Annotated in this window: 37 protein-coding genes; 21 read left to right on the top strand and 16 right to left on the bottom strand. The window is 75.6% G+C overall.

All coding sequences use genetic code 11. The annotated features are described in order from the left end of the window. Positions 1–84 precede the first annotated feature (84 nt). Together MN205_RS14210 and MN205_RS14205 are read right to left on the bottom strand one after the other, a co-directional pair. The gene (locus MN205_RS14210; RefSeq protein WP_242128367.1) at positions 85–294 is read right to left on the bottom strand and encodes a hypothetical protein; all 210 of its coding nucleotides are present in this window, start codon (positions 292–294) and stop codon (positions 85–87) included. A gap of 143 nt (positions 295–437) precedes the next feature. Then, complete coding sequence (locus MN205_RS14205) at positions 438–2,708, bottom strand: bifunctional diguanylate cyclase/phosphodiesterase (protein WP_242128364.1); 2,271 nt, start codon at positions 2,706–2,708, stop codon at positions 438–440. A gap of 408 nt (positions 2,709–3,116) precedes the next feature. On the opposite strand from MN205_RS14205, the gene MN205_RS14200 reads away from it, so the two are divergent. Continuing rightward, positions 3,117–5,579, top strand: coding sequence for a cell wall-binding repeat-containing protein (locus MN205_RS14200; RefSeq protein ID WP_242128362.1), 2,463 nt, complete (start codon positions 3,117–3,119; stop codon positions 5,577–5,579). A 254-nt stretch (positions 5,580–5,833) separates the two neighbouring features. Further along, entirely contained in the window at positions 5,834–7,483 is a 1,650-nt protein-coding gene (locus tag MN205_RS14195; protein ID WP_242128361.1) for a cell wall-binding repeat-containing protein, read from the top strand. A 40-nt stretch (positions 7,484–7,523) separates the two neighbouring features. Here the strand turns inward: MN205_RS14195 and MN205_RS21280 are convergent, their stop codons facing one another. Then, a complete protein-coding gene (locus MN205_RS21280; RefSeq protein WP_308220285.1) occupies positions 7,524–8,936 on the bottom strand; it encodes a glycosyltransferase family 39 protein in 1,413 nt (470 codons plus the stop codon). Positions 8,937–9,008: 72 nt separating this feature from the next. Between MN205_RS21280 and MN205_RS14185 the strand changes: the two genes are divergently transcribed. Then, positions 9,009–10,511: a DUF2079 domain-containing protein gene (locus MN205_RS14185; protein ID WP_242128358.1), complete on the top strand. Its 1,503-nt coding sequence runs from the start codon at positions 9,009–9,011 to the stop codon at positions 10,509–10,511. Between the two features lie 3 nt (positions 10,512–10,514). Here the strand turns inward: MN205_RS14185 and MN205_RS14180 are convergent, their stop codons facing one another. Genes MN205_RS14180 through MN205_RS14170 form a run of 3 tightly spaced genes read right to left on the bottom strand, consistent with a single transcriptional unit; the run spans position 10,515 to position 12,282 of the window. Next, positions 10,515–11,543, bottom strand: a complete 1,029-nt coding sequence (locus MN205_RS14180) for a hypothetical protein (protein ID WP_242128356.1) — start codon at positions 11,541–11,543, stop codon at positions 10,515–10,517. A gap of 17 nt (positions 11,544–11,560) precedes the next feature. Continuing rightward, entirely contained in the window at positions 11,561–11,965 is a 405-nt protein-coding gene (locus MN205_RS14175) for a type II toxin-antitoxin system VapC family toxin (protein WP_242128354.1), read from the bottom strand. Then, entirely contained in the window at positions 11,962–12,282 is a 321-nt protein-coding gene (locus MN205_RS14170) for a type II toxin-antitoxin system Phd/YefM family antitoxin (protein ID WP_242128352.1), read from the bottom strand. Before MN205_RS14170 ends, MN205_RS14175 begins: the two co-directional genes overlap by 4 nt. Positions 12,283–12,433: 151 nt before the next feature. Between MN205_RS14170 and MN205_RS14165 the strand changes: the two genes are divergently transcribed. The 3 genes from MN205_RS14165 (at position 12,434) to MN205_RS14155 (ending at position 16,247) form a co-directional block, all read left to right on the top strand. Then, entirely contained in the window at positions 12,434–13,597 is a 1,164-nt protein-coding gene (locus tag MN205_RS14165; RefSeq protein ID WP_242128350.1) for a heparan-alpha-glucosaminide N-acetyltransferase domain-containing protein, read from the top strand. 121 nt (positions 13,598–13,718) lie between these two features. Beyond that, a complete protein-coding gene (locus MN205_RS14160; RefSeq protein WP_242128348.1) occupies positions 13,719–14,609 on the top strand; it encodes a hypothetical protein in 891 nt (296 codons plus the stop codon). A 120-nt stretch (positions 14,610–14,729) separates the two neighbouring features. Next, positions 14,730–16,247, top strand: a complete 1,518-nt coding sequence (locus MN205_RS14155; RefSeq protein ID WP_242128346.1) for an NlpC/P60 family protein — start codon at positions 14,730–14,732, stop codon at positions 16,245–16,247. A 27-nt stretch (positions 16,248–16,274) separates the two neighbouring features. Here the strand turns inward: MN205_RS14155 and MN205_RS14150 are convergent, their stop codons facing one another. Continuing rightward, positions 16,275–17,567, bottom strand: coding sequence for a type II toxin-antitoxin system HipA family toxin (locus tag MN205_RS14150; protein WP_242128344.1), 1,293 nt, complete (start codon positions 17,565–17,567; stop codon positions 16,275–16,277). Continuing rightward, positions 17,557–17,889, bottom strand: a complete 333-nt coding sequence (locus MN205_RS14145; protein ID WP_242128343.1) for a helix-turn-helix domain-containing protein — start codon at positions 17,887–17,889, stop codon at positions 17,557–17,559. The genes MN205_RS14150 and MN205_RS14145 overlap by 11 nt, the downstream gene beginning before the upstream one ends. Positions 17,890–18,062: 173 nt before the next feature. On the opposite strand from MN205_RS14145, the gene MN205_RS14140 reads away from it, so the two are divergent. The 3 genes from MN205_RS14140 (at position 18,063) to MN205_RS14130 (ending at position 23,070) form a co-directional block, all read left to right on the top strand. Further along, a complete protein-coding gene (locus MN205_RS14140; protein ID WP_242128340.1) occupies positions 18,063–20,432 on the top strand; it encodes a S8 family serine peptidase in 2,370 nt (789 codons plus the stop codon). A gap of 114 nt (positions 20,433–20,546) precedes the next feature. After that, positions 20,547–21,509, top strand: coding sequence for a cell wall-binding repeat-containing protein (locus tag MN205_RS14135; RefSeq protein ID WP_242128338.1), 963 nt, complete (start codon positions 20,547–20,549; stop codon positions 21,507–21,509). A gap of 121 nt (positions 21,510–21,630) precedes the next feature. Then, entirely contained in the window at positions 21,631–23,070 is a 1,440-nt protein-coding gene (locus MN205_RS14130; protein ID WP_242128337.1) for a sensor domain-containing diguanylate cyclase, read from the top strand. Between the two features lie 33 nt (positions 23,071–23,103). On the opposite strand, the gene MN205_RS14125 is transcribed toward MN205_RS14130, so the two are convergent. Then, positions 23,104–23,796, bottom strand: coding sequence for an NUDIX domain-containing protein (locus MN205_RS14125; protein ID WP_242128334.1), 693 nt, complete (start codon positions 23,794–23,796; stop codon positions 23,104–23,106). Positions 23,797–23,852: 56 nt separating this feature from the next. On the opposite strand from MN205_RS14125, the gene MN205_RS14120 reads away from it, so the two are divergent. Together MN205_RS14120 and MN205_RS14115 are read left to right on the top strand one after the other, a co-directional pair. Next, positions 23,853–24,611, top strand: coding sequence for a DeoR/GlpR family DNA-binding transcription regulator (locus tag MN205_RS14120; RefSeq protein ID WP_242128332.1), 759 nt, complete (start codon positions 23,853–23,855; stop codon positions 24,609–24,611). A gap of 62 nt (positions 24,612–24,673) precedes the next feature. After that, on the top strand, positions 24,674–26,134 hold the full coding sequence (locus MN205_RS14115; protein WP_242128330.1) for a peptide MFS transporter: 1,461 nt from the start codon (positions 24,674–24,676) through the stop codon (positions 26,132–26,134). A 33-nt stretch (positions 26,135–26,167) separates the two neighbouring features. Here MN205_RS14115 and MN205_RS14110 read toward each other — a convergent pair whose 3' ends face one another. The 3 genes from MN205_RS14110 to MN205_RS14100 all read right to left on the bottom strand — a co-directional run bounded on the left by MN205_RS14110 (position 26,168) and on the right by MN205_RS14100 (position 29,810). Continuing rightward, a complete protein-coding gene (locus MN205_RS14110; RefSeq protein WP_242128328.1) occupies positions 26,168–26,791 on the bottom strand; it encodes a PIG-L deacetylase family protein in 624 nt (207 codons plus the stop codon). Positions 26,792–26,875: 84 nt separating this feature from the next. Further along, a complete protein-coding gene (locus tag MN205_RS14105; protein WP_242128326.1) occupies positions 26,876–27,880 on the bottom strand; it encodes a glycoside hydrolase family 6 protein in 1,005 nt (334 codons plus the stop codon). A gap of 118 nt (positions 27,881–27,998) precedes the next feature. After that, positions 27,999–29,810, bottom strand: coding sequence for a glycosyltransferase family 2 protein (locus MN205_RS14100; RefSeq protein WP_242128324.1), 1,812 nt, complete (start codon positions 29,808–29,810; stop codon positions 27,999–28,001). Positions 29,811–30,036: 226 nt separating this feature from the next. Here MN205_RS14100 and MN205_RS14095 point away from each other — a divergent pair, with 226 nt between their 5' ends. The 6 genes from MN205_RS14095 to MN205_RS14070 all read left to right on the top strand — a co-directional run bounded on the left by MN205_RS14095 (position 30,037) and on the right by MN205_RS14070 (position 38,335). Further along, positions 30,037–30,810, top strand: a complete 774-nt coding sequence (locus MN205_RS14095; protein ID WP_242128322.1) for an LGFP repeat-containing protein — start codon at positions 30,037–30,039, stop codon at positions 30,808–30,810. A gap of 89 nt (positions 30,811–30,899) precedes the next feature. Further along, the gene (locus tag MN205_RS14090) at positions 30,900–33,071 is read left to right on the top strand and encodes a SpoIIE family protein phosphatase (RefSeq protein ID WP_242128320.1); all 2,172 of its coding nucleotides are present in this window, start codon (positions 30,900–30,902) and stop codon (positions 33,069–33,071) included. A gap of 189 nt (positions 33,072–33,260) precedes the next feature. Continuing rightward, entirely contained in the window at positions 33,261–34,349 is a 1,089-nt protein-coding gene (locus tag MN205_RS14085; protein WP_242128318.1) for an acyl-CoA desaturase, read from the top strand. A 163-nt stretch (positions 34,350–34,512) separates the two neighbouring features. Then, positions 34,513–34,716: a cold-shock protein gene (locus tag MN205_RS14080; protein WP_242128316.1), complete on the top strand. Its 204-nt coding sequence runs from the start codon at positions 34,513–34,515 to the stop codon at positions 34,714–34,716. A 215-nt stretch (positions 34,717–34,931) separates the two neighbouring features. Continuing rightward, complete coding sequence (locus tag MN205_RS21985; protein ID WP_242128314.1) at positions 34,932–36,056, top strand: GGDEF domain-containing protein; 1,125 nt, start codon at positions 34,932–34,934, stop codon at positions 36,054–36,056. Positions 36,057–36,061: 5 nt separating this feature from the next. After that, on the top strand, positions 36,062–38,335 hold the full coding sequence (locus tag MN205_RS14070) for an EAL domain-containing protein (RefSeq protein WP_242128312.1): 2,274 nt from the start codon (positions 36,062–36,064) through the stop codon (positions 38,333–38,335). A 60-nt stretch (positions 38,336–38,395) separates the two neighbouring features. On the opposite strand, the gene MN205_RS14065 is transcribed toward MN205_RS14070, so the two are convergent. Continuing rightward, on the bottom strand, positions 38,396–39,349 hold the full coding sequence (locus tag MN205_RS14065; RefSeq protein WP_242128310.1) for a PfkB family carbohydrate kinase: 954 nt from the start codon (positions 39,347–39,349) through the stop codon (positions 38,396–38,398). 128 nt (positions 39,350–39,477) lie between these two features. On the opposite strand from MN205_RS14065, the gene MN205_RS14060 reads away from it, so the two are divergent. Further along, positions 39,478–39,798, top strand: coding sequence for a hypothetical protein (locus tag MN205_RS14060; protein ID WP_242128308.1), 321 nt, complete (start codon positions 39,478–39,480; stop codon positions 39,796–39,798). 1 nt (position 39,799) lies between these two features. On the opposite strand, the gene MN205_RS14055 is transcribed toward MN205_RS14060, so the two are convergent. From MN205_RS14055 to MN205_RS14045, 3 genes are all read right to left on the bottom strand, one after another. Beyond that, positions 39,800–40,585 carry a hypothetical protein gene (locus MN205_RS14055; RefSeq protein ID WP_242128307.1) on the bottom strand — a complete coding sequence of 262 codons (786 nt, stop codon included), beginning with the start codon at positions 40,583–40,585 and terminating at the stop codon, positions 39,800–39,802. A 128-nt stretch (positions 40,586–40,713) separates the two neighbouring features. Next, positions 40,714–41,292, bottom strand: coding sequence for an HAD family hydrolase (locus tag MN205_RS14050; protein WP_242128305.1), 579 nt, complete (start codon positions 41,290–41,292; stop codon positions 40,714–40,716). Between the two features lie 156 nt (positions 41,293–41,448). Next, on the bottom strand, positions 41,449–41,715 hold the full coding sequence (locus MN205_RS14045; protein ID WP_242128303.1) for a GlsB/YeaQ/YmgE family stress response membrane protein: 267 nt from the start codon (positions 41,713–41,715) through the stop codon (positions 41,449–41,451). A gap of 190 nt (positions 41,716–41,905) precedes the next feature. On the opposite strand from MN205_RS14045, the gene MN205_RS14040 reads away from it, so the two are divergent. The 3 genes from MN205_RS14040 to MN205_RS14030 all read left to right on the top strand — a co-directional run bounded on the left by MN205_RS14040 (position 41,906) and on the right by MN205_RS14030 (position 44,535). Continuing rightward, positions 41,906–42,823, top strand: a complete 918-nt coding sequence (locus tag MN205_RS14040) for a D-isomer specific 2-hydroxyacid dehydrogenase family protein (RefSeq protein WP_242128301.1) — start codon at positions 41,906–41,908, stop codon at positions 42,821–42,823. Between the two features lie 114 nt (positions 42,824–42,937). After that, complete coding sequence (locus MN205_RS14035; protein WP_242128299.1) at positions 42,938–43,843, top strand: MSMEG_6728 family protein; 906 nt, start codon at positions 42,938–42,940, stop codon at positions 43,841–43,843. Between the two features lie 29 nt (positions 43,844–43,872). Further along, on the top strand, positions 43,873–44,535 hold the full coding sequence (locus MN205_RS14030) for an HAD family hydrolase (RefSeq protein WP_242128297.1): 663 nt from the start codon (positions 43,873–43,875) through the stop codon (positions 44,533–44,535). Positions 44,536–44,539 lie beyond the last annotated feature (4 nt).

Here is a 44,539-nt window from a genome sequence, read left to right as displayed (position 1 = left end):
CGCGCCGTCACCGCTGCTGCCCGGCTCGCGGTGGTCGCAGCGCGAGCTCCGGACGCCGTCCGCTCCACCACCCGGCTCCCGTCCTCAGTCTCCGGCCGGGGCGCGGGGGGTGCGGTGCAGGCGGTCGTCGATGGCGGCACGCACCTCCGAGGGCGGTCCCTGCTGCGCGTAGCGGTCGGATTCAGCCTCGTAGGCGGCTTCCTGCTCCTCGGTGAGCTGGGCGTCGCCCTCGTCGATCAGTTCCAGCGCCCCGTCGTGGACAGGGGTGGTGAACCGTCGCTGCTCAGCGGACACGGTCGGTGCCCCTCTCGGATGAAGGTGCCGGCGCAGTGCGGTGGGAGACAGGTGGACGGTCAGCAGATCGCCGGGACCACCATCTGTCACCCGGCTTCTGTCGTCCAGTGCGGAGTTGCAGCGGCGTCGCCGGTGCGCCCGCGTCACGCGCTGGGGACGGCGAGCCCCGGCACGGGGTAGGTGCGGGCGAGCTGGGCGGGCACGGCGTCGAGGGGGACGGCCGCGGAGTACAGCCAGCCCTGCCCGAGGGGGGCGTTCATCTCGCGGCAGGCGGCGGCCTGGCGCTCGGTCTCGACACCCTCGACGACGACGGCCATGCCGAGGCGGGTGGCGAGGTCGACGACGCAGGTGACGACGGAGCGCCCGTTGCCGGCCTCCGTGATCGAGCTCGTGAGGGAGCGGTCGATCTTCAGGACGTGCACGGGCAGCCGGTCGAGGTAGCCGAACGCGGAGTAGCCGGTGCCGAAGTCGTCGATGGCGACGGTGCAGCCGAGGCCGGCGAGCTCGGTGACGACGCGCTCGGCGGGGGAGTCGGTGTCGAGGAAGACGGACTCGGTGAGCTCGAGGGTGAGCAGGTGCGGCGGCACGCCGTGGCGGGTGAGGACGTCGCGGACGGTGTCGGCGAAGCCGGGTGCCTGGAGCTGCACGACGGAGACGTTCACGGTGAGCCCGGCCCCGGCGGCGAACGCGCCGGCGCTGTGGGCGCCGCGCACGGCGGTGCGCAGGACGTGCTCGCCGAGGGCGACGACGAGGTTGGACTCCTCGGCGACGGCGATGAACTCGCCGGGGTGGATGCGGCCGAGGACGGGGTCGTCCCAGCGGGCGAGGGCCTCGAACTTCTCCACGCGGCCGGTGCGGAAGGACACGATGGGCTGGTAGTGGACGTCGAGGTCGCCGTCGCGCAGGGCGGCGGTGAGGCGCTCGCGCAGGAGGGTGCGGCGGGCGTGGGCGGCGGCGACGTCGCCGGAGTACACGGACACGTGGCCGCGGCCGGCGAGGCGGGCGTCGCGCAGGGCGACGTCGGCGCGCAGGAGGGCCGTCATGGGATCTCCGGCCCCCTCGCCGCTCTGCTGGCCCGTTCCGCCGCCGGGGTGCCGGGGGGTCGGCCGGGCGGGGCAGGGGGCGATGCCGGCGACGGCGGACACGGGGAAGCGGGCGGCGCCGTCGACCTGTGCGGGGGCTTCGGCGACGGCGTCGACGAGGGCGTGCGCGAGCCGCACGGCGCGCTCGGCGTCGCCGGGGACCAGGACGGCGATCTCGTCGCCGCCGGTTCGGTGGGCGGTGGCGCCCCACGGTGCGGCGGCGCGGTGGACCTCGTGGGCGGCGGCGCGGATGAGGGCGTCGCCGGTGCTGACGCCCAGGACGTCGTTGACGTCGTCGAGGCCGGTGAGCTCGAGCAGCACGAGGCACTGGTCGTGGTCGGGGCCGGTGAGGGCGTGCTGCAGGGCGGCCCGGTTGCCGAGGCCGGTGAGGTCGTCGTGGAGGGCCTGGGAGGTGAGGCGGGCGGTGCTGCGGTCGACGGCGCGGGCGGTGACGACGTGCCGGGCGGTGAAGGTGGCGAGCACCCACAGGTAGAGGGCGAAGAGCACGGGGTCGAGGCGGGGGAAGGCGACGAGGACCGCGATGTCGACGAACAGCACCGGCCCGGGCACGAGGGTGGCGATCTCCATGCGGCGGGCGGCGCGGGCGGCGGCGACGCCGGCGTGCCGGGGCGCGGCGGTCGGGGCGACGAGCGCGGCGGTGCTCCCGGCGACGAGGGCGACGACGATCGCGCCGTGGGCCAGGCCCTGGTGGGGGGTGAGGGCGGCGGTGGCGGTGGCGGCGGTCATGGTCGCGGCGGCGATGCAGGTGAGCCGCATGCGGGCGTGCTCGACGGCGAGGGCGGCGGCCATGCCGACGTGGGCGGACACCAGGAGCAGGCAGGGGACGGTCGTGGGCCAGGGGGTGCCGCCGGGCGGGGTGGTGCGGGAGAGGACCTCCCAGCCGGCGACGGCGAGGGCGCTGCCGAGCATGAGGGCGTCGACGAGCAGCGGCGGGTCGTCGGTTCCGGAGCGGGCGGCGAGGACGTGCTGCACGGCGAGGCCGAGCATCCCGAGCACGGCGGCGGTGAGGGCGAGGCGGGGGAGGCCGGCCGGGCCGACGGTGGCGTGCGGCCACAGGCCGGCGACGGTGACGCCGGCTCCCCAGACGGTGCCCGCGACGCCGTAGGCGAGGGCCTGCAGCCGGCCGAGCGCCCAGCGGACGACGAGGGGCAGCGCGGCGCCGAGGAGGGCGACGAGCCCGACGGCGGTGGTGAGGCGGTCGGCGGCGTCCCAGCGGGCGTGGGCGAGGGGGAGGAGGGCGAGCAGCGGCAGCAGGAGGGCGGCGGCGACCGCGGCGCGGGCGCGCGGGGTCGCGGGGGCTGCGGCTGTCACGGGGTGTGCATCGGCGCCGCGGTGCGCGGCCTTGACGGGGCCGGTGGGGGATCACCCACAGGAGTCACGGGCGTGGGGGTCCCTGCGTGGGTGGTGACCCGGTCCGGTGTGACTAGGCCGTACGGGTCTGGAGGGGTCAGCGGGACGGGTGAGGCGTCCCGTTACCAAACTGTTATCTAGCCTCGTTCAAGGCAAAAGCGCAGGTCACGCCGTGTGTCGGATGCGTTACAGCGGGGTCGAGTCCCACAAGCCCCATAACTCACCGTGTTGCCATCGTGACTCTCGTGTACGTTCGACAGCGTCACCAGGGCACTCCGCTGAGTAGTGGAGGAGCTGGCGGCAGCAGGCTCGCACTGAGCCGGCCCCCGTGGGGGGGAACATCACTTCACAACTGCCTTGGAGGCAATCGTGACCGCAGCAACCTCCCGGTTGCGCCGGCGTGGTATCGGGGCCGGCGTCGCGGCTCTCGTGGGTCTGACCACCGTCGGGTTCTCTTCTTCCGCCGTCGCCGCCGAGGGCTTCGACCCGGCGCGCGTCTTCGGTGACAACCGTTTCGAGACGGCCGCCAACATCGCTCAGGAGACGTTCCCCGAGGGCGTGAGCACCGCCGTCCTCGTCAACGCCTACAGCCCCGCTGACGCCCTGTCGGCCGCGGCGCTCGCCGGCTCGCTGGACGCCGCCGTGCTCCTCACCGACCAGGGCTCCCTGAACGCGGACACCGAGGACGCCCTCGACGTCCTGGGCGTGGACAACGTCGTCGTCGTCGGTGGCACCGCCGCCGTCAGCGCCGAGCAGTACACGGCCCTCGACGCCGCCTACGCGGTGGAGCGCGTGGAAGGCGCCGACCGCGTCGCCACCGCCCTGGACGTGCTCACCGAGCTCGCCGCCGCGCAGGAGGGCCCCACGCAGGCCTTCGTCGTCCGCGCCTACGGCAACCCGGCCGACGCCCTGGCCGCCGGCCCGATCGCCTACGCGAACGACATCCCGATCCTGCCGGTCGCCGGCGCCGTGGACGACGCGTGGATCGAGGCCGTCCAGGCCGCGGGCATCACCACCCTGACCGTCCTCGGTGGCACCGCCGCCGTGCCGGCCTCCGTGGAGACCGCCCTCCGCGACGCCGAGTTCACCGTCAACGAGCGCATCGACGGTGCGACTGGCCAGGAGACCGCCGCCGAGCTGGCGCGCCTCGCCGTGTCCGAGTGGGGCTTCCTGAACACCGGGGTGGGCGTGGCTCGCGGCGACACCACCGACCCGACCAACGCGGCCGACGCGCTCACCAGCTCCCAGTGGCTGGGCACCCAGCAGTTCCCGCTGCTGCTCACCGAGGGCAACGGCGTGCTCGGCGCCCCCGCTGAGACGTACCTCACCGAGAACTCCGGGACCCTCGCCACGGGCGTCGTCTTCGGTGGCACCGCGGCCGTCAGCAACGAGGTCGTCCAGGCCGTCACGGAGGCCGGCGTGGGTGACGTCGAGGCTCCCGCCACTAACCAGACGCTCGCCGTCACCCCGGACACTGCGGTCGCGCTCAGCTTCGGCGAGGTGCGCCAGTACAGCGTCGCCGGGCTCGACGCCGACACCCAGTACCGCGTGACCCTGGTGGACACCGACAACGTCACGGTGGACGCCAACGGCGTGGTCTCCTTCGAGGAGGACGCGGCGACGGGTCTGGCCCTCGCCGGGACCGTCGCGGCCGACCTCACCGTCGTCAACGGTGTCAGCGTGACCGGCGCCCAGAGCGTCGGCGGGATCGCTCCGACCGCTGAGGGTGGCGTGTCGTTCACGGTCACCACCGACGCGGCCGCCATCGAGTCGTTCGTCCCCGTCGTCTACGTGGACGGTGGCGCGAACACCCGCCTGGAGATCGACGACAACGGTGCGCCCAGCGAGGCGTTCGGCGTCGGCGGTGCCGTGCAGACGCTGCCCGACGAGGCGGACGCGGGGGCCACCGGCGGTGCGATCTCCGACGTCGACAAGGAGGCCGGCTACGTCATCGCCGCTGGCGACCTCTACAACCTGGACGCCAACGACCGCTACTACATCGGTGCCGACGCCAGCGCCGGCACTGCGGTCACTCAGGCGACGTTCCTGGCGGAGCTCTCCGAGGGCGACAGCCTGGGCACCGGGACCAGCTACCAGCCCAACGCCGACCTCCCGTCCGACTTCGTGCTCGTCGACGACACGCCGGGGCAGCCGACGGTCAACGCGACCGGTGGCGCCGGTCAGGTCACGCTCGACATCACGCCGGTCACCCCGGCGCTGGCCGACCTCGACAGCGACGACACCGTCGTCGTGTCGCGGGCCACCGTCACCGCGGGCGCCGACACCACCCTCGGCACTGCGGACGACGTGGTCGGGACGTACGCCTCGGTCGCCACGCTGAACGCGGACGACGACGAGGACGCCCTCACGGACGCCGTGCTGGACTACACCGACGCGGTGGAGGCGGGCACCTACTCCTACACCGTCGTCGTGACGGTCGACGGGGAGGCTTCCGCGACCAGCACGGCGGCCACCGCCACCGCCACCGGCGACACCACGGCGGCGACCCTGAGCACCGTCACGGTGAACGACATCGACAACGGTGTCGGCAGCACCTCCGAGCTCATCGTCACCTTCAACGAGGCCGTCGCCTCGGTGGACGCCGCCGCGTTCACCGTCTCGCCTTCCACGCAGGCCGGGCTGGAGATCGCCGTCTCCGGTGCGACGAAGCGGAACGAGAGCGGAACCGTCTGGACCCTCACGCTGGCCCAGCCGCTGGACGACGCCCCGACGAACATCACGTACAACGTGACGGCCGACGCCGCTGCGTTCACCGACGTCGCGGGCAACGACAGCGCCGTCATCACGACCCCGGTGACCTTCTCCTACTGATCCGCGGTTCCGGCCAGTCCGCTGACTGACTGACGGACGAGAGCCCCGATTCCCGCGAGGGAGTCGGGGCTCTCGCACGTTCCGCACCGACTGGCCGGTGAACACCTCGCGGGTGCCCGCCGGGACCGACGCCCCGCACCTCGGTGCTCGAACTCCGCAGAACGACCGGAGAACCGACCCGGCCCGTGCCACTGTGGTGCCGCCGCGTCCCGACGGGGTGCGGCTGCCCCTGTCCCCGCGTCGGACGGACCACCGTGCCCCACCGCACCGCTCCCCGCGCCACCGCCCTCCTGCTCGGCGGCCTCGCCGCCACCACGGCCGTGACCGCCGCCGTCCTCGGCGTGAACCCCACGCAGTCGGCCGCCGCACCGGCCGAGACCCTCACCGCCACCTGCCCGCCCGGTCTGCCCGTCGAGCACCCCGGGTGCGGGCGCACCTACCCCGGCGCTGACGCCGGCAACGGCACCCTAGAACTGCGCGGCGCCGACCGGTGGGCCACCGCCGTCGAGGCCGCCCGCACCGGTTTCCCCGACGCCGACGTCGCCGTCCTCGTCAACGGGGAGGACGCGCACCTCGTCGACGCCCTCACCGCCGCGCCCCTCGCCCGGCGCCTCGCCGCCCCCGTCCTACTCACGGCCCGCGACACGCTTCCCGCGGCCGTCGCCGGGCACCTGCGGACCCAGGGCATCAGCACCGTCCTCGTCGTCGGCGGGAACGCCGCCGTCGCCCCCGTCGTCCTGGCGCAGCTCGCCGCCGCAGGCGTCACGGACGTCGGGCGCGTCCAGGGCGCGGACCGCTACGCCACCTCCCGCGCCGTCGCTGCCCTGCAACCCGGCGCCACCCACGCCTGGGTGGCCTCCGGGGACGACGCCCACCTCGTCGACGCCCTCGCCGCCGGCGGCCCCGCCGCCCGCCTCGCCGAACCCCTCGTCCTCGCCCCCGTCACCGGTGACGCGCAAGCCACCGCCGACCAGTTGCGCGCCGCCGGGATCACCAGCACCACCGTCGTCGGCGGGGCCGCCGCCGTCGGTGACGCCGTCGCCGCCCAGTTCCCCGCCGCCACCCGCGTGCGCGGGGACGACCGGTGGACCACCGCCCACGCGGTCGCCGCCGACGCGGTGGACCGCGGCGTCAGCCGCACCGACGTGCTCGTCACCAGCGGCGAGGCGAACCACCTCGTCGACGCGCTCGCCGCCGCACCCCTCGGCCGCGCCACCCTGCTCACCGGTTCCGGCGGCGCCGGCACCGACCTCGTGCGCGCCTGGCTCGCCGAAGGCAGCGACCGCACCACGTTCGTCGGGGCGGCCGCCGCCGACCTGGTGTGCTGGGACGCCACCACCGCCTGCACCCGCGTCACCTCCACCGACGTCGACGGGGACGGCACCACCGACGACGTCGCCCTCGCCGGCGCGCAGGACGCCGCCACCCGCCAGGTGCGGGTGCGGGTCCGCGGGGACGTCACCACCCTCGACGTCCCCGACGGCGACCACCCGCCCACCGCGAACTGGGTCGGTGCCACCGCCCTCGACGACCGCCCCGGAGCCGAGCTCGTCGTCCTCACCGGCGTCGGCGCCCACGCCGAGCAGAACGCGGTGCTCACCTGGCGCGACGGCGCCCTGCAGGCGACGGTCGGCCCGGACGGCAGCGAGGAGTGGTTCGTCGACGCCTCCTACGCCCTGAACCAGGGCATCACCTGCGAGGAACCCGGCAACATCACGATCCGCTCCACCGACTGGGCCGACACCGGCGGTGACCGGCTCCTCGGCACCGCGGAGAACCACATCGCCCGGGACGGCGCCTGGACGGCCAGCGGCGCCACCTCCGCCGAACTCCTCACCCCCGGGGACGTGCCCGACGCCTACGCCGGGTGGCACTGCCCCGGCCTGCCGCGTTTCGGGAGCTGACCCACGGCCCGCCGGTCCGCCCGAGGGGTGGGCCGGCGGGTCAGGGCAGCAGGTGCACCGCCAGGCGGTCCGCCCGCAGCGCCGTCTCCACCCCGCACCCCGCGACCCACGCGGCAACGTCCGCCCCCGTCATCCGGTCCGCCACCGTCGGGTCCACCACGAGCGCCGCCGCGGAGCAGTCCACGTCCGTGCCCGTCGCGATCTCCACTCCCGGCAGCAGGCGGCGCAGCGCCTCGGCGTCCCCCCACACCACCACCGCGCCCCCCGGCCCCGCCAGGCCCCGCTCGCGCAGCAGGTCCGCGGCGAGCCGGTAGTCCGCCGGTCGCGTCGCCGCCACGTCCGCGAGGTGCCCGGCCGCCACCACCAGCAGCGGCGCGGCGGCCACCGACCCCACCACCGCGCCTGCGACCCCGCGGCGCCGCAGCAGCCGCGTGAAGCCCACCGCGGCCAGCGCGCACAGCGGCGGCACCAGCACGTCGTGGTACTGCGGCAGCTTCAACGGGCTCATCGCCACCGCCGCCGTGAACGCCACCAGCAGCAGCACCACCGGCCGCACCGCGGCCCGCCACCACGTCAGCACCGCACCCACCGCGGCCGTGCCCCACAGGGCCACCAGCCCCAGCCACGTCAGGTACTGCGCCTGGAACCACCACGGCGACCACCACGGCGGGAACCGGTACTGCTCGCCCGCCACCGACTGCACCGCGCCCCGGTCCGCGTGGTCCAGCTGCCACAGCACCACCGTGCGCACCGCCGCCGGGGCGTCCGCGCCGAACGGCAGGTACGCCGCCAGGAACACCACCACCGACACCGCACCCGCCAGCACGGCCCTCACCAGCGCGGGCCGCCACCGCCGCCGCTCCTCCCACAGCAGCGCCAGCACCACCACCGCCGTCACCGCGCCCGTCAGCTTCGACGCCGTCGCCGCCCCCACCGCCGCGCCCAGCAGCGCCCACCGCGCCGGCGACGGGCGCTGCGCCACCCGTTGCGCCGCCAGCACCGCGCACGCTGAGAACAGCAGCAGCGGCGCCTCCAGCGTCGCCCGCCGGTCCAGGTGGGCGGGCACCACACCCGGCGCCAGCGGCAGCGCCGACCACAGCAGCGCCGCCAGCACCCCCGCCCGGAACCCCGCGCACCGGCGCGCCACCGCGAACAGCACCACCGCCGTCAGCACCCCGCACAACGCCGGCACCGCCCGGTCCGCCACCAGGGAACCGCCCCCGGCGGCGTGACCGGCGGCGATCAGCAGCTTCGCCAGCGGCGGGTGCTCCAGGTTCCGGGTGAAGTCCCCGCGCAGGTAGGCGGCCGCCGTGTCCCGGTACACCAGCTCGTCGCCGCTGGACGTCTCCACCCCCAGCCGCCAGCAGAACGCGAACAGCGCCACCGCCGCCACGGCGAGCAGCGCCACCCCCCGGCCGGCGCGGGAACGAGGGGCGACAGGAGCGGTCGGCACAGTTCCGACACGCTAGACCGCCCCCGCGGCCACCACCCCGAGCGACTCACCGCCGGTAGGTTGACGGCCACGATGAGCAGCACCGCGCCGTCCGTCACGCCGCCCGCACCCCCGGCCCGCGCCCGGCGCCGCACCCCCCTCCCCGGGCCCGTCCTCGCCGGTGTCCTCGCGTTCGCCCTGCACACCTGGCTGGGGCTGGCCCGCTGGAACGCCGGCCGCTCCGGCGCCTACGACCTCGGGGTGTTCGCGCAGGCCGCCCGGTCCTGGGCCGCCGGGAACCTCCCGTACAGCGACATCCGCGGCCTGATGCTGCTGGGGGAGCACTTCAGCCCCGTCACCGTCCTCTTCGGCGCCGCCTGGTGGGTGTGGCCCGACCCGCGCTCCCTCATCGTCACGCAGGCCGCCGCCGTGGCGGTGGCCGTCGCCGTCGTGCACGCCACCGCCCGCCGCCACCTCGACAGCCGCGCCGCCGCCGTCGTCACCCTCCTGTCCACCACCTCCTACGGCCTCGTCAGCCTCACCCGCCTCGACGTCCACGAGGTCTGCTTCGCGGTGCCGCTGCTCGCGCTGTCGTGCTCGGCGCTCGCCGACCGCCGGCTCACCGCCGCGATGGGGTGGTCGCTGCCGCTGCTGCTCGTCAAGGAGGACCAGGGGCCCACGGTCGCCGCCGTCGCCGCCGTCGCGTTCCTCCTCGCCCGCGGTCCTCACCGCCGGCGGGTGCGCCGGCGGGCCGTGCTGACGGTGCTGCTGGCCCTCGCCGGGACCGTGCTCGCGTTCGCGGTCATCCGGTACGGCAACCCCGACGGCGAGGTGCCGCTGTTCTCGCTGCGCTTCGCCGCCGAGACCGCCGCCGTCGACCCGTTCACGTGGGCGGCCGACGGTGCCCCCCGTGCCCTGCTGGTGCTCACCGTCCTCGCCGCCGGCGGGTTCGTGTGGGTGCGCTCACCGCTGGCCCTCGTCGCCGCCCCCACGCTCGCCTGGCGGCTGGCCTCCGACCACGAGAGCTACTGGTCCACCGGGTACCACTACGACGCGGTCCTCATGCCCGTCGTGGCGATCGCCCTCGTGGACGTGCTGCGCCGCACCACCCGCCCCACCACCGGGCGGGTCCCGGCGCTCCCGCTCGCCGCCGTCGCCGTGGTCGCCCTCACCACCAGCGCCCTCACGTACCGGGACGCGAACTACGTCGCCGACCCCCTCGACCCCGGCACCTGGCGGCCCTCCGCCGCCGCGCAGGACCTCGCGGCCCTCTCCGCCGACCTGCCCGCCGGGTCCCTCGTCGCCGCCGACAACGGCGCCGGGCCCTACCTCGTCGCCCGCCACACCGTGCGGGTCCTGTCCAACCTCGAACCCGTCCGGGCCGAGTGGGTGGTGGTGGACACCCGCATCGACGGGGCCAGCGCCTCCAGCGGCGCCAAGACCGCCTTCCTCGCCGAAGCGCGCGCCGCCGGCCTGCCCGTGGTGCAGCACGGTGCCGCCGCCGCCGTGCGGATGCCCTGCGAAGGACCCGTCTGGTTGCCCGAACCCGGCGGGAACCCGCCGCTGCCGGAGCCGGTGTGGCGGGCCGGCTGCTGACCCTCAGCGGCAGGCGAACGTCTGCACCCGCGCCATGATCAGCGGGTTCCCGTCCGCGTCCGGCACCGGCAGCTCCGTCTGCGGCCAGTACGTCTCCGGGAACGCCAGCCAGCCGTAGGCGCGCTGGAACGCCCCCTGGCGGGCCAGGGACTGCGGGTCGGCCGGGTCCACGCGCTCCCCGAGCCCGGTGAGCGCCTCGTACGTCGCCACCGGGACCTCGGCGGTGCGGGTGGCGGCGGGGTCGCTCGGCCAGGTGGCCACGCAGGTGCCGTCCCGGGCGCCGAGGTCGTGGTCCAGCAGCGCCTCGCGCACCGCCCAGTGGTCCGGGTGCTCGTACTCGGCGTAACGGGGATCGCCCTCGCACGGGTGCGAGGTGCAGGTGCCGTCGGCAGCGCGGTTCACCCCCGCGTCGGGGGCGTCGTTCGCGTAGGAGGCGCCGACCACCCGCCGCAGCGGCAGGTCCGGCAACCGCCCCCCGCGCAGGTCGAGGACCGCCTCGACGACCTCCACCACCCCGTCCGCGGTCAGCTCTCCGTCGCCGCCGTCCACGGCGACCCGGGCACCGCCGTCCGCCACCCGTACCCGCGCCGGGTGCCCGGCCAGCTCCACGGAGGGGGCCGGCGCGTCGCCCAGCACCGGCAGGTGCGGGTCGCTCTCGGCGGCCGCGTCCAGGAACGCGTTCCAGCTCGCGGTGCGAGCCTGCTTGCACGAGTCCGTGCCCGGGCCCTGCGGCGGGGGAGCGGGGGCCAGCTCCCCCCACGCGGTCTGGGTGCTGCGCTCCACCTCCGCGGGGTCGCAGTTCACGGTCGCCTCACCCAGCGTCAGCGTCACGAAGACCGTGTAGGCGCCCGGCTCCTCCGCGAGCAGGGACCACGCCTCCAGCTCGTCGTCCGGGTGCGGGCTCACCACGAGGTCCAGGCCCCCGGCGGCCGTCGCAGCCGGGGCCGACTCGGACGCGCTGGGGGTGCAAGCCGTCAGCAGCGCCGCCACGACCGCCGTCACGCCCACCGCGCCGGCCCCCGAGGTGAGCACGTGGCGGCACCGCTCTCTCACGTGAGAGGGCGCACGGGCAGCAGGCCGCTGACCGCCCGCGCCAGGCCCTGGTCGTCGGTGACGAGGGTCGCCCCGTGGGCCAGCGCCGTCGCAGCGATCACGAGGTCGGCGAACCGCTTGCGGGGTTTCTGCCCCTGGACGGCGGCGGCGGTGGCGACCCGGTGGTAGTGGAAGGCGACACGGGCATCGACGGTGAGCGGGACGTAGTGACCCATCAGGAACGACAACGTCTGCTGGCGCTCGTCGTCGGCGGGGTTCGCCGCCAGGCCCCCGCGCACCTCCATCTCGGTCACGATCGAGATCGCGGCCGCGTCGTCGTCGCGGACGCCGGGGAAGGAGGTGCCGGTGGGCGCTTGCGCCAGGGTGATGACGGCGTTGGTGTCCAGGAGCAGGTTGGTCACGGGGTGCGTTCTCCCGGCGCGCCTCCGGCCCGCACCTGCCGGTTCCGTTCGAAGGGGTCGACGACCTCGTCGTCGAGGTGCTCGTCGAGGTCGGCGCGGAGGCGACCGGCGAGGCCGGGTCGCAGGTGGGACAGGGCGCCGACGACCTGTCCGACGGGCACCCAGGTCTGCGGGCCTGTCGGCTGCGGCGGGCTGTAGGGGCTGATGGTGGCGATGGGACGCCCCTCGCTGGTCACGGTGAAGGTCTCGCCGTCCTGCACTTCGCGCATGATCTGCGCGTAGTGGTTGCGCACGTCTCGCACGGGCACGGTCTTCACGTCGAAGAGCGTAGCGCGATCTGCTACGACGTGCTCCGGGTTTCGGTGCCGTCGATCCGGACGCGGACCGGTCGAGCCTCGTCGACCGGGGTGGCCGGTGCGGGCGAGGAGGTCGCGCCCGGCCGTCCGCGCAGGCTGGCACAGTGGCCGGGTGAGCGGACCGGCCCAGCAGAGCGCGCCCACGGCGCAGCGCCCCGCGGGACCGCAGCGGCGCGTCACCAGCCTCGACGTCGTGCGCGGGCTGATGCTCGTCGTCAGCGTCTCCGTGAACTCCCTGCTGCTCACCCCCGCCTGGTTCGACCACGCCGAGTGGGCCGGGGTGAACGGCCTGGACCTGGTGTTCCCCGTGTTCGTCGCCCTCACCGGCTGCGGGCTCGGGTTCGCGATGCACCGCCGCACCGACGTGCGCGGCCTCGCCCGCCGCGTCTTCGTCCTCGTCGCCATCGGGCTGCTGTACAACGCGGTCGTCCTGGCGTCCTGGGAACCGGCCACCTGGCGGTTCACCGGGGTGCTGCAGCTGTACGCCGGGGTGGTCGTCGTCATCGCCCTCGGGCACCTCATCACCCGCACCGCCCGCGGCTGGCTCGTCGTCACCGTCGTCCTCGCGCTCGCCCACACCGCCGTGCTCGCCGCGTACGCCACCACCTGCCCCGGCGGTGCGCTCACCCGCGAGTGCAACCCCTCCGGTGCCGCCGACACCGCCGTCTTCGGCGCCGCCCACGTCTACTGGCAGGGCGCCGCCGGCCACGACCCCGAAGGGCTCGTGGCGACCCTCGGCGCGTGCGTGTCCGCCGCCGCCGGCGCCTGCGTCGGGCACCTCCTCCTCACCGTGCGCGCCCGCGGCGGCGGCCCCCGCCGCGCGGTCGGCCCCGTCCTCGCGGTCTGCGCCGCGTTCGCCGCCCTCGCCTGGCTCACCGCCACCGCGCCCGGCTTGCTCGCCGGGGTGGACGTGCCCGTGATGAAGCGGCTGTGGACGGCGCCGTTCGCGCTCGCCGTCACCGCCGGCACCGGCCTCGCCCTCCTGGCCGGGCACCTGCTGCTGGACTCCGCCCGCACCCCCGCCGCGCTGCGCCGCGCCGCCTGGCCGCTGGAGGCGCTCGGGCGCAACAGCCTGCTCGTCTACTTCGGCTCCCACGTCGTCATGTCGCTGCTCGTCCAGCACGCCGACGCCGAGGGGCGCACCCTCGCCCAGCGCATCGCCGCCGCGGTCGCCGTGGGCGGGCACGAGCAGGTGAGCTTCACCGTCCTGGTCGTCCTCGCGTGGACGGCGCTGGCCGCGGTGCTGCACCACTGGCGGATCTACCTGCGGCCCTGACGCTGTGTGGGCGTTGGCGACCCCGATGTCGCACGCCGATCCCCTCTCGGGCGCCGACGGCAGGCCGAAGCCAAGCCAGTGACATCGGGCACACACATCGATACCTTCAGTGAATCCAACGGTGGAGGAGCGGGCGATGAGGACGTTGTCACGGACGGCCACCGGCGTGGTGGCCGCTGCACTGGCCCTCGTTCCCGGATCAGCTGCTGCAGCGAACGGTGCGGTTGACGACGACGAGCCCAACGTCCGCTGCGGGTGGACGATCATCGAGGACGTCTACCTCACCGGTGATCTGAACTGTCCCTCCGGTGACGGGCTTGTCGTGGACGCTGCGGGGGTCACCGTCCACCTCAACGGCTACACGATCTCCGGGACGCGGGCGGGGACCGATGACGCCGGCGCCCCGCTGCAGGTGGGTATCCGGGTACTGGCTCCGGACGTGGTGGTCCGCGGTGGCACGCTGCGAGGCTTCGACGCGGGGGTGCTCGTCGATCCGGCGGGTGATGCTGAAGCCGACCCCGCCCCGTCGGTGGAGGTGGAGAGTGCCCACCTGATCGACGACGGGTACGGAGTCGCCGCCGTGGTGGCCGGATCAGCGACCGTCGAGCACTCGACGTTCCGCGAGGGCGGTTACGCCGGCGCCGCGATCGAGGGAGGCGCGGTCGCGCTGGATCGATCCAGCGTCGAAGGTGCTGCGCTCTTGGCGTTGAACGGAGGGCGCGTCCTCCTCGACCGCACCCTCGTCCGTGGTGGCGGCAGCGGATCGGCGATCACTTGCTCGCAGGCCTTCGTCACCGTCGACAGGTCGGTCGTCAGCCGGTACGACGTCGGCGCGAACCTCTTCCAGTGCAGGGGCAGCGACGTGCGGCGATCGCTGTTCTTGGGCAATACCTTCCACATCCAGACCGAGCGCATCCCCGACGAGGTCGTCACCGTCAGCTGCACGGCCTTCATCGGTGGCGGCCCCGCGCCGGACCTGCCGCACGGCGACTGTGAACCTCCCGAGGAGTGAGCCGCGGCCCGTTCGCCGCACTCCGTTCCGCCTCAAGGTGACCGCCCCGCGTGCCGATGGGGTGCGGAGCCCGCGGTGCACCCCGCCGGGACTGGTGCCCCGGCAGGAGGAGGACGGACCATGCGGATCGTGACCCGACGGTGGACCACCCGCACCGCGCTGGCGGTGGCGGGTGCCCTCTCCGTGAGCCTGCTCGGAACGGTCGCCCCCGCGAGCACCGGCCTGTCCACCCCCGCGCACGCCGCGACCTGCGCTCCTTCCGGCGACATCGGCGCGCGCTGGCGGGCGATGGGCGCCGAGCGCTCCGTCGCGGGCGCGTGCGTGAGCGCCGAGTTCGGCGTCGCCCGCGGCGGCCGGGCCCAGGTGTTCCAGGGCGCCACGTTCTACTGGTCCGCCCGGACCGGCGCGCACCCCGTGTTCGGCGCCATCCGCGAGGAGTGGGCCCGCACCGGCTGGGAGAACGGCCCCCTCGGGTTCCCCACCAGCGCGGAGTTCACGGTCCGCGACGGCGGCCGCGTCCAGCGGTTCGAGGGCGGGCTGGTGCTGTGGACGCCCGCGCTCGGCGCGCACGAGGTGCGCGGCGCGTTCGGCGGCCTGTTCGCCGCGCAGGGGTGGGAGAACGGGTACCTGGGTTTCCCCGTCACCGGTGAGGTGGCGCTCGCCACCGACGGCGGCCGGATGCAGACCTTCCAGGGCGGCACCGCCTACTGGGTGGAGGGCATCGGCGCGAAGGTCGTGCGCGGCGCCATCCAGGGGGCGTGGGGTCGGAGCGGCTGGGAGTCCGGCGCGCTCGGCTACCCCGTCACCGACGAGCACGACGTGCCCGGCGGCAAGCGCAGCGACTTCCAGCGCGGGTACGTCACCTGGGACGCCGGCACCGGGACCACCGAGGTCACCATCACCGACGACACCGGCCCCTGGCTGCGGCCGACGTCCTGGCACCCCGCGGTCCCGTCGTGCCGGCCGATCGACACCGGCTACAACGGCTCGCGCGTGAAACTCGTGCAGCGCCGCCTCGGCCTGCCCGGCACCGAGGTGGAGTGGAACAAGGGCACCACCACCACGGCGATCCACGACTTCCAGCGTTCCGCGCGCCTGCCCGTGACCGGCGTCGTCGACCGCACCACCTGGGAACGCCTCGGCATAGCCGAGGACTTCTGCATGGACGGCTGGCAGCACCCCATCGAGGTCGCGCCGAACGCCGTCGCCGCCCAGCGGGTGGGGAAGATGATCGAGGTCGCTCACCGGTACCTCGGCACCGAGTACGTCTGGGGCGGCGCCGGGCCCGTCGGCTACGGCACCGACTGCTCCGGCCTGGTGCTGCAGTCGATGCTCGCCGCGGGCCTGTCGCCGCGGCCGGTCACCGTGGACAAGCACCCGCTGGCCGACTACCGCACCTCCGCGGAGCTGTACGCGCACGGCGGGCTGCGGCACCTCCCGCTGGCGCAGGTGCAGCGCGGCGACTTCGTCTTCTACACCTCCGACAGCACCGGCCGGATCGTGCACGTCGCCATCGCCCTCGGCGGCGGGAAGATGATCGAGTCGCCCAACCAGCGCGGCGTCGTGCGGGTGGTGGACATCACGAGGAAGCGGGGCGCGGAGACCCTCGCCCCCACGGTGGTGCGCCCGTTCAACTGAGGCCGCTCCGCCCGGCCGCGCGCGCTCTCACGGGGTGTCGTACTCGATGTAGGGGTTGCAGAACTCGCGACCCCACAGCAGCCGCCGCTCGCCGCCGGTCAGTCGTGCCTCGTCGCAGGCCTCGTCCCAGTGGTCGTGGATCGCCGCCCGGACCCGCTCGACGATCTCGTCAGCGTCCCGGGCGGTGAGGAGGAAGTCCGTGGCGACCTCCCGGCACAGGCGCAACTGGCTGGAGCGGCGCCCGTCCCGGGTGATGCCGATGGCTTGCGTCGAGGTCTGCGACGAACGCGGTTGCGGTGACAGGTCGTACGCCGGGGTGAGCGTCAGCCGGGCGCCGTCCCAGAACGCCGCGTGGTTGCGCAGGTGGTCGTCGTTGTTGCCGGTGAACACGTTGAACACCAGGCGGGTGAACAGCTCCCGCAGGGTTCCGGGGACGTCCGTCCAGGGGCCCGAGCGGATCTCGTCGGCGAGCTGCGCGTAGCTGGTGTGGCGCGAACCCATCTCCGAGACCCCGAGCACCGTCAGCATCGAGATCATCGACTTCCGGGTGTGCGCAGCCGTCCCGTCCGGTGCGTGGACCGCTTCCCGATCGAAGCGCTCGACCAGCAGGACGTCCTTGCCCGCAGCCCGGACCACCTCCACGGCCGGGACCGAGATCCCCGCCCTCGCGGCGAGCAGCATCGCGAGGCCCTCCGCCTTGACCACCGGCCGGGTGTCGGTGGAGGAGGAGAACTTCGCGATCAGGCGGCGCCCGGGGTCGTCGAGGAGCGCCTTCGGCCGTGCGCCACCGATCGAGGTGCCGTGCTGGGCGGCGGCTGCGAGCGACGGCGGAACCGCGCGCCCCTCCTCGACGAGCGCGGCGACGTGCAGCAGCTCGTCGAGCGTGGCCGCCTCGTCGCGGGCGACGTAGCGGTCCGGGGCCTCCTGGAAGTCCAGGGCGCCGATCCGGTCGCTGCCGGAGGCCATCAGGTAGGCGGTCTCGGACAGGTCCGCGTCCGGGTCCGCGGCGAGCCGGAGGTTGACCACGCGGCGACCCCACGCGTCCGGTGCCGCGTCCCGCAGGCAGCCCGCCAGCGCGGAGGGTGCGCGGTGGGGAGTGTCCCGAGGATCGTGCACCTCGCCGTCCAGGGGTAGCTCGCGGTCGAACAGGGAGACGGCGTTCCCCCGGGCCCGGTAGCTGGCGGCGTAGCGGAACGCGAGCACCGCCTGCCCGCGCGCCTGCTCGCCGGTGTCCTGCAGCACGCCGGCCACGACGGGGTTCGTGGCCCCTGGTAGCCACACCCAGACGAACACGCGGGCGGGGGGGGCGTCAGAAGTCATCGTCGATCTCGATCCTGCGCCGGTGCACGCGGCGGGGCAGCAGCGCCAGCCGGTCCCGGGCCAGCGCGGCGACGCCGGGCAGCTCCTCGGCGTCCACCGAGAACAGCGGGACGCCACACACGATCGCCGCCTCCAGCACGGTGCCGACGGCGGTGCCGGGGGCGCCCCTCTCGATGCGGCCCACCAGTGCCGGGGCGACGCCCAGGCGGCCGGCCAGGTCCGCGGCGCTCCAGCCGTGCTCGCGGCGGCCCGCGGCGATCTGGGCGCCGAGGGCCGTGAGGGCGTGCGTCGTCGCCGGGAGGAGCGACCTGGTCCTCTTCACGAACACGATCCTACATAAACCGCACATTGCAGGCTCTGGCTTCACTTTGTGGGCGGTGGGGGGACAGTCGGACCGTCGCGACCCGGCGGCGCGGGTGAGCGCCGTGAGGAGCATCACCCGGCCGCTGCCCCCGGCGAGCTCAAGTCCCGCGTCCCCGTGCCGATGACGGGGCCGTGACGCGACGACGCCCCGCCCCCCGCGCCGTCCTGACCGCGGTGGCGATCTCCCTCGCGCTGAGCGGCACCGGTGCCGGCACGGCGACCGCCTCGGCCGCCGGCGACCTCGCCGTCCTGCCCGCACCGGTGCGGGCGGAGATGGACGCGGCGCAGGAGTCCGCCTTCGGGGCGCTCACCACCGGCGCCGGCCCCCGCGTCGAGGTGTCCGTCGCGACCGACGAGGGCCCGCGCGCGCTGACGGTGAGCGCGGGCGACGCCGCCGGGGCCGCCGGGGTGATCGGCCTGCTCGACGGCCTCGACAGCGTCCTCGCCGCCGGTCCCGCCGGCACCGTGCGCATCGCCGACACCGCCCCGGCGGCGTTCACCCTCACCGACCACACCCCCCTGCAGTGGGGGCCCGCGCGCGTCCGCGCCCCGCGGGCCGCCGCGCAGCTCGGCGGCGCCCTCGGTGGCGTCACCGTCGCCGTCGTCGACACCGGCGTCGCCGAGCACCCCGACCTGCCGGGCGTCCTGCCCGGCGCCGACTTCACCGCCGACCCCGGCACCGAGCGCGCCGACGGCAACGGCCACGGCACCCACGTCGCCGGCACCATCGCCGCCACCGTCGGCAACGGCGGCGTCGACGGCGTGGCCGGCGGTGTCCGGATCCTGCCGCTGAAGGCCCTGTCGAACTCCGGGAACGGCACCACGACCGCCGTCGCCGACGCCATCACCCACGCCGCCAACCACGGCGCCGACGTCGTCAACCTCAGCCTGACCTCGGACAGCCCCAGCGTCGCCGTGCAGGAGGCCGTCCGGTACGCCCGCGGCAAGGGCGTCGTCGTGGTCGCCGCCGCCGGGAACTCCGGCGCCCAGGGCAACCCGGTGCTGCACCCCGCGGCCGACCCCGGTGTGATCGGGGTGTCGGCGAGCACGCGGACCGACCAGCGCGCCGCCTTCTCCCAGCACGGCCTGCAGATCGACCTCGCCGCCCCCGGTGAGGGCATCGTCTCCACGTACAGCAGGGACCCCGGGTACGCGGGCATGAGCGGCACCTCCATGGCGGCCCCGCACGTCGCCGCCGTCGCCGCCGCGGTCGTCGCCGTCGCGGGCTCCCTCACCCCCGACGAGGTCGAGGAGGTGCTCGTCGCCTCCGCCGAGGACCTCGGCGCCACCGGCCGCGACGACCACTTCGGGCACGGCCTCGTGCGCGCCGACCGGGCGGTCGAACTGGCCGCGCAGCGCGCCGGGCGGACCCTGCCGCTGCCGGCCGCGTCCCCGGCCCCCACGGCCACCCCCACGGCCACCCCCACGGCCACCGCCACGGCGGTCCCCACGGCGACCCCGACGGTCACCGCCACCCCCGTGCCGACCGCGGCACCGACGGCGACCAGCAGGCCCGCGCCGCCGTCGACCCCGGCGCCCGCGCCGACCACCGCGCCGACCGCGAAACCCACGGCGAAGCCGACGACGCCGACCACGGCGCCGACGCGCGCACCCTCGGCGAGCCCGACCCGGACCACCGCCCCCGCACCCGTCGTCCACCGCGACGGGTCCGTCACCTACACCGGCCCGGCCGGGCGGGCCGCAACCGTCCGCGGCGCCGTCCACGACGCGTACGTGCGCCACGGCGCCACCCGCTCCGAGCTCGGGTACCCCACCGGCGACCAGGTCGTCCTGCGCGGCGGGGAGTTCGCCCCCTTCGAGCGCGGTTCGATCTACTGGTCGCCCGCCACGGGCGCGCAGGTGGTCAAGGGCGCGATCCGCGACGCGTGGGGCCGGGCCGGCTGGGAGGGTTCCGCGCTGGGGTACCCGGCGGGGGAGGAGTTCGCCGTCCGCGACGGCGGGCGGGTGCAGCGGTTCCAGGGCGGTCTCGTGTACTGGGCACCCGCTCTGGGTGCCCACGAGGTCCGCGGCGCGATCCTGGGCCGGTACGCCGCCGGGTCCTGGGAGAACGGCGCGCTGGGGTACCCCACCACCGGCGAGACGGCGATCCGCGGTGGCGCCTTCAACCACTTCGAGCGCGGTTCGATCTACTTCTCGCCCGCCACGGGCGCGCAGGTGGTCACCGGCGCGATCCGCGACGCGTGGGGCCGGGCCGGGTGGGAGGGTTCCGCGCTGGGCTACCCGGCGGGGGAGGAGTTCGCCGTCCGCGACGGCGGGCGGGTGCAGCGGTTCCAGGGCGGCCTCGTGTACTGGACGCCCACCCTGGGCGCCCACGCCGTCCACGGCGCCTTCGCCGGGCACCACGCCGGCCAGGGCTGGGAACGCGGCACCCTCGGCTACCCCCGCACCGGGGAGTACCCCGTGCCCGGCGGGGTGCGCCAGGACTACGAGGGCGGTTCCCTGGTGTGGAACGCCGCCACCGGGCGGGTCACCCGCCTCTGAACCCGGCCGCCGCCGCGGCGGCCCGGACGCACCGCCGCCGGGCGGCCGAACTGCGCCGCCCGGGTCCCGGTGACACACTCGTCGCGCCCGAGGAACCCGACGTCAGGAACCGCCGTGCGCCACCGCCCCGCCCTGCCGGTCCTCGCGCTCACCGCCGCCCTCGCCCTCGGCACCGCCGCACCGGCGCAGGCGGCCGACGTGGTGATCTCCGGCCCGGACCGCTACGCCACCGCCGCCGCGGTGTCCCGGGCGTTCGTCGGCGACCGCTACGCCCCCGTGTACCTGGCGACCGGTGAGGACTTCCCCGACGCGCTCGCCGCGAGCGCCGCCGCGGCCGCCGACGGCAGCCGCGTGCTGCTCACCGGCCGGGACGAGGTGCCGCGGGCCACCCTCGACGAGCTCGCGAACCTCGACCCCACCGCCGTGTACCTCGTCGGGGGGACGTCGTCGGTGGGCACCGCCGTGGAGGCGGAGCTCCAGCGCCTCGGGCACGCGGTCGTGCGCGTCGACGGCCCCGACCGCTACGCCACCGCCGTGCGCGTCGCCCGCACCCTCTTCGACGACCCGGGCACGGTGTTCCTCGCCACCGGCGAGAACTACCCGGACGCCCTGGCCGGGGCCGCGGCCGCCGGGAGCCTGGGGGCCCCCGTCCTGCTCGTCGGCCGGGACTCGCTGCCCGGAGCCGTCCGGTCCGCGCTGTCCGCGCAGGAGACGAACCTGCCGCTGCGGCCCAGCCGGTTCGTCGTCCTCGGCGGGCAGGACGCGGTCTCCGGCGCCGTGCTCGACGAGATCCGCGCCCTCGGCTACGGGGACGCCGTGTTCGAGCGGATCGCTGGCGCCGACCGCTACGCCACCGCCGCCGAGGTCGGCCGGAGGTTCTTCCCCGGCACCGGCACCGCCGTCCTCGCCGTCGGGTCGGGTTTCGCCGACGCCCTGGCCGCCGGTCCCCTCGCCGCGGACCTCGCCGCACCGCTGCTGCTCACCGGCGCCGGCACCACCCCCGCCGCCACGCGCGCCGAACTGGACCGCCGCGGCGCCGGTGACCGCCTCCACGTCGGTGCAGCCCGCCCGTCCTGAGGCCCCGCCCGCTCAAGCGCGGCGCGGCGCGGGCCGATGTGGACGGGGTGCCGGGGCCGGGGACCACGAGGCGGGTGCGGGGGCAGAACCCGCACCCGGCGCTTTGACGCGCGGCCCGCTCGTGGACCCGCAGGACGCCCTGCCGGTGCAGCTCGTGCAGCTGGCGCAGCAGGAGGGCGCCCCCCTCCAGCGCACGCTGGACCTCGTGCACACCGCCCTGGCGCGGCGCTCGGGCGTGCTCCGCGCCGAGGTGCTCGCCCACGAGGGGGGCGACCTGGTGGTCGTCGCCCGGGCCGGTGAGCCCGGTCCCGTGGCGGGCGCGTGCGCGGTGTTCCCGCTGCGGCACGGCGGCGCCGAGCTGGGGCTGCTGCACCTGCACGGCGGCGATCCGTCCGCCGTGGACCCGGTCGTGGGTGCCGCGGCCGGCCACCACCTCGCCGTGGCGCTGCGCGACGTGGCCGCCGCCCGCGAGCAGGCCGAGCTGCACCGCGTCACCGACGCCGTGCGGCGCCTGTTCGAGGAGGGCGCGCGGGCGGGCAGCGTGGAGGCCGCCGGGCGCCTCCTCGTCGCCGTCACCGCCGACGTCCTGGGCACCGAGCGCGCCGCCGTGATGCTCGTGGACCCCGACACCCGCGTCACCCACGTCCTCGGCGTCGGGCTGCCCGAGGGGCTGGAGCAGCGGCTGGCGGCGGGCCTGCTGGGTCGCCTGGCCCGCGACTCGCCGGCCTGGTGGCGCGCCGTCAGCGCCGGCGGCCCCGAACTCGTCGACGACGTCGCCGTGGTCCCCGTGCGCCCCGGGGGGTTCGTGCAGACCCTCGGGGTGTGCTCCTACGTGTCGCTGCCGCTGATGAGCGCCGAGGGCCTGGTCGGCACGGCCGTCTGCGGGGACGTCACCCGCCGCCGCACCTGGACCGCGGCCGACCGCGTCCTGGCCCACCGCATCGCCCTGCAGGGCGCCGTGGTCGTCGACAACGCCCGCCTGCGGGAGCTGGAACGGGCCCACCTGCACCAGCTGGAGCACCGCGCGTTCCACGACCAGCTCACCGGCCTGCCCAACCGGGCCGCCCTCCTGGGTGCCCTCGGCGACGCCCTCGACCCCGTCACCGGCGACGGCAGGGTGGCGCTGCTGCTCATCGACCTCGACGGCTTCAAGCGGGTCAACGACACCCTCGGCCACCACGCCGGCGACGTCCTGCTCCAGCAGGTGGCCGCGCGGCTGCTCGCCCTCCTGCCCGCGGGCGCGACGGCCGCGCGCCTGGGCGGCGACGAGCTCGCCGTCACCCTGACCGGCCCCGTCCGCGAGGACGCCGCCGGCCTCGCCCGCGCCGTCCACGAGCGGCTGGGGGAGCCCTACGGGATCGAGGGCCGCACCGTGCGCACCGGCGCCAGCATCGGCATCGCCCACGCCCCCCGGCACGCCACCGACGTCACCGGCCTGCTGCGCGCCGCCGACGAGGCGATGTACCGCGCCAAGCGCGCCGGTACCGGCCCGCACGTGGCCCGCGACCGGCGGGACCCCGGCCCCGCGGCCCCCGCGCCGGACCGGGACGTCCCCTCCTGATCGTCCCGGTCCGGTGCGGCGGGCGCACCGCTCTCACGCGGGCCGCGGGGCGTCCCGGAACGGGCCGCGCAGCGCGGCCCACTGCAGGAGCAGGACCGTCTTGGCGTCGGCGATGCCGCCGGTCCCCACCATCTCGAGCGCCGCGGTGAAGGGCAGCTCCACCACGTCGATGTCCTCGCCCTCGTCCGCCAGGCCGCCGCCGGGGCCGGTGCGGTCCGCCGGGGTGTAGGGGGCCGCGTAGCAGTGCAGGCGCTCGGTGACCGAGCCCGGGCTGGTCCAGAGGGCGAAGACGTGCTCGAGCTCGCCGACCTGGACGCCCAGCTCCTCGGCGGCCTCCCGGCGGACGGCGCCGGCGGGGTCGTCCCCGTCGAGCAGTCCCGCCGCCGTCTCCAGGAGCACCCCGTCCGGGTGGCCGTTGACGTACGCGGGGAAGCGGAACTGCCGGGTCAGCAGGACGGTGCCCCGGGCGGTGTCGTGCAGCAGCACCGTGGCCCCGTCACCCCGGTCGTACGTCTCGCGCTGCTGCCGGGTCCACCGGCCGTCGCGCCGGCGCTGGTCGAACGTGGTGCGGCGCAGGACGTGCCAGGCGGAGGCGATCAGCTCCACGTCGCGCACGACGACGTCCGGGTTGCCGGTCAGGTCCCGGCCGGTCAGGTGCAGTCCGGTGCGGCCCCGCGCGTCGGGCACGTCGGCGCCCGGGCGGCCGGTGGAGGAGTGGGGTGGCATGCACCGAACGGTACGCTGCAACGCGGAAGAACGTGCAGCAATACGGAGGAGTGCGCATGCTGGTGGGTGAGCGCCGGGAACTGCTCCTGGCCCGGCTGGCGCGCGACGGCAAGCTCGTCGCCAAGGACGTCGCCGCCGACCTCGGCGTCACCGAGGACAGCGTCCGCCGCGACCTGCGCGAGCTCGCCGCCGCCGGCCTGTGCCAGCGCGTCTACGGCGGCGCGCTGCCGGCGAGCCCGGCCGTGGTGGACCACACCCGGCGCACCGCGATCGCCGCGGAGAGCAAGCAGCGCGTCGCCGCCGCCGCCGCCCGGCTGGTGCGCCCCGGCAGCACCGTGCTCCTGGACGGCGGCACCACCGCCCTGGCCGTCACCCGCGCCCTGCCCGCCGACCTGCGCGCCACCGTCGTGACCCACAGCCCCACCGTCGCCGCCGCCCTCCTCGAGCACCCCGGCGTCGACGTCTACGTGCTCGGCGGCCGCCTGTTCAAGCACTCCGCCGTGACCTGCGGGGCGGCCACCGTCGAAGCGGCCGCCACCGTCACGGCCGACCTGTTCCTGCTGGGCGTCACCGGCGTGCACCACCGCGCCGGGCTGACGACCGGCGACCCCGACGAGGCGGCCGTGAAGCGGGCGCTGGCCGCCCGCGCCGGCGAGACGCACGTCATGGCCAGCAGCGAGAAGGTCGGCGCCGCGTCCCCCTTCGCGGTGCTGCCCCTCGCCGCCGTCAGCGGCGTCATCACCGACGCGCCCCACGACCACCCCGTCCTCGAACACCTCCGGGCGGCGGGGGTCCCCGTCCTCGACGCCACCTGACCGAGGGACCAGCCGGCGCTCCGGTGTGCACGACGGTCGCCCGGGGAGGATCCTGATCGCTCATGAGCGAGGCCCTCCAGCAGCGCGGTCCCGACCACGGTTTCCTCGGTCAGCCGAGGCCCCTCGCCAACCTGTTCGGCGTGGAGATGTGGGAGCGCTTCTCCTTCTACGGCATGCAGGGCATCCTGCTGATCTACCTGTACTACTCCGCGGCCGAGGGCGGCCTCGGCCTCGACCAGGCCACCGCCACGAGCATCGTGGGCGCCTACGGCGGGACGGTGTACCTCTCCACCATCGTCGGCGCGTGGCTCGCCGACCGGCTCCTCGGACCCGAGCGCGTCCTGTTCGCCAGCGGCGTCGTCGTCCTCGCCGGGCACGTCGCGCTCGCTGTCCTGCCCGGCATGCTCGGCGTCGCGGTCGGGCTCGTCCTCGTCGCGTTCGGCAGCGGCGGCGTCAAGGCCACCGCCACCACCATCGTCGGAACCCTCTACGCCGAGGGCGACGAGCGGCGCGACGCCGGTTTCTCCCTGTTCTACCTGGGCATCAACCTCGGGGCGCTCGCCGGGCCGCTGCTCACCGGGCTGCTGCGCGACGCCGCCGGGTTCCACTACGGGTTCGGGCTCGCTGCGATCGGCATGGCCGCCGGCCTCGTGCAGTACTCCGTCGGGCGCCGCCGCCTGCCCGAGCAGGCCCGCCGGGTCCCCGACCCGCTGCCCGCCGACCGCCGCAGGCGCGTCGCGCTGCTGACCGCGGCGGCGCTCGCCCTCGTCGTGCTGCTGTACCTGGTCGGCGTGGTGACCGCAGACCGCCTCGACACGATCGTCGCCACTCTCGTCGTCGTGGCGTCGATCTTCTACTTCGCGATGGTTCTCGGCAGCCGGCGCGTCGACACCACCGAGCGGCGCCGCGTGCTGGCGTTCATCCCCCTGTTCCTGGCCAGCGTCATGTTCTGGGCCCTGTTCCAGCAGCAGTTCACCGTGGTCACCGTCTACTCCGACCAGCGCCTGGACCGCACCATCGCCGGCTGGGAGATGCCCGTGGCGTGGGTGCAGTCCATCAACCCGGTCTTCATCATCGCCCTGGCGCCCGTGTTCGCCGCCGTCTGGACGAAGCTCGGCAACCGCCAGCCGTCCACCCCGGTGAAGTTCGCCGTCGGCACCGCCCTCATGGGCGTGGCGTTCCTGCTGTTCATCCCGATGGCCGGTGGGGGGCCGGGCAGCGCCCCGCTGCTCGGCCTGATCGGCATCCTGCTCGTCTTCACCCTCGCGGAGCTGTTCCTGTCCCCGGTGGGGCTGTCGGTCACCACGAAGCTCGCCCCCGCCGTGTACCGCACGCAGCTCGTCGCGCTGTTCTACCTGTCCATCGCGCTGGGCACCGCCCTGGCCGGGACGCTGGCCGCGTACTACTCGCCGCAGACCGAGCGCACCTACTTCGGGTTCCTCGGCGGCACCGCCATCGCGATCGGTGCGGTGCTGCTGCTCGTCAGCCCCCTGGTGCGGCGGCTGATGAGCGGGGTGCGCTGACCGCACGGCCGGGCACCCCGCCCGACACCGGGGTCAGACCTCCAGCACCAGGCGGTGCGGCACGAACCCCTCCGCGCACCCCACCCGGGACTGGAACCCCCGGTAGCCGGCCTGGCTGCGCACGACCTCCAGGTCCACCATCCGCGAGTCGGCCACCTGGCTGCGGTGGCACCCCAGCGCGGCGGTCTTCTTGTCCAGCGCCGCGGTGATGTCCACGAACAGGTGCGGGCGGAAGCCGAAGCTGCTGGGCGACTCGTAGGTGAGGACCTGCCGGCAGTGCCGGGCCGCGCCCAGCGTCGCCAGGGCGACGGCGCGGTGGTCCTGGTGGGTGTCGTCCACGCCGTGCGTGTAGACGACGTCGGCGGCCACGTCGCGGATGGCCGACTCGATGAGGTGCACCAGTTCCAGCTCGTGGTTGGACACCTCGCCGTCGCGCAGGCCGCCCCACACCAGGTCCGCGCCGAGGGTGGCCGCGGCGTCCTCCTGCTCGCGGGTGCGGCCGAGGACGTCGCCGGGACCGGACTGCCCGTGGGTGACGACGAGCATGGTGACGCGGTCGCCGGAGGCGGTGTGGCGGGCGAGGGTGCCGCCGCAGCCGAGCTCGATGTCGTCGGGGTGGGAGCCGACGGCCAGGACGCTGCGCGGGGTGGTGGACACGGTTGCTGCTCCTCGGGGGTGGGGATCGGTGTGGTTCGGTCGGGTGTGGTTCGGTCGGGTGTGGTTCGGTCAGGTGTGGTTCGGTCAGGTGCCGGAGGTGAGCACGAGGGCGTACTGCGGCCACCAGGTGCCGGCGGCCGGGGCGCCGTCGCGGCAGTCGCCGTCGGACGTCCCGGGTTCCTTCACCCACAGGTAGGCGTCGGCCAGGTCGCTGCCGGTCGCCGTGGTGGGGGTGACCCCGATGCGCGCCGTGGGCGGGTTGCACCAGGCCTCGGGGTCGTCCTCCCGGGACGTCGCCCCGGCACCGTTGCGGCTGGTGTCGACGACGAAGCGCGCCCCGTCCAGGTGCGCGGACAGCTCCTCGCCGTACGCCAGGGAGTCCTCCGTCGTCTGGAAGTTCGACACGTTCAGGGCGAACCCGTCGGCGTCGTCGATGCCGGACGCCCACAGGGCGCCGGACAGGGCGTCCAGGTCGCTCACCCAGTCGGAGTTCCCGGCGTCCAGGTACACGGCCGTGGACGGCAGCGCCGCGAACGTCCCGACCGCCGAGGCGAGCGCGGCGTACCGCTCGGCGGCGTCCACGTCCGTCGCGGCGCCGGAGACCACCTGGGCGATCGCGTCCGGCTCCACCACCACCACCGCGGGCCGGTCGCCGATGCCCGCGGCGACCTCGGCGACCCACGCCGCGTAGGCGTCGGCGTCGGCGGCGCCACCGGAGGAGTAGTGGTCGGCGTCCCGCCCGGGGATGTTGTACGCCACGATCACGGGCACCCGGCCGGCGGTCTGCGCCGCCGTGGTCAGCTCCTGCGCGCTGGCCGCCGGGTCGGCCTGCTGGCCGGAGAACCACGTCGCCACCGGGGCCTCGGCCACCACGGCCAGCTGCTCGGCATCGGCGGTGTTCCCCGCCGCCGTCCACTCCGCCACCTGCACCGCCGCCGGCGAGTCCGGCAGGACGTGGAACTCCATCCCCTCGAGGGGGTTCGCGGCGGTGGTGGCGTCGGCCGTGGTGGTGGCGGCGCCGGCGCTCGAGGTGCTGCCGGCAGTGCCGGAGCAGGCGGTCAGGGCCCCCACCGCGAGCGCTGCGAGCACCTGACGCCTCACGAGGCCTGCAGCCACGCCGTCACCCCGTACGCGTCCACCGCCAGGAGGACCGCCCCGGCGGAGCCGATGAGCAGCGCGTTGCGCAGCCTCAGCAGCGTCGTGCGGTTCACCGGTCCACCCCCACGCGATCGGCGGCGCGGGTGCCGGGCAGGACGACGACGGTGCTCGGCGCGGTCAGCGTGCGCTGCTGCGCCGGCAGGGCCGCGGCCGGTGCGACGGCCCGGGCGGCCGTGCGGCGGCGCCACCTGGTGGTGACCTTCCAGATCACGATCGGCGCGAAGCAGACCGCCACGTCCAGCAGCGTCCACAGCCGCAGCGCCGGGTAGTCGTGGTGCAGCGGGAAGGAGGCGACCAGGCAGCCCAGCAGCAGCAACCCCCAGAGGACGTGCTGGCGGAACACGACCCAGCGGTCGCCGAGGGACTCCGAGCCCTTCGGGGTGACCGCGAAGGGGACCGTGCGGTTGCGGATCGCGTCGACGAGCGCGACGACGTACATGGGGGCGCAGAAGATCGACACCAGCATCCCCAGCGCGCCCGTGCTGGCCCTCTCCTCGTGCGGGCTCACGTTGTAGCGGCGGTTCCAGAAGTACAGGCCGGCCTGCATGACGGCGGCGTTGGCGTACAGCACCAGCCACGTGCTCGCCGCGACCTGCACGCCGCTGGCACCGGTGAGCAGGTAGGTGCTCAGGCTGAAGACGCCGAGCACCCAGGTGATGGCCGCGCTGGGGTAGTACGACATCAGCAGGAAGTAGTGCAGCGCGCGCTTCCAGCCCAGCTTCAGGGCGTACTTCCAGTACGTGCGGACCATCACCTCGTCGGTGCCGCGCGACCAGCGGTTCTGCTGGGTGAAGTAGTCCGACCAGTTCGCCGGGCCCTCGCCCACCGACAGCACGTCGGGGGTGTACACGGACTTCCAGCGCCGGCCGGTGCGCCGGTTGCGGCTGGTGTGCCACACCAGCGAGGTGGCGGCGTCCTCCGTGATGGAGTCGGCCAGGCCGCCGATCTCGCGCAGCGCCGACAGGCGCACCGCGTTGTTGGTGCCGACGAACATCGGCACCCCCCACCGGTTCGCGGAGCGCTGGAGCACCCCGTGGAACAGGTACTGCTGGGACTCGCTCGCCTTGGTGACGAAGTTGTCGTAGTTCTGCCCGTACACCTGCGGGCCGACGACGAACGCGACGTCCGGATCGCGGAAGTACCCCAGGAGGCGCTCGGCGAAGTCGGGGTGCGGGACGTGGTCGGTGTCGACCGAGATCCAGTAGTCGTAGTCGTGACCGTGCGCGTCGAACCATGCGTTGTAGTTGCCGTGCTTGGTCTTGCGGCGGTGCCGGCCGGACTCCTGGTTCCAGGCGGGAACCCCGTGGCGGGTGAAGTGCCTGACGCCGATGCGCTCGCACATCGCCCGGACCTCGGGGTCGTCGCCCTCGTCGAGCAGCCAGACGTCCACCGGGCCGTCGTAGCGGATGCGCTTGGCGGCGAGCAGCGTCTCCTCGGCCATCTCGACGGGTTCCTTGCCCGGTACGATCGTGGTGAGGAACGCGACGCGGTGGCCGGGTTCCGGCCGGACCGGGACGGGGTCGGTGAGGGCGGCGGTGGTGCGCACCAGCATGACCACGTTGACGAGCCGCAGCAGTTCCACGACGCCCACGCAGCCGACCAGCGCCACGCCGAGCCGGTACAGCCAGGAACCGTCGTCCGTCGGCCAGTGCGACGGCAGCAGCACCCAGACGAGGAAGGTCACCTGGAACAGCAGGGCCAGGGTGAGCAGCACGGCGGCGGGCAGGCGCCGCCCGTCGCGCCGCAGGAGGCGCTCGTACTGGACCGTGTAGGGCCCCGGTGGTGGTTCTCGCAGCGGGCCGGCGAGTCGCGCGTGGGTGGCGTAGTCGTACTCGGCGGAGGCGCCCTGGTTCTTCGGCAAGGTTCCCGTCCAGAGGTTCCGTGCGGCCCCGGGCCGGGGCCGTCGCTGGGACCAAGGAACACGGCGCCGTCGTGGAGAACCTGTGTCCCGGACATGCCTTCCCCACGTCGGTACTGAGAGTGAATGCCTCTGCCTGCTCAGTGACGACCTTCGTCCTTCCGGGGGAACGGTGGGCCCCGGGTCGTAAGGTGCCACCCGGCGGGCGGCGTGGGCCGCCGGAGGAGGGGTGAGGACTGTGCGGACGAGGACCAGGACGAAGGCCGCGGCGGCGCTCGCCGCGCTGGCGGTGCTGGCGGCACCGGCCGCGGCGCAGGCGGCCGTGTACCCCGGCCCGAACGGCCCCCAGTGGGTGGGCGGCGCCATCGAGCAGGAGTGGCTGCGGCTGGGCGGGGCCCCGGGCGAGCCGCTGAACAGCGAGACGCCCACCCCGCTGCGCACGGGCGCGTACAACGACTTCACCCGGCAGGCGATCTACTGGAGCCCCGGCACCGGCGCCCACACCGTCGGCGGCGCCTTCTACGGCTACTGGGGCGCGCAGGGCTGGGAGAACGGCCCGCTCGGTTTCCCCGCGTCCAACGAGACCGGGCTGCGCGGCGGCGTCATGCAGCAGTACGAGGGCGGGACGCTCTACTACTCGCCCACCACCGGCGCCCACCAGGTGCGGGGCCGCTTCTACACGCTGTGGGACTCGCTGCGCTGGGAGCAGGGGCCCCTCGGTTACCCCGCCTCCGAACCGGCCCCCGCCGCCGCCGGCGGGACGTTCCAGCGGTTCCAGCACGGAGCGATCTACCAGCAGGCGTCCTCGGACGAGCCGTACGCGATCAGCGGCGCGTTCTACCCGCACTGGGCCGCCCAGGGGTACGAGCGCGGGCGCCTGGGCTACCCGACCACCAGCGAGGTGTACTACCCGGGGGTCGTCGTGCAGTACTTCACCGGCGGCACCCTCTACTGGACGCCGTGCACGGGCGTGACCGTCGACACGTACGAGTACTGCGGCTGACGCCCGGCGCACCGGAGCACGTCCGGCCGCCCGCCCCTAGGCTGGTGCGCGAGCGCGCGGACCCGCGCGACGGGCGACGGGGAGGTGCGGTGACGGCGCAGCCGGCGGTGGACCCCGCGGCCGACCTCTCGCTCGTCAGCGGCGGCGCCCCCGCGGCCGTCCTGGTGGTCGACCTGACCGCGCGCGCCGTCGTGCACGCCAACCCCGTCGCCGAGCAGCTCGCCCCCGGCGTCCCGCTGCCGGTGGGGCTGGACGAGTGGTCCGACGCGGCGGAACTGCGCGACCTCGACGGCGCCGCCCTCTCCGGCACCGAGCACCCGCTGTCCCGCGTGGCGCGCTCGCAGCCCGTGGCCGGGCAGGCCGTCTCCGCCGCCCGCCTCAGCGAGCTCGGCCGCCGCCGCGAGCCCCTGTGGGTCGTGGCGCTGCCCACGACCGGGGCCCCGGCCCTCGACGGCCACGCGATCGTGGTGCTCCTGCCGCTGAGCAGGCGCGCCGCGGCCCGCGCCGCCGCCGACGCCGCCCAGGCCCAGGCGCAGGTCCGGGTGCGCGACCGGGCGGTCCTGGCGACCGGCATGGCGTTCACCGTGGCCGACGCCCGCGCCGACGACCTGCCCCTGGTGTGGGTGAACCCGGCGTTCACCGCCATGACCGGGTACGCGGTGGACGAGGTCGTCGGCCGCAACTGCCGGTTCCTGCAGGGCCCCGGCACCGACCGGGAGGTGGTCGCCGCCGTGCGGGACGCCCTCGCCGCCGGTGAGGAGGTCTCCGCGACGCTGCTGAACCACCGCAAGGACGGCACCGCGTTCTGGAACCAGCTGCTGCTCAGTCCCGTCCACGGGGCGGACGGCGAGCTCACCCACTACGTCGGCATCCAGACCGACGTCACTCCCCGGGTCGCCGCGGACGCCGAGCGCGACGAGGCGCTGGCCGCCGAGCGCCGCGCCCGCGCCGACGCGGAGACGGCCCGCGCCCAGGCCGAGGCCGCCCGCCGTGACGCCGAGGAGTCCCGCGCCCGGCTGGAGGTGCTGGCGGAGGCGACCAGCCGGCTCGCCGTGACCCTGGACGTCGACGAGTGCCGGCAGCGCCTCCTGGAGCTGACCGTGCCCGCCCTGGCGGACTGGGCGATCCTGCTGACGACCGACGAGCGGGGCTCGGTCGCCGGCGTCACCGCCCGGCACCGCGACCCCGCGCGCGCCGGCGACCTGGAGCGCTACGTGCAGCGCTGGCGCGCCGCCTTCGCGCCGGGGCCGGTGCGCTCCACCCTGCTGGGCGGGGCGCACGCGCGGCGCATCAGCGACTACGACGGCGAGCCGCGCCGCCGCGAGCGCGAGAGCTGGGTGAACGACTCCTCGGTCCTCGAGCTCAGCGACGCCCTCGGCGCCGCCTCCGTGCTGCTGGTGACGCTGCCCCGCCGGCAGGCGAGCGAGGACGTCCTGGCCCTGGTGCGCGGGCCCGGGCGCCCCCGGCACACCGACGACGACCTGCACGTCGCCGTCGACCTCGGCCGCCGGGCCGGGCTCATCATCGACAACGCCCGCCTGTACGGGGAGCAGCACCGCATCGCCGCCACCCTGCAGAACAGCCTCCTGCCGCAGCTGCCCTCCGTCCCGGGCGTGCGCGCGGCGGCGCGCTACCGCGCCAGCGAGTCCGGGGCCCGCGTCGGCGGCGACTTCTACGAGCTCATCGACCTGCCCGGCTCCGCCGTCGGCCTGGCCGTCGGCGACGTCGTCGGGCACGACGTGATGGCCGCCGCCGCCATGGGTCACCTGCGGGGCCTGCTGCGCGCCAGCGCGTGGGACACCACGAACCCCGCCCCGGCGACCGTGCTGGACCGCGTGGACCGCCTCCTCGACGGCCTGGGCATGACGACCATGGCGACGCTGGCGTACGCGCGCGCCACCCCGTCCGCGGACGGCGGGTGGGTGCTGGAGCACGCCACCGCGGGGCACCCCCCGCTGCTGGTGCGGCACCCGGACGGGCACGTCGAGGCCCTCGACGACGTCCACGGGCTCATGCTGGGCGTGCAGCCCACCTCGCGCGTCGGCGCGCGCCGTGCGCTGGCGCCCGGGGCGACGGTCCTGGCCTACACGGACGGGCTCGTGGAGCGTCGCGGTGAGGAGCTGACCACCGGTCTCGAGCGCCTGGCGCGCACCCTCGCCGACGCCCCCGCGGACGTCGAGGCGCTGTGCGACCACCTCCTGCAGCGGCTGGGCGACACCGACGACGACGTCGCCTTCGTCGCGCTGCGCCTCGGGCCGTGATCGGGCACCCTGGGGTTCCAGCCCGGGAACCCGGGGCCCGGGAACGATCGGAGGTGCGGTCGTGTTGAACTTGTTGAGGACGCTGCAGGTAGACGCAGGGGTCCGCAGCTGTGCTTCCTCCCCCGGGCGCACCGCACCGCAGCACCTGGCGCGGCCCGGACACCGGTGCCCGTGCCCGAGAGGACGCGAATGAGCACCAGCACACCCGCCGCGAAGCCGGCGGCGACCACTGGACCCGGCCCCCGCCGGAGCAGCACCCCGTACGGCAAGCTCACCGCGCTCGTCCAGGAAGCGGGTCTGATGCGCCGCCGGCGCGGGACCTACTGGACGCGCATCGCCGCCACCACGGTCGCCTTCGGCGCCGTGGCGACAGCCACGGTCCTGCTGCGCGACTCCTGGCTGGTCCTGCTGCCGGCTGTGGCCCTGGCGGTCGTCATCACCCAGTTCGCCTTCCTCGGCCACGACGCGGCGCACCGGCAGATCTTCGCCACGCACCGCCACAACGAGACGGCTTCGCACGTCTTCGCGGCCCTCGTGGCGGGCCTGAGCTACGGCTGGTGGATGGGCAAGCACACCCGCCACCACCAGGCGCCCAACCAGCGCGGGATCGACGGCGACATCGAGTCGGGCGTCATCTCCTTCCACGAGGAGGCCGCCGCCAGCCGGCGCGGGCTGCTGCGCTGGTTCACCCGCCACCAGGGCGTGTTCTTCGTGCCGCTGCTGGCCTTCGAGGGCTTCGTGCTGCACATCGAGAGCACCCGCTCGCTGGTGACCGGCAAGCGCACCAAGCGCCGCTGGGTGGACACCTCGCTGATCGCGACGCACTGGGTGGTGTACGCGTCCTCGGCGGTGCTGCTCATGGGGCCGTGGAAGGCGCTGGCGTTCTTCGGCGTGCACATGGCCGCCTTCGGCTTCTGCATGGGCGGGGCCTTCGCCCCCAACCACGTGGGCATGCCGATCATCCCGCGCGAGAAGAAGGTGGACTACATCCGCCGCCAGGTCCTGACCTCCCGCAACATCTCCGGCGGCTGGTTCGTCGACCTCATCATGGGCGGGCTGAACTTCCAGGTGGAGCACCACCTCTTCCCCAGCATGCCGCGCCCCAACCTGCGCCGGGCCCAGCCGTTCGTGAAGCAGTTCTGCGCCGAGCACGGCATCACGTACACCGAGACGACCTTCCTGGGCTCCTACCGGGCGATCATCTCGTACCTGAACGAGATGGGTCTGGCGGCCCGCAACAACTTCACCTGCCCCGCGGTGCAGCAGCTGCGCAGCTGAACGTGCGCACCGTCGCCCGGACGTGCTACGGTCGACTCAGTCGCTGTTCTCGTTGTGCTGATAACACCCCGGGATCGATAGCTCGAGGGTAGTTCGCTTTCCAATCAGGTCAGCCCCTCCGCGGCAAGCTCCTCATCAGGAGCGTCTACACCCAGGAGGCCTCATGGCTCAGGGCACCGTCAAGTGGTTCAACGGCGAGAAGGGCTTCGGCTTCATCGCTCCCGAGGACGGCTCGGCTGACGTGTTCGTCCACTTCAGCGAGATCAACGGCAGCGGCTTCCGCAGCCTCGACGAGAACGACCGCGTCGAGTACACCGTGACGCAGGGCGCCAAGGGCCCCCAGGCGAGCGGCGTCACCCGCCTCTGATCGAACCTCACCGCGGCCCCCGCTCCCTCCTGGGAGCGGGGGCCGCGGTGCGTCCGGGGCCTGTCCCCGTCAGCACGCCGGTGCGCTGCTCCGACGGGATGAACCGTGGTCGGCAACGTGCCCCGACGCTGAAGCACCTCGCCGCCGGTGTCGACAACCCCCCGGTGGAAGAGGGCGGCCGGAGCAGCGCAGACCCGCGGGGTCCCCGCGCGGCGGTGCACCGCGCCCGCGAGGAACTGCTGCGCCCGCTGGCCGCCGACCCCGCTGAGGTCGCCTTCTGGCGCCGGCACACCCGCACCGGCGTGGTGCTCTCCGTGATCTGCGGGGTCCTCGTCACCGCCTCCGCCTGGGTGCAGCCCCTCCACCCCCACCGCGTGGCCCTCACCGCCTTCGACGCCGTGGCGACCTCCTGCGTCCTGCTGGTCCTGCTGCTGCCCGTGGACCGCCTGGCCCGCGCCCGCGGCGGGAGGCTCTTCCCGTACACCTGGACGCTGGCGAGCTTGGTGATCACCGTGGTCGCCACCGTCCTGGACGGCCCCGCGGGCTCCACGACGGACACCCCCGTGCGGCTCATGTACTTCCTGTCCGTGGGCTTCGTGGCGGTGGCCTACCCGCCGGGCGCGGTCGCCGTCCTGGGCGGGACGGCGGTGCTCGCCGACCTCGTCACCGCCCTGGCCACGCAGGTGCCCGCCGATCGCGTCGTCGTCCCCGTGGGCATGCTCGCCACCGCAGTGCTGGTCGCCACCTGGGCCGCCCTCGGCCGGCAGGAGCTGCGCGAGCAGCACCGGACCGTGCGTCGCGAGCTCGCTGCCCTGGCCGACACCGACCCCCTCACCGGCTGCCTGAACCGCCGCGCCTTCCTGCACCGCCTGCAGGTGGGCATCGACCACCCCGACCCGGTGTCCTCGCTGCACCTGGTGGACCTCGACGGGTTCAAGGCCGTCAACGACACCGCCGGCCACGCCGCCGGCGACGACCTGCTGGTGCGCGTCGCCGAGGCCGTGCGGCGCGTCGCGTGCGGCGCGGACTCGGTGGCCCGCCTCGGCGGCGACGAGTTCGCCGTGCTGTGCCGCACCCCCGACGCGGTCGCCGCGGCCGCGCTGGCCGAGGCGGTGCGCGCGGGGATCGCGCGCGCCGGCGCGGCCCACGGCGTCACCGCCAGCGTGGGTTCCACGCTGCTGCGCGCCGGGGACGACCCCGCGGAGGCGGTGCGGCGCGCCGACGAGGCCATGTACGCCGCCAAGGCGCGCGGCGGTGACGCCGTCGTCGCCGGGGCCGACGCGTCCACCCCCGCCACCCGGTCCCGGGCCCACGGCCGCCGGGGGGTGCGGATCCCGTGAGGGGCGTGCGCCGCCCGGCGGCCCTGCCCGCCGCCGCGTTCGCGCTGGGGACCGCCGCGTCGGCCGCCCTGGCCGCGAACCCGGCCACCGCCGCGGCCGCCGCCGCGCTGCAGGGCCTGCTGTGGCTCGCGGTGGTGGCCGCCCTCGTCACCGGTGCCGCGCGCTCCGGCGCCGACCGCGCCGTCTGGGGCCTGTTCGCGGCCGGCACCGCCGTGCTGGTCCTGGGCCGCCTGGCGCTGTACGCCTCCGCGGGCGGCCCCCTCGTCGAGCCGGCGGTGCTCGAGCGCAACGCGCCGCTCGTCCTCGCCACCCTCCTCGGCTACCCCCTCTTCTACGCCGGCCAGGTCGCTCTGCTGCGCCGGCGGCTGCACCGGGTGCGCAGCCCCTGGCTCGACGGCTCCCTGGCGGTGCTGCTGCTGGCCGCCGCGTGCCTGGCGCTGTTCCTCGAGCCGCTGCACCGGGCCACGGGGATGGGGCCGGCCACGATCGCCGCCGCGGTGGCGCGCCCGTCCCTCGACGTGCTCATGGCGGTGTACGCGCTGACCACCTGCTCGCTGCTGGGCCGGCGCACCGACGCGCGCCTGCCGCTGGTCGCCGCCGCCTTCACCGTCCTCGCCGCCGCCGACGTCACCGACCTGCTGCGCCTGGCCGGCGCCGCCGGTCCCGTCGTCGTGGGGACCCCCGTGTCCGTCGCGGTGGACGTGGCCCGGTTGTGCGCGGGCGCCCTGCTGGTGCTCGCCGCCCGGCAGCCGGCGCCCCGGCTGCCGCGCCTGCACGCGGAGGGCTGGCCGCTGCTGATGGCGCCCGTCGGGGTCCTCCTCGGCAGCCTCGCGCTGCTGGTCGCGGACCAGTGGCGCCCCCTGCCCGCGGCCGCGGTCGTCCTGACGTTCTCGGCCGTCGGCGGCGTCACGGTCAAGGTGCTGCTGGCCTTCGCGGAGCTGACCCGGCTGCTGGGCAGCGACCGGCAGGCGGTCACCGACGACCTCACCGGGCTGGCCAACCGCCGCGCCCTCTTCCAGCGGCTGGCGCGCCCCGGTGGTCGGGCGACCGGTCTGCTGCTGCTGGACCTCGACCGGTTCAAGGAGGTCAACGACACCCTCGGCCACCACCGCGGTGACGACCTGCTGCGGGCCGTCGCCGCGCGGCTGACCGCGCGCCTGCCCCACGAGGCGCTTCTGACGAGGCTGGGCGGGGACGAGTTCGCGCTCGTCCTGCCCGGCGCGGGCACCGGTGCGTCGCGGCGCGTCGCGGACGACCTGCTCACCGCGCTCACCGAGCCGTTCACCGTGGGCGGGCTGGCCGTGCACGTCGGCGCCAGCATCGGCGTCGCCACGGCCGGGGCCGTGCCCCCGGCCGACGGGGCTGAACCCGGCGGGGACGCGGAGCTGCTGCGGCAGGCGGACGCGGCCATGTACGTCGCCAAGCGCGCCGGCGGCGGCGTCGCCGTCTACGACGAGGCCGCGGACCGCTCCGCGCGGGAGCGGCTGCAGCTGCTCGAGGAGCTGCGCACCGGCATCGCCGCCGGGCAGCTCGTCACCCGCTACCAGCCGCAGGTCGACGTCCGGACCGGCGCCGTCGTCGGCGTGGAGGCGCTGGTGCGCTGGCAGCACCCGCGGCGCGGGCTGCTGCTGCCGGGAGCCTTCCTGGGACTGGCGGAGGAGCGCGGCCTGACGGGCGCCATCACCGAGGTGGTGCTGCGCCGTGCCGTCGCCGACGCGGTGCGCTGGCACGACGCCGGCCGGCCCCTGCGCGTCGCCGTGAACGTCGCCGCCGGCGACCTGCTGGACCCCGCCCTGCCGGACCTCGTGCGCGGGACGGCCTCGGCCGCGGGCCTGGACCCGGGTGCGCTCGTGGTGGAGATCACCGAGACGACCCTCATGCGCGACCCCGAGCGCAGCCGCCGCACGATCGCCGAGCTGCTGGCCGTCGGGGCCGGCATCAGCATCGACGACTACGGCACCGGCTACTCCAGCCTCGCCTACCTGCGGGACCTGCCCGCGGCCGAGCTGAAGCTGGACCGCGTCTTCACCGCGCGCGTCGCGCACGACCCCCGCACCGCCGCCATCGTCGCGGGCACCGCCGACCTCGCGCACAGCCTCGGGATGCGGCTGCTCGCCGAGGGCGTCGAGGACGAGGAGACCCTCCACCTGCTGCGCTCCCTCGGCGTGGACGAGACGCAGGGGTGGCTGCACGGGCGCCCCGTGCCCGCCGCGGAGCTGGTGACGCTGCTGGACCGCCTCGACCCCCGCGGCACCCCGGCCACCGCGCGACTGCCCTGAGGGCCCGTCCCGGGCGCCGCGGCCGGCGCTGCCGCGCAGGAGGGGCGAGCCCCGCGGGGGTCAGTCGAGGCGGTGGACCTCGACGCGCCGCGCGACGGCCTCCACCGCTTCGGCGTGCCCCGTGCCGTAACCCTGCCGGGTGACGTTCACGGCGCCGGCCGCGGCGGCCGTGCGGACCGCCGACAGCTCGTCCGCGCCGTTCGCCAGGCACGCCGCGGCGGCCCCGCTCATCGAGTCGCCCGCCCCGCGGAACTGCACCGCCGTGAAGCTCGGCACGTCCAGGCGGTGCGCACCCGAGGCGGTCACCACCAGCGGCGGCTGCGCGGCCCGCGTCACCAGCACCGTGCCCGCACCGCGCTCCCGCAGCCGCCGGGCGCGGCGCAGCAGCTCCGGCACGTCCTCCGCCTCGGCCTCGCCGTCGCCGTCCTCCACGCCGGGCAGCTCGTCGTGGGCGACCTTCAGCAGGTCCACGCCGCCGGCCAGCGCGTGCTCCAGCGCCGCCCCCGACAGGTCCGCCACCACAGTGGTGCCCTGCCCGCGCGCGTCCGCGGCCAGCCGCCGGAACACGTCCGCCGGCAGCACCTCGTCGCGGTCCGGGCCGGTCAGCAGCAGCACCTCGCTGTCGAGGGCGGACGTGACGACGGTGGTGCACAGGTCGTCGACCTCGTGGCGGGTCAGGCGCGAGGACGACTCCGCGACCCGCTCGGCCTGCTCCGCGTCGGTCTCACCCTCGTGGCCGCGGTGGTCCAGCACCGCCGCGGCGGTCGCGCCCACCGTCCGCACGACGCGCGGCTCCAGGCCCTCCTCGGTCAGCAGCGCCTCCATCGCGGTGCCGGCCTCGCCGCCCAGGGGCAGGCACAGCCGCACCCGCGCGTGCAGGCGCGCGGCCATCCGGGCCACCCACACGCCCTGGCCGCCGGGGTGCAGGTGGATCTCCACCCGGCCGTCCGTCGTGGGCTCCACGAGGACGCGCAGGGTGGGGGACGGCGCCAGGACGGTCACGCTCCGGGTCACCCGCTGAACCTACGGCGACGAACGCCGGGGCGCCCGCCGGGACCGGGCGCTCAAGGCGGGGACCGCGGCTGCCGATGCCCCCTCCACAGCGGCCCCTGCCGGGCGCCGTCCGGACCCCGGGGAGAGCCATGACCGCCGACGAGACCGCGGAGCCCACCGGCACCCCCGTGCGCGGTGCCCAGACCGTCGCCCCCGTGCAGGCGTCGGCGCTGCAGTTCGCCGCGTCGATCCTGGGGGAGGCCAGCTACACGCCGCAGGCCGAGCTCAGGGGCACCCTGTCCGCCCCGTCGCGCGTGACGGAGCCGGTCGCCGCCGCGCCCGTCGAGGAACCGGTCGCCGCCGCGCCGGTCGAGGAGCCGGTCATCGCTGCGCCGGTCGAGGAGCCGGTCGCCGAGCAGCCGAAGGGCTGGTTCGGGCGGCTGCTCGCGAAGCTGTTCGGGCGGGGCTGAGTCAGCCGCCGGCGAGGGCGTACGCCTCGGGCGCGGGGCACGGGGCCCGCCGCACCCGCGGCGCACCGCGGCGGGTGCTGTACGACCCGTGCAGCAGCAGCCGGTCGCGCCCCACCGCGGGGGAGCGGCGGTGCATCCCGCGCGGGTCGGCGAGGACGACGGTGCCCGCTGGGCCGCCCGGCGCCTCGAACGTGCCGGGCGTCGACCCCTCACCGCGCCGGGCGTGGTGGCTGCCGCTGACGTAGTGCAGCGGCCCGCCGCCGTCCGGGGCGCCGGTGAGGAGGATCCACACCTCCAGCGTCGGCTGCCTGCCGGCGGGGCCGCGCTCCCAGCGCCGCGGCGGCGGGGACGTGGTGGCGGCGACCTCCAGCCACCCGCTGGCGGCCACGGTCCGCACGGCCCGGCGGCAGTACGCCTCGGCGACGCCGTCCAGGACGGGGTGCAGCAGCAGCCGCCGGCAGGAGGTGGCGGGCACGTCCTCGTCCAGCAGGCGGACGCGGTCGGCGTCCACCGGGCGCGCCCACGGGTCGTCGGTGGAGGCGGTCAGCAGCGTCCGCTGCGCGGTGACCTCCCGGGCCCGGTGCTCCACGAGGGCGCGAGCGCACTCGAGGACCTCGTCCAGGACGCCGCCGTCGCCGGTGAGGGCGCCCACGCTGGTGGTGGTGATGCCGTCGCGGCGCAGGGCGGCCACGACGCGGCCCGCCTCGGGCAGCACCACGGTGCGCTCGGACGACCACCGCCTCGTGCGGTGCCCGGTCCACCGGCGGTTGTGCGCTGATGTCTTCACGCCCGACCTCCCTGCGGTGATCACCGAACCCTATCGTGTCTTTGCGTCAAGGGTCAGTGACACACTGCAACTGCCTGGGCGATCGGGGGAGGGGCCCCAGCTCCGCGCGGCGAGCCCCGCGGGCGGGGTCAGGAAAGGGTCGGCGAGGTGCCGGCCAGGGTGTCGGCCAGGGCGTCGACACCCGGCACGACGAGGTCCGGACCGCGGTGGGTGGACGGGTAGGGCGCCCCCGCGCGGTCGACCCACGCGGTGCGCAGCCCCGCGCGCGCCGCGCCGTCCACGTCCCAGGGGTGCACCGCCGCCAGCAGCGACTCGTCCGCCGCGAGACCGCACACCGACAGCGCGTGCGCGTAGGCGTCCGGGTGCGGTTTCCACGGCCCGGCGTCCTGCACCGACAGCACGTGCCCGAAACGGCTGCGCAACCCGGCCCGCTCCAGCAGTCCCTCGCACTCCGCGGCGGAGCCGTTCGTGAGCGCGACCAGTGCGAACCCCTCCGCGGCCAGCCGGTGGACCCCGTCCGGCACGTCCGGGTGGACGGTGAACTCCGAGAACGCCCCCAGGGCGAACTCCACGGCGTCGTCGAGGTCGCGCTCCAGCCGCTCCCGCACCCCCGCCGCGCCCAGCTCGGCGCGCAGCACGCCCTCGGCCACCCGCCGGAACGGGGCCGGTTCCCCGGCGAACGTGAGCGCGAAACCGTCGCGCAGCACCGAGGGGAGGAAGCGCGAGTGGACGGCCNGGCCTCGGCGGGTGCGCCGAGGCCGTCCAGCCTGCGCCGCAACGCGGTCGTGTCCGACAACGTCTCGTTGACGTCGAACACGACCGCGCGCGGCCGGGTGCTCAGGGGCACCGTGCCACCGAACCCGTCAGCGGCGCACGGAGCGGCGGCTGCTGCCGGCGAGGATCGAGACGCCGATCGCCGCGAGCACCACCTGGATGATGAGGGTGATGATGCTGAACCCGTCGTCCGTCAGGCCGATGGCAGCGGAGATCGCCAGGCCGATCAGGGCTGCGACGATGCCGACGAGGATCGTCGCGATGATGCCGATCTTCTGCTTGCCGGGCAGCACCAGACGCGCCAGGGCCCCGATGATCAGGCCGACGATGATGGCGGAGAGGAACGAAATACCCACGGTCCGTTGCCTTTCTGGAGTGGATCCCGGAATTGCTTCGCCGAGACGTTAGACCCGCCGGGAACTTCCCGCCCCTCGAGATCGTCGAGCCGCCACGGAGCCGGCCGCGCCGTCCGCCGGGCCGCGTGCACCTCCGGTCCCTAGGGTGGATCGCGTCCGAACGACCCCACCGCCAGAGCAGGAGCGCGCCATGCCCGACACCCCGGCCGTCCACGTCGGACCCGGCGAGCGGAACGACCTGGAGGACGCCGTGCGCCGCGCCGGCGGGCGCGTCGCCGCCCTCGCGGACGCCGACGCCGTGGTGTGGGCCGCGGGGCCCGGTGACCTGCCGGACCTGCCCGACGCGGTGCGCTGGGTGCAGCTGCCCTCCGCGGGCATCGAGAGGTGGTTCGCCGCCGGGCGCGTGGACCGCGAGCGCACCTGGACCTCCGCCGCCGGCGCCTACTCCGACGCCGTCGCCGAGCACGCCGTCGCCCTGCTGCTCGCCGGCGTGCGCGGCCTCGCCGTCGCCGCGCGCCTGCGCACCTGGGACGAGGACGCCGCCGCGGCACCGCAGAGCACCCTGCGCGGGAGCACCGTCGCGATCGTCGGCGCCGGCGGGATCGGCCGGGCGATGATCCCCGCGCTGAACGCGCTGGGCGCCACGGTGCTCGCCGTGACCCGCCGCGGCCACGACGTGCCCGGCGCCGCCGAGACCCTGCCCGCCGACCGCGTCGGCGAGGTGTGGGAGCGCGCCGACCACGTCGTCCTCGCCGCGCCCGCCACCAGCGAGACGAAGGCCCTCGCCGGTGCGGAGGAGCTGGCCGCGCTGGGGTCCGGCGGGTGGCTGGTGAACATCGCCCGCGGCAGCCTCGTCGACACCGACGCCCTCGCCGACGCCCTCGCCCGCGGGGTCATCTCCGGCGCCGCCCTGGACGTCACCGACCCCGAGCCGCTGCCCGACGGCCACCCCCTGTGGAGCGAGCCGCGCGCGCTCATCACCCCGCACGTGGCGAACCCGCCCCAGTTGCAGTCCGGCGGGCTGGCCGCGCGGGTCGAGGAGAACGTGCGCCGCTTCGCCGCCGGCGAGGACCTCCTCGGCCTCGTGGACGTCGACGCCGGCTACTGACCACCCCACCCCACCCCCTCCCTCCCGCGGTGATCTTGCACGAGTGAGGGNCGGGGCCGGGGTGGGGCTGTGCCGGGGTGGCGGGGGACGGGCGGTCGCGACACGGTGGACGGCGTGCAGACGTTCCTCCCGTACGCCGACTTCGCCCGGTCCGCGGCCGTGCTCGACGCGCCCCGCCTGGGCAAGCAGCGGGTCGAGACCCTGCAGGTGCTGCGCGCGATCGAACTGCCCGACTACGGCTGGGTGAACCACCCCGCGGTGCGCATGTGGCGCGGCTGCACCCCCGCCCTCGTCGCCTACGGCCTCGCCTGCGTCGACGAGTGGACCCGCACCGGCCGCGCCGACTCCACCCGCCGCCTCATCGCCGAGTTCGCCCCCGAGGTCGTCGGCCGCACCCAGGACGAGCTCGCCGCCGACGGGCTCATGCCGTACTGGCTGGGCGACGAGGCCCTGCACCTGAGCCACCGCTCCGCGCTGCTGCGCAAGGACCCCGCCACCTACCGGCCCCTCTTCGGCGACGACGAACCCGACGACCTGCCGTACGTGTGGCCCGACCCGCCGTCGCTCGAAGCGCGCCCCCGCGCCGGCGGGCGGCTCGTGTGGGTGGTGCGCCCCTCGTCCCCCGAGGCGCTCGCGGAGTTCCTCACCGACGGCGTCGTCGGTCTCGGCACCGAGTCCGGCATCGACGTCGACGTGCGCCTCGCCGAGGAGGGCACCACGCTGCGGCAGCTGCTCAAGCAGGTCGCCCCCGGCAAGCGGCCCGGCAAGGACCTCCGGGTGCTCGACACGTTCGTCCACGAGCTCGCACCCGGCGACGAGGTCGCGCTCCCCGTCGAGCGCGAGCAGGCGCTGCTGCTCGGGGAGGTCCTCGGCGAGTACGGGTTCGACGGGCGCAAGGGCGTGGCCGTGCCGCACCGGCGCCGGGTGCGCTGGAGCGGGCGCGTGGAACGCTCCGACGTGCAGCCCCCGGCGATGCTGCAGGACCCGCGCAAGCTGTTCTGCGTGGACGTCGCCGCGTGAGGTGCGACCTGCGCGGGTAGGGGGACGGCATGGCCGACACCGCACTGCTCGACGTCGACGGCACCCTCGTCGACACGAACTACCAGCACGCGCTCGCGTGGTTCCGCGCCTTCCGGCGCTTCGACCACACCGTCCCGATCTGGCGCATCCACCGCGCCGTCGGCATGGGCGGTGACCAGCTCGTGCCAGCGGTCGCGGGCGACGAGTTCGAGCGTGCGCACGGCGACGACGCCCGCGAGGCGTGGGTGGAGGAGTTCGACCCGCTGCTGCCGGAGGTCCAGCCGTTCGACGGCGCGCGCGACCTCGTCGCCGAGCTCGGCCGTCGCGGGTGGAAGGTCGTGCTGGCCTCCTCCGGCAAGCAGAAGCACGTCGACGCCTTCCTGGACCTGCTCGACGCCCGGGAGCTGTGCGAGGCGTGGACGTCCTCGGAGGACGCCGACGCGACCAAGCCGGCTCCGGACCTGTTCCAGGTGGCGCTGCAGCGCGTCGGGGGCGGCGCCGGTGTCGTGCTGGGCGACTCCAGCTGGGACGTCGAGGCCGCTGCGAAGGCCGGGATGCCCGCCGTCGCCGTGCGCACCGGTGGGTACTCCGTGGAGGAGCTGCGCGACGCGGGCGCGGCCGTCGTCCACGACTCGATGCGCGGCCTCCTCGACGGCCTCGACTCCACCCCCCTCGCCGCCCCCTCCCCCTGACCCC

Source organism: Kineococcus sp. TRM81007, assembly GCF_022669155.1.
Classification (GTDB): domain Bacteria; phylum Actinomycetota; class Actinomycetes; order Actinomycetales; family Kineococcaceae; genus Kineococcus.
This window is presented reverse-complemented; position numbering and strand designations above follow the sequence as displayed.

What these genes read in the sequence shown, in the direction of transcription:
- MN205_RS14185 (WP_242128358.1), top strand. Translation starts at nt 9,009, where the DNA reads ATGAGCAGCACCGCGCCGTCCGTCACGCCGCCCGCACCCCCGGCCCGC.
- MN205_RS14155 (WP_242128346.1), top strand. Translation starts at nt 14,730, where the DNA reads ATGCGGATCGTGACCCGACGGTGGACCACCCGCACCGCGCTGGCGGTG.
- MN205_RS14150 (WP_242128344.1), bottom strand. Translation starts at nt 17,567, where the DNA reads ATGACTTCTGACGCCCCCCCCGCCCGCGTGTTCGTCTGGGTGTGGCTA.
- MN205_RS14125 (WP_242128334.1), bottom strand. Translation starts at nt 23,796, where the DNA reads ATGCCACCCCACTCCTCCACCGGCCGCCCGGGCGCCGACGTGCCCGAC.
- MN205_RS14120 (WP_242128332.1), top strand. Translation starts at nt 23,853, where the DNA reads ATGCTGGTGGGTGAGCGCCGGGAACTGCTCCTGGCCCGGCTGGCGCGC.
- MN205_RS14115 (WP_242128330.1), top strand. Translation starts at nt 24,674, where the DNA reads ATGAGCGAGGCCCTCCAGCAGCGCGGTCCCGACCACGGTTTCCTCGGT.
- MN205_RS14085 (WP_242128318.1), top strand. Translation starts at nt 33,261, where the DNA reads ATGAGCACCAGCACACCCGCCGCGAAGCCGGCGGCGACCACTGGACCC.
- MN205_RS14080 (WP_242128316.1), top strand. Translation starts at nt 34,513, where the DNA reads ATGGCTCAGGGCACCGTCAAGTGGTTCAACGGCGAGAAGGGCTTCGGC.
- MN205_RS14060 (WP_242128308.1), top strand. Translation starts at nt 39,478, where the DNA reads ATGACCGCCGACGAGACCGCGGAGCCCACCGGCACCCCCGTGCGCGGT.
- MN205_RS14040 (WP_242128301.1), top strand. Translation starts at nt 41,906, where the DNA reads ATGCCCGACACCCCGGCCGTCCACGTCGGACCCGGCGAGCGGAACGAC.
- MN205_RS14030 (WP_242128297.1), top strand. Translation starts at nt 43,873, where the DNA reads ATGGCCGACACCGCACTGCTCGACGTCGACGGCACCCTCGTCGACACG.